Below are 57,671 nucleotides of genomic sequence, written 5' to 3'. Positions count from 1 at the left end.
TTTAATTATGGACTACAAAGGAATGTCCCAGTTTATCTTTCAACAAAAAATACCATTCTAAAAACTTACGATGGTCGTTTTAAAGATATCTTTCAAGAAATATTTGATACGGAATTTAAAACTGAATTTGAAAATCGTAAATTATATTACGAACACCGCCTCATTGATGATATGGTTGCTTCTGCAATTAAATGGTCAGGAGGCTATGTATGGGCATGTAAAAACTATGATGGTGATGTTCAATCTGATATTGTTGCCCAAGGCTTTGGTTCTCTCGGTCTCATGACTTCTGTTCTTATGACACCAGATGGTAAAATTGTTGAAGCAGAGGCAGCACACGGCACCGTAACACGCCATTACCGTCAGCATCAAAGAGGCGAAGAAACATCAACAAATTCTATTGCATCTATTTTCGCATGGACGCGTGGACTGGCACACCGTGCTAAACTAGATAACAACGAAAAATTAAAAAACTTCGCCAAAACATTAGAAGAAGTTTGTATTAAGACCGTTGAAGAAGGTTTTATGACCAAAGATCTCGCGCTTTTGATTGGACCTAAACAAAAATGGCTTTCTACAACAGGTTTTCTTGATAAAATTGATGAAAATCTTAAAAAAGCTGTGAACAATTAAGTTATCACTTCATTTAAATTCCAAAGCTCTGCAAAAGGAGGGCTTTGAATCTTTTCTTGGCAAATTCAGATAACTGCCTTATAAATAAAAAAGGTCAACTCTTTACTGAATAGTAAAAACAGTGGAAAAAAAAAGCTGGTCTGCACTTTTATTAGGTAGAAATGGTATTCGCTTTTTAACGTTTATAGGCGGTGTTATATTGCACGCTACTAACGTTTATGTAGTTATTACTATTTTACCCTCTCTTATGAGTGATATTGGCGATGGACTATATTATTCTTGGGTGGCAACTGTTTTTATTACAGCGTCGCTCCTTGGGACTTCGCTTGCAACAAAAATATTAGAGAAAACAGGTCCTCGCAAAGCTTATGTGATCTCTGGTTTCATTTTTACTTTTGGTACCTTCATATGTGCTACAGCTTCGACTATGCCATTATTTCTAATAGGACGCTTTATTCAAGGATTTGGAAGCGGCTCTTTACTATCCTTATCCTATTCTATGGTGCGTCTTGTTTTTAGTCCATCTGTATGGTCACATGCATTGAGTATCATCTCTGGAATGTGGGGAATATCAACCTTGTTAGGACCAGCTATCGGTGGCATTTCTGTACATTATGGCGTATGGAGAGCATCCTTTTGGGTTATCGGCATATTAGCGATAATCTTCTTGCTCATAGCTCTTAAAGTTTTACCAAACGAAAATGAAAGAGAGATTCCAACATCTCCCTTTCCTCTCCTACAACTCTCCATACTCATCTTATTAATTTTTATTATTTCTGCTGGTGGTGCTATAAATACCACAATTGCGCAAATTTTCGGATTAGTTATTGGATTAACCCTTTTCTTTGTTCTAGCAAAGATCGAATCATCCACACTTCATCCCATGTTACCGCATAAATCCTTTTCCTTCTCTTCTGAGTTTTTTTCTATTTATGCATTGATACTCGTTATGACGACAGTAGTGTATAGCGTAGAGCTTTATTTTCCACTTTTTCTTCAAGAGCTTCATGGACAAGCCCCACTTATTGCTGGTTATATAGCATCACTCATGAGCTTGGGGTGGACATGCGGTTCTCTATTAAGTGCTGGTATATCCGCAAAAAAAGTTCGCAGCATCATTGTATATTCCCCCATATTAAGCCTTTTTGGTATAAGCAGTCTTTTATGGCTCATTCCAATAAAAGATTCTACATCTGAACATATTTTTATCATTTGCTTAGCATTGTTTTCTATCGGGATTAGTGCAGGCATAGCGTGGCCGCATTTGTTAACACGGATCTTACAATGTGCAAACAATGAAGATACTCTACGTGCTAGCGAATCCCTTACTTCTGTACAACTATTTTCAGCCGCATTAAGTGCAACACTTGCAGGAGCAATCACCAATTTTGCTGGCCTCTTTAATCCTGGAGGAACAGTAGGAATGATTTCAGCCGCCAAGACTCTTCTTGTCGTACTCATCGGTCTTTTATTTTGTCTTGGTATTCCATTTGCTCTACGCGTTTCCTATCGCATATTAAAAAACCCAACAGGACAATCAAATAACTAAATAAATAAAAAAATATTTTTTCTCTTAATAGTTAAAAGAAATGTTAAGCATGCTTCTCCATATACCATGAGACGCAAAAAATCATTAATCCACACAAAGTCAGAACACTTCCTAAAATAGCTGTATATTCATAACTATAGCCCAATTTTAAAACTAATGCTCCAGATTCTGCACCAAGAGCGTTGGCAATATTAAAAGCAGACTGCATTAATGCTCCTGCCAAAATCTGTCCCTGTAGTGCAACATCCATAATTTTTGTTTGTATAGAAGGCATAGCAGCAAAAGAAGTCCCAACAAAAAAGCATCCTACTGCCGCTGTTAACGGAGCATAGGATAAAAAGAAAAAAAGAAAAAAAACAAATACGCTCCAAAGCATAGAAAAAAATATCATCGGCGAAATACCAATTTTAACAGCTAATTTAGGCCCCAAGAGATTTCCTACCACCATTCCCAATCCAACTAGCGGCATGATAAATGGTACCCACTCAAGTGAAACACCAGAAATATGCATTAATGTTGACTTGATATAAGTGAAAACAGAAAATAATCCTGACGCTCCCACCGAAACCATAAACAAAAGAAGCCATACCTGCTTTTGCTTTAATGCACCCATTTCGTGCAAAGGATTCGTTTTTGGAAAACTTAAATCACAAGGCAAAAAATTCCAAATAAGCAAACAACATAATAAAGCAATCATACCAACAAGGACAAAAGCAATCTGCCAACCAATAAGTTGACCAATCCAAGTAGCACTGGGTGCTCCCAAAACGGTTGCAATTGTTAAGCCAAGCATAACATATCCAACAGCTTTAGAACGTTCTTTCATTTCTACCATTGAAGAGGCAACCATAGCCGCAAGTCCAAAATAGATTCCATGGGGAAGTCCACTGAGAAAGCGTAATACTACTAATATGCTAAAATCAGAAACAAAGGCACTAGCAATATTTGCTAAAGCATAAAAAAGCATCAATCCTATCAAAACAGTTTTGCGTGATACCTGAGCTGTTGCCACAGCTAAAAGAGGTGCTCCAATCACAACTCCTAATGCATAAGCAGAAATATATTGACCAGCGGTAGGAATATCAACATATGAACTTCGTGCCATCTCTGGCAGTAGCCCCATTGCAACAAACTCTGCAGTACCAATAGCAAAACTCCCCACGGCAAGAGCTAAAATTATTAAACGCCGTATTCTCGAATCAATTTCCAATGCAAGAACCTTTTGTTTATAAGAATCCGTCATATCATCACTTCTGGATAGGAGTTTTAACTGTAGATATCTGTAATACACACAAACAAAAATTCAAAATATTGTTATACGCATGCCCAATAGTCCCCAATAAAGTTTTAGAAATATTTTGATATATAAAGCATTTTATGAAGTTTTAGGTAAGATTCTTTAATGGAAAATCTTTGAAACCCTCAAGGTTATAGACGTATTCACCTATTTTTATCAGATCTGCCAAACAATAAACTTTGTCTCCTATTTTCAGCAGTTCCAATTTTACAGTGAAACCTTTATTTTGCAACGATATACTATACCCTATAAATAATTCTAAAATTTTTCGAATAATGCACTTCAAACAAGTGAACCACATCTCATCATTATCTTGATACAAAGATAAAACTTCTCCCAAAATTATTGTTGCATTATTTTTGTTATCTAAATGCAGATCCTCCAAATTGATAAGCTATAATTTCAACTTTACGCCATTCTTATAAATTATTATAGAATCTTTTAAAAACTCTCATGATAATAGTGCTTGGTTTCTAGATTTATTAAATATCCTCTTTTAGGCATCTTTACCCCTCCCTCCTCTAACAGAGGAATCGCATCAGATATCTAACTCATTATCTTTAAATTAAAATATTCACGTAAATATATTATGCTTATTTTCAGATAAATTCTATAAATAGAGCAGAAAACAAATATAATAAGTTTTATTTTAATATATTTATCGATATTTTATAAATGTGCTAATTATCGTGATTAATATTTAAATTTTTTTATGCCTTAAAATATATAATTATAATATTTAAAATGTTGTAATCTTATTTTAGTTTTCTTTTAATTTTCTAAAAATTTATCTATTCGATTGTATATAACCCATTCTTTACCTTTAGTAATAAAAAACACAAATTAGCTCATAAAAATACAATTTTCATACTTCTTTAATAGTTCGCTAACGCCTCATTAACATTGTTGCTTTAAACAGTCATCAGAAACAGAAATAAACTGTTTTTCTCCGGATCAGGTAGCGCGTACCGGAGTAACAGTTTCTGTTTTATATAGTAATTAGAAAAAGAATATATGCCCTATAAAACCGCACTGCTATATCTTAGGATAGTGGAATTTATAATTTTGGAAGGTGTTTCTAATTTCATATTTTTAGCTAAATTTGTAAGTGAAAGAATAAATTCAATAAAAAAATGAAACGCTATATTACGATTAATATTTTAGCGTCCTTGTGCCCATAGAGCACGCGTTTCAGCGCAAAAATCAGCATAACAGCCTTCTTCAATGGCATCACGAATTCCCTGCATCAGTTGTTGATAATAAAAAAGATTATTCCAAGTCAACAACATACCCCCAAGAGATTCACCAGATTTGATCAAATGATGCAAATAAGCACAACTATAATCATGTGCTGCTGGACAAAGTGACTGCGGATCAAGAGGATGTGGATCTTCTGCATAACGCGCATTACGCAAATTAATTCTACCAAAGCGGGTAAAAGCTAAACCATGACGTCCTGCACGCGTCGGCATAACACAATCAAACATATCAACACCACGAGCAACACTTTGTAAAATATCATCAGGTGTTCCTACTCCCATAAGATAGCGTGGTTTATCCTCTGGTAAAATCGGACAAGTAGTATCCAATACTGCTGTCATAACACTCTGCGGCTCACCAACAGCAAGCCCTCCAATAGCGTAACCTTTTAAATCCATTTCTTTTAATGCTTGAGCAGAACGTTCACGCAGTTTCATATTATCACCACCTTGAACAATCCCAAACAATGCTTTATCTGGCTGATCTCCAAAAGCTGTTTTACAACGCTGCGCCCACCGCAATGAAAGTTCCATAGCTTCTTCCATTTCTTTTTCAGTTGCAGGTAATGCAATACATTGATCTAACTGCATCTGAATATCCGCACCAAGAAGTTCTTGAATTTCGATAGAACGCTCTGGACTCATTTCATAGTAAGATCCATTAATGTAAGAACGAAAAATAACACCTTGTTCAGTAATTTTACGGATTCCCGCCAATGACATAACCTGAAAGCCACCAGAATCGGTTAAAATAGGTCCACTCCAGCGTGAAAATTCATGTAATCCTCCCAAACGCGCAACACGTTCAGCTCCTGGACGTAACATTAAATGATAAGTATTCCCTAAAATGATATCTGCACCAAGATCACGTATCTGATCCATATACATAGCCTTAACAGTTCCCGCCGTTCCAACAGGCATAAATGCGGGTGTACGAACACATCCTCGCCCCGTTATAATTTCGCCTCGACGTGCATACCCATCTTGAGCAATTTTTCTATAATGAAATGTCTTTATCATAACTCTCGTCTTTTTGATTCCATCAATGCATATCTCTATAGAAAGAAAAAAGATATCCCCTTACGAGCATTGTCATAAGCTTTATGAATTAATTTTTGATTCGCTCAATATTGTAACCAGCATAAAAAATTAAACGAGATAAAAGAACATTTCTTGTTAAGAAATCACCATAATAAAGTGATAATCTAGCTCCAGAAAAATAGTAAAATCTTTATAATATCATACCTCAAAATACCTACGCTTAACGCACTAAATCCTTAATAGAACTGCAAAATTATTATCACAATAATCTCATCTTCACATACTTCCATAAGCAGTAACTTTGTACGTATAGAAGAAAAATCTGAACGCATTGTACAGCTTACAATATTCTTTACTTTTACAGATAAAAATTTTTCATCTACTGGGCACGGCGATCCTCACGCTTAATAAAAGCACAAATGAGCATAATCATTTATCCCCTCACAATATTGAGATAGCTCTTGGCACTTGAGATAATTCACAAAAGAAATTAACGTGTAAATAAAAAAACTAAAAATGCTTTTTGTAAAGATTCTCAAATATCAAAAGCTCTATCGTAACATTAGAGGCTGAAAAAGCGTATGATGGTCCCCTCTTGCTCCTTCACAAGCTTTAAAGATGGTGGTGCATAATAGATTTATACTATTTATAGCTTTAAAACTATACACACCACGAACCTCATTATGGAAGTGAATGTTGATATGTACTGAGAAATGCTTCTTAAAAAAACACGTAAATGTGCAACATTAAGTATATTCCGTTTGGAGCGTTCCTCTATTAAAAAACGAGAAAAATAAAAGCGTAAGGCTATGCATAACCTTCATTATTTAAATGATATCGCTTTAGATACTTTTTAAAAAAGCAAAGCTGAATTAAAAAGAATATGGCAAGACTAGCCATTTATTTCACCTCTGCGCCTTTACATTCTTCTAAGATTAAACTGTCTTCTTGTTTTAAAGATGACACCAATGAGATATACACAAACGCTGATTTTCCACCTTGCTAGGCAAAACTGGAGAAGCTCATAAGGCTCTTATCCGTATTAATATGTGTGCTGCTGCATTAGGATTGGATGTTGATTTACAAGCAGCAACAAAAGCACACGCTCTCTCAGGAAAGTAACATCATAAAACCATTAATAGACCGACAATGAATTGAAGAGAAATGCCGAATTTTTTATAAAACACTTTTCCAAACAACAACCATAACACAACAGACTTTGCGTTTTCTTATTCTGACAGGTGTTTGTACAAATCCTTCGCATTATACTCTTCAGGAAGATCCGATTGAAGGAAATATATGGACAATTCTTAGCTCGAAATTATAAAAGGTAAGCGTGATACTACAAAAAAGTTTTGTGTGCTTTTATTGATCAGAAAAGAGTATTTTTTCTTAGAAACTTACAATTGAAGTCAGTATAATTTATACTATTTTGCATCCGCAGCAATAACGGCTTTGGTAATTGAATCTGGATCTGCAACAGGTTCACCACGTTTAATTTTATCAACATTTTCCATACCTTCAACAACCTGTCCCCATATGGAATATTGACGATCAAGCCACGGAGCATCTGCAAAACAAATAAAAAACTGAGAATTAGCAGAATTTGGATTCTGACTACGTGCCATAGAAACTGTACCACGCTTATGAGAAAGATTTGAAAACTCTGCTGTTAAATTTGGTTTTTCTGCCCCCCCCATACCCGCACGGGATAAATTGAATTTTTCACTATCCTTCTTTCCAAATTGCACATCGCCAGTTTGCGCCATAAAACCATCAATAACGCGATGGAAAATAACATTATCATAAGCACCTTCACGTACCAGTTCTTTAATACGTGCAACATGACAAGGCGCTAAATCAGCCAAAAGCTCAATAACAACTCTGCCCTTTGTTGTTTCAAGAATTAAAGTATTCTCTGGATTTTTATTCTCAGCCATATGGAAAGCTCCTTTGATTCATTTCTCAACTTGTAAAGTAGCAGCATTAATAACATCAGGATTTTTTACAGATCCATTATTGCTTGTCGTACCTTTTTTTATTTTATCAACAACATCCATCCCCTTTATAACCTCTCCAACAACCGTATACTGACCATTTAAAAAAGCAGCATCATCAAAACAAATGAAGAATTGAGAATTCGCGGAATCCGGATCTTGTGACCGTGCCATCCCAACAGTACCACGCTTAAACGGCTGCTTTGAAAACTCTGCCGGTATATTGGGATAATTTGAGCCTCCCATACCAACGCGTTTCAGATCAAAATCTCTACTGCCTTTTTTTCCAAACTTTACATCACCAGTTTGTGCCATGAAATTAGGAATAACGCGATGAAACACAACATTATTATAGGCCCCCTCTTCTGTTAATCTTTTGATTTGCGCAACATGTTTTGGCGCCAAATCAGGACGCAGACGAATAATGACATCACCATCTTTGAGAGATAAAACAAGGAGGCTCGCATCACTTGCTGGACTAGAATTACCGGCGACAGCGAATAATGAAAAAAAACAAAACACACATATCACAACAGCAAAAATTCTACGAGACACAATTATTCTTCCCTAAAAGATTGGAATTTCGAACTCAAAGCTTGTGCAATATTGGGCGGCACAAATGGTGTCACATCACCTCCCATAGAGGCAATTTGGCGTACCAATGTAGAAGTTATCGCACGCCCAGAAACGCTTGCCGGCAAAAAAACAGTTTGCAATTCAGGAGCCATAACGCCATTCATCCCTGCCATTTGCATTTCATAATCAAGATCAGTACCATCACGCAATCCACGAATGAGAAATGAAGCACCAACTTCACGCGCCTTCTCAATTAGAAGGTTGCTAAAGGAAAGAACCTGCAATCGATTAGAATCCGCACCAAAAAAGTCTTTCCCTACCTGCGTAATGAAATCAACACGCTCTTCAAAGCTAAAGAGTGTTTTTTTGTCAGCCTGTATCCCTATAGCGACGACCACCTTATCAGCTAACACAAAACACCCTTTCAAAACATCAAGATGACCATTTGTAAGAGGATCAAAAGAACCTGCGTAAAGAGCAATTTTCATGATTTTACTCCATCCTCTTCAAAATTATTTTTCTTCGCTCATATCAACTGTATCAGAATGCTTCTCACCTTCATCATCTAATGAACTCGTATCATCTTCAGGTTCAGAAATACGTTCAACCGATACGACTCTTTCACCTTTGGCTGTATTAAAAATTGTGACTCCCTTAGTTGAGCGCCCAGCAGTACGAATTCCCTCAACAGGAACACGAATAAGCTGTCCCCCATCTGATACCAACATAATTTGATCTTGCGCCTTCACCGGAAAAGCCGCTACTAATTTACCAATTTCAGCTGTTTTAGATGGATCCGTTGCACGAATCCCTTTTCCGCCACGTCCGGAAATCCGAAACTCATAGGACGAAGAGCGTTTACCATAACCAAACTCGCTCACCGTCAAAAGCATTTGTTCACGTGCATGAAGTTCTGCATAACGTTCATCTGTTAACTCTGTTTCAGCACCCCCATCTTCCTCATCAAGAGTTACAATATCTTCAACATCAGCATCTGCACCAAAAGCACGCCGTTCATTCATTACACGTTTAATATAAGCAGAACGCTCAATGGACGTCGCCTCGACATGCTCTAAAATTGTCATCGAAATGACTTTATCGCCTTTAGCTAAATTGATACCACGAACTCCCACAGAATTACGCCCAGCAAAGACACGAACATCAACAACTGGAAAACGGATACATTGTCCATTGGCTGTTGTTAGAACAACATCATCATGTTCTGTACAGGTTTCAACAGAAAGAATTTCATCTTCTTCATCAAGTTTCATTGCAATTTTACCATTACGATTAACTTGAACGAAATCTGATAATTTATTACGACGCACAGTTCCACGTGTGGTCGCAAACATAACATCCAATGCACTCCAGCTCGCTTCATCTTCAGGCAAAGGCATAATCGTTGTAATACGCTCACCTTGTTGTAAGGGAAGCATATTGATCAAAGCCCGCCCACGCGATTGGGGTGTACCCAGCGGCAATCGCCAAACTTTTTCCTTATAAACAATCCCACGTGATGAAAAGAAAAGAACCGGAGTATGCGTATTGGCAACAAACAATCGCGTTACAAAATCCTCATCCTTCGTGGACATACCAGAACGCCCCTTACCACCACGTCGCTGTGCACGATAGGTATTAAGAGGCACACGTTTAATATAGCCACTATGACTCACCGTTACCACCATATCCTCTGGTGCGATCAGATCTTCACTCTCCATCTCAGCGCTACCAAAACCAAATACGGTACGTCGCGGCGTTGCAAATTCCTCACGAAGAGCACTCAACTCATCCTTAACAATACACATAATGCGTACGCGTGATGCCAAGATATCAAGATAGTCAGCGATATCCACGCCAATTTTATTCAATTCATCAGCGATTTCATCACGCCCAAGGGCTGTCAATCGTTGCAAACGCAATTCTAAAATAGCACGCGCCTGTTCTTCAGAGAGATTATAAGTACCATCCTCATGAATAATATGACGAGGATCATCAATAAGTTTAATCAAAGGCGCGACATCCATTGCTGGCCAGCGTCGCTCCATTAACTGTGCACGTGCTGTCTGCGGATCAGGAGCTTTGCGAATAAGTGCTATAATTTCATCAATATTGGCAACAGCAAGGGCAAGACCAACCAAAACATGTGCTCGCTCACGCGCTTTACGCAAAAGATATTTTGTTCGCCGACTGACAACTTCTTCCCGAAAAGAAACAAATGCACGAAGCATATCAAGCAACGTCATCTGTTCGGGTTTTCCCCCATTCAAAGCAACCATATTACAACCAAAGGAAGTTTGTAGCGGCGTATACCGATATAATTGGTTTAAAACAACTTCCGCAACAACATCTTTCTTCAGCTCAATAACAACCCGATATCCATCACGATCAGATTCGTCACGCAAATCAGAGATTCCCTCAATGCGTTTATCGCGCACCAATTCGGCCATTTTCTCAATCATCGTTGCCTTATTAACTTGATAAGGAATCTCACTCACAATAATTGCTTGTCGACCACTGCGAATTTCTTCGATCTCAACTTTAGCACGCATAATGATTGAGCCACGCCCTGTTTCATAAGCTGCACGGACACCAGAAAGGCCGAGGATAATGCCCCCTGTAGGAAAATCTGGACCAGGAATAATTTCAATTATTTTATCGAGTGTGATATCGGGATTATCAATCAAAGCGATACAACCATCAACGACTTCACCAAGATTATGGGGAGGAATATTGGTTGCCATTCCCACAGCAATCCCCCCTGACCCATTAACCAAAAGATTGGGAAAACGCGCTGGTAAGACAACCGGTTCACGCTCACGCCCATCGTAATTATCCTGAAAATCAACAGTATCTTTATCTATATCAGCTAAAAGTTCTTCTGAAACTTTTTCTAAACGACACTCAGTATAGCGCATAGCTGCGGGTGGATCACCATCAACGGAACCAAAATTTCCCTGACCATCAATCAATGGATTTCTTAAAGAAAAGTCCTGCGCCATACGCACTAAAGCATCATAAATTGAAGCATCACCATGGGGATGGAATTTCCCCATAACCTCACCAACAACACCAGCAGACTTACGATACGACTTATTGAAAGAAAGCCCCATCTCATTCATAGCATGAAGGATACGTCGATGAACAGGCTTAAGACCATCACGAACATCAGGGAGTGCACGTGAAACTATCACGCTCATCGCATAATCGAGATAGGAGCGTTGCATTTCATCAATAATACTGATTGGTTCAATACCGGTTAGCACATCACGTTCTGGGTGTGGAGTAAGATCGGTCACAATTTTAAAACTTTCAAAAAAGAATCATTTCACTTTATTTATATCGAAAAATACACCAAAATGCTAATTTCTCCCCCATGACAAAAAAGAAATTTAACAATATTTTTCAAGATGTTATTAATTTATGTTAAAATTACCAATAATAATCAACAATTTTCACTTCGCTAAACTTCAAAAATCTGAAACAACCAAATCATAAAGTAATCGTAATACGACAAATAATGACTCTTAAAAAGGTACGTCATCATCTAATTTGTGTGAAAAACTTTCTCCCAATTGATTATTATTTTGACCAAACGTATTTCTCTGATTTGAGTTACTATCGGCAAAGCCACCACTATAACTCCCCCCTTGACTTGCTCCTTGCTCCCCGCCCGCGGCTCCCCGCCCATCAAGCATTTGTAATTCGCCACGGTACTTTTGCAAAACAACCTCTGTTGTATAACGGTCATTTCCATTTTGATCTTGCCATTTTCGTGTCTGTAACTGCCCCTCAATGTAAATTTTGCTGCCTTTTTTTAAATATTGCTCTGCAACTTTGACAAGGTTTTCATTAAAAATAACAATATTATGCCACTCAGTGCGTTCTTTTCGCTCATTTGTATTCCGATCACGCCAACTTTCTGAAGTAGCAATACGTAAATTTGCCACTTGGTCACCAGAATTCAAACGGCGGATTTCAGGATCCGCACCAAGATTACCAATCAAAATAACTTTATTAAGGCTACCAGCCATCGCATAAACTCCAAAATTTTAATTCGTAAAATACTCTGTTTTATAACAGTTATAACCATCTCGACCTTCAATTTACATGTCTGCAATTGACCTTCAATATGGATATTGCTATCCTTTCCCAATATTGTATCCGTGTAATTATAACAAAAGATGATAAAGACGCATAGTTTATTCCACCACGAGAGAATAAAAAGCTGCTCATTTGTATTTTTCTTTTCACAAAACTTATACCTTCCTTTAGCATTAAAGCAGTTAAACACATTGTAATTCTAAAAAAACAGTTTTATTCCATTTTAGGTGCTCAGTTTTTGTCACATATGCCAAGGATAAAATATGACTTATCAAAAATATATCTCCATTCGCGGTGCACGTGAGCATAACCTTAAAAATATTGATCTCGATCTGCCTCGTGACAAACTTATTGTTATAACAGGACTTTCCGGATCAGGAAAATCATCCTTAGCTTTTGATACAATTTACGCTGAAGGACAACGCCGCTATGTCGAAAGCCTTTCAGCCTATGCACGCCAATTTTTGGAAGTCATGCAAAAACCCGATGTCGACCGCATAGACGGTCTCTCTCCAGCTATCTCCATTGAACAAAAAACAACCAGTCGCAATCCTCGTTCAACGGTAGGTACCGTTACTGAAATCCACGATTACATGCGTCTTCTCTTTGCACGTATTGGTATTCCTCATTCTCCTGTGACAGGACTTCCTATTGAAAGCCAGACAGTAAGCCAAATGGTGGATCAAATTATGTCCTTACCAGAAGGAACACGAATTTTTATTATGGCCCCTTTGGTGCGAGGACGAAAGGGAGAATATAAAAAAGAGCTAACAGAACTTTTAAAAAGAGGATTTCAACGCGCTAAAGTTGATGGAAAATTCTATGAAATCGCTGATATTCCACCTCTTGATAAAAAATATAAACACGACATCGATGTCGTGGTAGACCGCATTGTTGTACAGAAGGATATCACCTCTCGCTTGGCTGATAGTATAGAAACCTGTTTACAGCTAGCAAATGGGCTTGCCATTGCTGAAATGGCAGACCAACCCTTAGCACAAAAAGAAACGACAAAGGAATCTGCTCATAAGTCGAAAAATAATACACACAAACGGCTCATTTTTTCAGAAAAGTTTTCCTGCCCTGTATCGGGTTTTTCTATTCCTGAAATTGAACCACGCCTTTTTTCGTTCAATAATCCTTTTGGCGCCTGTCCTCTCTGCGATGGACTGGGCATCAAAAAAGCAATGGATCCACTGAAAATTGTGCCCAATAAAAATCTTACCCTCAAAAATGGCGCCATTGCTCCTTGGGCTAAATCGGATTCACTTTATTATAGCCAAACCCTAGAAGCATTAGGAAAAGCTTACGGTTTCAAACTCACAGATCAATGGTGTGAACTCTCTAATGAAGCACAACAGGCTATTCTCTACGGTACAAAAAAAGATGAAATTTCTTTTATCTATAAAAATAATTCTGGTTCGCATAAAACGACCCAACCTTTTGAAGGAATCATCCCCAATATGGAGAGACGCTGGAAAGAAACCGATTCTGCTTGGTCTCGAGAAGAAATCGAACGTTATATGTCTTCTTCGCCTTGCCCAGCTTGTCATGGTTATCGTTTAAAACCAGAGGCACTTGCTGTAAAAATCCACGGAATGCATATTGGGCAAATATCAGATCTTTCTATTCTAAAGGCAGATGATTGGTTTGCCAATATTCATCAATATCTCACAGAAAAACAACGTAATATCGCCATACGTATTTTAAAAGAAATTCGCGAACGCTTAGCTTTTTTAAATCATGTAGGATTGGAATATCTTACCTTGTCTCGAAATTCAGGAACGCTTTCAGGTGGAGAAAGCCAACGCATTCGGTTAGCATCCCAAATTGGTTCTGGTCTTACAGGCGTTCTTTATATTTTAGATGAACCATCTATCGGTTTACACCAACGCGATAATGAACGCCTTTTGGAAATGCTGCGTCATTTACGCAATCTTGGCAATACAGTTATTGTTGTTGAACATGATGAAGATGCTATTCTCACAGCAGATTATGTTGTCGATATGGGCCCTGCCGCGGGCGTTCATGGTGGAGAAATCATAGCGCAAGGGACACCACAGGAAATTATAGAAAATTCAGCCTCTCTCACAGGGCGATACCTTTCAGGAAAAATGGCTGTTAAAATACCCGCCGTGCGACGCAAAATATCAAAAATGAAAACACTTAAAATCATCGGCGCCAAGGGAAATAACCTCAAAAATATCAATGCGAACATCCCTCTTGGAACCTTCACATGTGTAACCGGTGTTTCTGGAGGAGGAAAGTCAACATTTCTTATTGAAACGCTTTTCAAAGCAGCTTCACATCATATCATGGGCTCTCATCACAGCCCTGCCAGCTATGACAAAATTGAAGGATTAGAATTTCTTGATAAAGTCATTGATATCAACCAGTCCCCCATTGGACGCACCCCACGCTCTAATCCCGCAACCTATACAGGCGCTTTTACACCGATTCGTGAGTGGTTTGCTGATCTTCCAGAATCAAAAGCCCGTGGTTATAAAGCTGGGCGTTTTTCATTTAATGTTAAAGGAGGACGTTGCGAAGCATGTCAAGGTGATGGAGTCATAAAAATTGAAATGCACTTTTTACCCGATGTCTATGTTACTTGCGATGTCTGTAAAGGAAAACGCTATAATCGAGAAACACTAGAAATAAAATTCAAAGGACAGTCTATAGCCGATATTTTGGATATGACAATTGAAAAGGCAGAGGAATTTTTCCAAGCTATTCCCGCTATTCATAATAAAATGGAAACTCTCATTAAAGTAGGATTAGGTTACATAAAAGTAGGACAGCAAGCAACCACACTTTCTGGTGGAGAAGCACAACGTGTGAAACTTGCGAAAGAACTTTCACGTAAAACAACGGGACGTACACTCTATATTTTGGATGAACCAACAACAGGTTTACATTTTCACGATATTTCCAAACTTCTTGAAGTGCTGCATGAACTAGTCGAGCTAGGCAACACAGTTATAGTCATTGAACATAACCTTGATGTTATAAAGACAGCCGACTGGATTATTGATTTAGGACCAGAAGGTGGAGATCGTGGTGGTGAAATTGTTGCAATTGGACGCCCTGAGGACATCATTAAGGTTCCCGCTTCCTACACGGGAAAATTTCTAAAAGATGTTTTACTGCGCCCCTCTCTCTATAATTCTAATTCTTAAAAACGCTTTCCATTGTAAATACAGCATACGAACAAAGCCTGTACTTTATTGTTACCTGTAAACACCAACACCTAAATTCCAGTGGTGCAACATGTTTAAAGCAAAGGCTGAAACAATTTAGCGCTCTATAAGCTGTTTCAGTTTTCGTATTGCCCATAGGAACGCGCGCATAATTGCGTATTTATTCTCTGTTTTTTATATCTGAAACGGCCAAACAGCCCAATTTGGAAAGAATACGAAGTTTTAAGGGGATAAATTAAGTTCCTATCTTTACATCTCCTTTTAATTTATCTTTACGATTTTCAAAGGCATCCGCAACAGTATCTTATGAAGAGTGCCCATTGCTTCACGCTTTTGTTTATCGCGTTCCTTAATGGAATCACATTCCTCACGAAGAGACAAAACGCCCCAAACAAAATATATTTGCGTTGCCGATTCACACATCTGTTTTAAAGAAATATTCCTCAACGCTCTCAAGCCCATTTCACGACGGCACCTAATGCTATAATGATAAATCCATTATTGTATACCACCATCTTTACGTTTATGAAGAAGCATAGTCGGCATCATCACACTCTTTTCCAATATGTGTCTCCCCCCTACTCCCTAATATTGCAAAAACTTTAGTTATCGAAAGCTTTCATAAAAAGCATTTTATTTTTTTCAAATGTTTTTATTCACACACTCGTACTATTCATGATATACAAAGGTATCGTTTTGATTGATTGACGATAAAAAGATCTAAAATGAGAAAACCTCACGCTATTAGAGTTTCTCATTCAGTGTAGAAAACGTCTAATTATCATTATAAGTCAACGTATTATCTAACAAAAAAGAAACAAAACTTTTTTATTATATTATTTTAATTCTTGTACAAGAATTGTAAGATTTTTTCCAAAAAAACAGTATTTGACTTTATTCTACAAAAGAAACTCTCCTAAAAGAGTATAGAGTGTCATTATTTTCGACTTTTTGTGCACAAAGTATCTGTTGGACATCTTACAGTTGTCAATATAATGTGATGCAGTCTAAAAAGACAAAATAACGTTGGAGATAATTTCAGCATGAAAAAAATTGAAGCCATTATAAAACCTTTCAAACTTGATGAAGTGAAAGAAGCGCTTCAAAAAATTGGGTTACATGGTATTACAGTAACAGAAGCGAAAGGTTTTGGTCGTCAAAGGGAACATACAGAACTTTATCGTGGCACGAAATATGTTGTTGACTTTCTACCTAAAGTAAAGATTGAAATTGTTGTGTCCGATGAAAAACTAGAACAAACTGTTGATGCAATACGTAAAGCAGCTCAAACCAAACATATAGGAGATGGAAAGATATTTGTCTTTTCCATTGATGATGCCATTCGTATAGGCACGGACGAAACCGGTATCGATGCCCTTTAATAAATAACGAGAAAATTCACTTTTTTATCTATCTCAACGCCATATTAAGGAAATTGAATATGACAACCGCATCAGATATTATCAAACAGATTACAGACAACGAAATCCGTTTTGTTGATTTACGTTTTACTGATCCACGAGGAAAATTGCATCACATTACAATGGATATTGCAGAGATCAGCGAAGATACTTTTAGTGATGGTGTCATGTTTGATGGTTCTTCAATTGCTGGTTGGAAAACAATTAATGAATCTGACATGGTTTTAATGCCAGATCCAGAAACAGCACATATTGATCCTTTTTTTGCTCAATCTACTTTGGTCATATTTTGTAATGTACTTGATCCTGTCTCTGGTGAATTTTATCGTAGAGATCCTCGTTCTATCGCCAAAAGAGCTGAAGTTTATATGAAATCTTTAGGCATTGGAGATACAATCAATGTAGGTCCAGAAGCAGAGTTTTTTATCTTTGATGATGTGCGCTATAAAACGGATCCTTACAACACAGGGTTTAAACTCGATTCAAGTGAACTTCCCTCCAATGATGATACGGAATATGAAACAGGCAATCTAGGACATCGCCCACGAATAAAGGGAGGCTACCTTCCTGTTCCGCCGATTGATTCCTGCCAAGATATGCGTTCTGAAATGCTCACAGCACTCAAAGATATGGGCGTACAGGTCGAAAAACACCATCACGAAGTAGCAGCAGGCCAACACGAATTGGGTATTCGTTTTGATACACTCGTTCGCGAGGCTGACAAGATGCAAATTTTTAAATATGTTGTACATCAAATAGCAAACAGTTATGGGAAAACAGCAACCTTCATGCCAAAACCAGTTTTTGGTGATAACGGCTCTGGAATGCATGTCCACATCTCCATTTGGAAAGATGGCAAACCCATTTTTGCAGGAAATGAATATGCCGGACTATCAGAAACCTGTTTATTTTTTATCGGTGGTGTTATTAAGCACGCAAAAGCAATCAATGCTTTCACAAACCCATCCACAAACTCCTATAAACGTTTGGTTCCTGGTTATGAAGCTCCTGTTCTTCTTGCCTATTCAGCACGTAATCGTTCTGCATCTTGCCGTATCCCAATGAGCTCCTCACCAAATTCAAAACGCGTAGAAGTTCGTTTTCCAGACCCAACAGCAAATCCCTATTTGGCATTTGCAGCCCTTTTAATGGCTGGTCTTGATGGCATCAAAAACAAAATTCATCCTGGACATGCTATGGATAAAGATCTTTATGATCTTCCCTTAAAAGAACTCAAAGAAATCCCTACTGTTTCAGGAAGTCTGCGTGAAGCACTTGAAGCACTTGACAAAGATCGTGGCTTTCTTAAAGCTGGCGACGTTTTTGATGATGATCAGATTAATTCCTTCATTCAAGTAAAGATGCAAGAAGTCTTGCGCTACGAAACAACACCCCATCCTGTTGAATTTGATATGTACTATTCTGTTTAAACAATCAATACGCATTCTTTTGATTTTTAAAATGGAGGCAAAAGCCTCCATTTTTGTGGATATTCTTCTCATGCAAAAGCGCAAGAGGCTTTTTGCTCATCTGCTTTTCCTTTATAATGTGTTGAATCTCTTCAAATGAATTAACAAGGTTTCTAATGCCGCGAATTTGTTTTCTCGTTCCCGTTCTTTTATGCATTGTCTTTATCACATCAACAACTCAAGCACATACAATAACCAATCAAAAACTCACAGCCCTTGAAAAAGCAACATCCGCTTATAGTAAAGCACTTAAAAATGCCGATTCAAATGCCATCTTAAATGCTATTCCTCCCCAAATCATCAACCGTTTAACCGCCAAAAAAAATCTTAGTCAATCACAATTTCGACAAATCATGAAAAGCCAAATAGAACGGTTGGCAGAAAGTTACAAGATTGAAACGATCAACATTGACCAAAAACAAAAACGTGAAGGTACTCTTGATAATGGCACCCCTTATTTTGTTATACCCGTGGAGCTTGTAACCACAACAAATGCTGGAAAAAAATGCTCTATTCAAACTGAAATTATTGCCCTATTTTACAATAACCAATGGTATTTTATCCGTGGTAATGACGAAGCGCTCTTAAACATAACCAATGAACTATTTCCTGGACTTGAAAAAGTAAAAATCAATCCCCAAAAAGTCACAAAAATACTCTGAGCGAAAAGAATGCACGTAAATAAAAAATTTACCCCTTATAAACAAGTTGTAACAATTGTAGCCGCAGCCTTAAATTCAACTTTTTTATGAGCACGACGCACCATCGTTTCTTTATCTATTCCCCATTGTTCCATCATCCAATCTTCATCTAAATGGGCAATAGACCAAGCATGATCAGCATCAATGCTTCCCGCAGCAACAGCAAGAGCAATAAGAGCAGATCCCGTTAAGGTTGTCATCATATGAAGAGCAGCAAGCATATAAGGAGACTCAACGCTACGTAAATAATGACTCACAGCTTGAAGTGCTTCTGGTGATTGTTCCACATGCATCAGCCCTTCTGTCAAATAAAACCTTGAACCCAGTTTTTTTTCTGCCCAATCTAATAAAGGATCCCATTGTTCAGATTGTTTTTGCACCAGCTCTTTAGATGTCTGTGCACGATAAAAGATCATATCACACGCAACGAAACGCAATAAATCTTCAAAAACAACCTGCATATCATCAGCAATACCATCAATAACAGTATTAACCAAACGCGTCATCGGCATTTTTGCAGGATCAACAACGTGCTTTTGGCTCTCAAATTCCTGAGCAACGTATTCAGCAAACACTTCTGTTGGCACATGAAAATGACGCCTTGCGGGCGTTTTAACGGGACGTTCATCTAATAAGATAGTAAAACGCCCTTCCTCACAAGCAATCTTCACTTGTTTATAAAATCGTTTTGCTAGCGGCTGACATGAAAGATTTTGAATCTTTTGAACAGAACTCTTTTTATTCTTATTCAATGGCATATCAAAATGATCCAAAATCTCACGCATATTTGTTTACCTCTGATCTTTTCAAGAAAGCGACTGTTTTATCCAAGTTTTATACACTTTAATAAGATTTAATCCGACCTTCTTAACGATTCCAAAGAAGGAAAAAGATCTTGCCAATCCCAATCTGATTTAAGAGTTATATTTCATGTTTCTTTTACAAACAAGGCAATGATAATATCTTTCATATATTCAATACAATCATGGCTATAGAATAATTTTTAAAATATTATCTTAATTAAAAAGCTAAGTATATTGAATTTGATAGTAAAGGTTATCATGCTTTACCATTTTGCTTATTATTCACCTACAATAATGTTATCGATACGGACAGCTTCAAAAACAATTTTTACAAAATATTAAAACAAAAAAGCTCATCATCAAAAAAATGATAGAGCGGTGTGCTTTATGTATCATTCACCTTCGCTTAACCATTCTAATCATTCGTCTAACATATCCAATAAATATCCCCTGCGTAGAATTTTTCCTGCTCAATTACTCTCCTAAACAACGATGTTTTATGGCATAATAGGATAATGATAAGACCAAATTATATCACAATTTTCTTTCACATATACATATATTTTGTAAAACACTAAATTATTTAACTTATTTTGCTTGATATACTTCAAATATTCCACTATTTTAAATATATTATTATACTTAAAAAGTATAGAATTCATACAATCTGAAAATAATACTTTTATCTATACACTTATCCCTGCAGATACTAACTGCACAGCTGCAGCACAATAGTGGCTTGACAATCACAATCAAAATATTTCTTCTGCTGATTTAGAATCACGTATTATCTTATACACAACTCCTGAAAAAGCCTTTGAGAAACCCACCCAGAAAAAAGATGGATATCTTCTAAGGTGTACGGCTTACCCAGATTTGTATACACTCTCATATTTATGCGTTTAGGCGATATGCAATTGTTTAACAGCTTTATTATGCCTACTCACTCTATGGTTTTAACTAAACGCAATAAGTCTGATGAAATTAAAACGTAGCGACTCACTCTGCCCCTCAATCTTTGCTAGCTAATTAATACGACAAAATATTTGCCAACAGAAATGCTGACACAACCGTTCTTTGTAATGCTGAAAAAGCAGTTGCTTGTATCACAACGTCTGTTGCGACAAACCGCTATAAGCTAAATATTATCGAAAATTTTGGACAAGTGCCAATGGTCTTTTTGCTCCACTCACTAAAGTCAGCTTATCATGAAACAGTCTGAAGCACTTCTTTCTATTGTTAATCTGATAAACCAATTTCGTGTGCACCAAGAACTCGATGGGAGTATTGAGGAACCAACTTCAGCGGATAATAATATGATCAATAAATTGATCACTCTGTTGAACTATCATGCAGATATTATTAACGGATTATCTCCAGAACTTTTAAATACCACTTCTGATGATCTTTATCGGTGGATGCTCAACAGTTTAATACTCCCCCAAAGTTTGATAACACTTTGGCTGCATTCAAAGCACCATTACCAGACGCTCCGCTATTTCCCTTAGCTCCAATGCATGCAACGAATGGGACTGATCCGGAAAAATTCCGGATAAAATTAGTTACAGGCTACCGTCATGAAATAGCCTATCTTGCCAACGTAAAATATACAAAGAATTATGTATTACATTTTCAATGTATAAAAACGCGAATAGCATCAAAGGGTTGTTTAGAAGGCAATTGCATTGTTCTATTCCCAGAATCTGGGGCGACTGCTAAGAAAATTAATAAGCAGGCATTTGCTTTGTTTTTTTCAGCAAATTCTTCGATATTTACAATGAGCAAACAATTGTGGAAGCTGAATGTTTGCTTGATAGAGATAGTAAATTCTCATTCGATCAATTGCATAGTTGTAACTTATCTAAAGAGGATATTTATGATGTTCGCTGTTTATGAGGCTATTATCATGACTATGCACATCATACTGGACCGCGGCCATTGGATAAAAATCTGTATATAAAATTAAATTAGTTTACAGGTCTTCTAGAAGAAACTAAAGTGAACTTAATTACAGTGCTTATTATGCTACAAAATCATCCCAAATTTTGGAAAGAAATAACAGAGTTTGTCCTATTAGAACGCATATTTCGTTATCCAAAAGGTTCTGATCAGCATATGACATTCGGTTCTGGTACAGGTGTCTTGCTTTTTGAAATATTGGTGCGTAACAAAGTATTGTTTGAAACGGATCAGTGTTATCTTCAATTTTATTTGGAGCGTATTAAGCAAGTAATAGTATTAATGATAGCAGATATAGAAGCACTTGAAGCATTAGATTATGACTATTTGAAAAAGGGGGGAAGGATTACATCCAAAATAATCTTGGAAGACCGCAAACCTCAAAGCCACGATTTAATTTTTCAACCTCATATTATGCGCGGCGAGTCATTGGAGAATTAAATCAGTGAGTTTTTTAAAAGGACGGTTATTATTATTTACTTTTGCCATTCTGGCGTTGTTTTCTATAAGTTGGTTATTATCTAAGAATTTGGTTAGCAGTATACCCGTCATGCATGCGGTTGGACTTAGGTTGTTTGCCACCGCTGCCACCTTATGGCTGATTGCAGTATTTCGTGAGAAAGCTGTTTTCAGATCCCTACCATTACTTTCCATGATACCTTCTTTTTTAATTCTCTCAGTGTTAGGATTTTCGCTGTATTTTGTATGCAGTTTTGGCGCATTAAAATCACTCAAAGCCAGTGATTTAACTATGGTTCTCGCTACTATTCCAGGTATTACCTACATATTGGGTGCACTGACGAATAACCTTACGTTCTCATGGTTAAAGCTTATCGGTATGATAATTGTCAGTGTAGCGGCTATAGCATTTAATATAAACAGTGCAGAGGGTGGATATTACAGCCTAATAGGAACAGCTCTTGCTTTAACAGCAGCACTTTCTTATTCTGCTTATGGCTTATTGTCCAAACTTTATCTTAAAAATTTACCTTTGCTCACCTCATTGGCTTGGATCACGACAATTTCTGCAGCATCATTTATACCATTATTTATTTTTGATCCTGCCCCACTCTTCTATCTTAAGTTAGAAGATATATTTAAAATATTGATTTTAGGAACTGTTTGTTCGGCACCAGTTTACGTATTATACCAAAAAGTTTTAGCCGAAGGAGGCGTATTATACGCCAATACTATCGGCGTATTATCCCCTTTTGCAGTGGTTGCATGTGAATGGATAATCGGCTCGAGCCCTTCTCTCAATATGATCAAAATAATTGCTATGATTGTAGTTGTTATAGGGATGATACTCTTATTTATAGATGCATCAAAGGTATCTACATGGCAACAGAAACGTCATTCTCAAAATTCCAAATTTAATGAGGAAACAAAATGAAAAAACTCGCGTTAGTTTGCCAGCGCAATGCAAAATTACCATTTATATTTGAAGCAGCACAAGCAGCTAATATCGAATTAGTCATGATCTATGATACCACTGAAAGTGCTCCCACTCAACACCCCGCAGCAGTCACTTCAACTTGGCAACTTCCTGTTTTTGATAACCCAGAGTTAGCTCTAGACACTTTTGCAACGGGAGTAAAAGAACGCAATATTGGTGGAGTTATGACCCTTCGCGAAGAAGCCATCCTATGGACAGCTTTGGCTGCAAAAAAAATCAATACTCCAAGTATTGAACCAGAAGTAGCAGCATTAACCAGAAATAAATATCTCATGCGTCAAGCTTTTGCTAAAGCAGGCTTAAGAACACCAGGATTCTTTTATATAGATAATCCAGAGGACCTATCACAAATACAAGCCTTGGATTATCCACTCGTTATTAAACCCGTCTCTGGATGGGCAAGTGCAGGCGTAATGTTAGCTAAAAATTCCGCCGAACTTCCTGATCTCATTAAAGCCGTATGGAATGTTCAGCATAAAGACATGGCACGTTTTAATGATAAAAATAAACCTGTAGGTTTAGTTATAGAACAGTATTTGCCAGGAAAAGAGTTTGTCGTAGAATGCTTTGTTGATACAGCAGGTGTACACGTTCTGACCGTTGGAGACAAGGGACAGCCTGAGGGACCATGGTTTGAAGAAACAATTTATCGTCAACGCCGTGATATAGATGATCCTTTAATTATTGCTTTATGTGAGGCTGCATGCTCTGGAGTTAAAGCTCTTGGCATAAATATGGGTGCTGCCCATGTAGAGCTACGTCTAGATGCTAATAATTTACCTTATATAATTGAGATCGGCGCTCGTATAGGTGGATCGGGTGTCTCCCATTTTATTGTTGAGCAAGGTACAGGGATTTCATTTGCAAAACTATGTATGAATGCCGCTTTAGCTGAACCAAACCCAAACCTTCCCGATATACTCCCAGCTGAAAAAGTGGCTGCAAATTACATTATTCCTCTTCGTGGTCATGGACGGTTTTCTGGATTTTTAGGTCTAGATAAGGTTGCACAGCATCCTCAAACCGCCAGAACTATCATTTTCTTTGAAACCAATCATACTTCACCACCTCCACCAGCATTTGGTGGATATCCTGGTTTTATTTTCTCTGTTCATAACTCAAACGAAGAAGCACGCAATTACCATAAATGGCTTGATGACACCTTAAGCATCATATGGAAACACCATGTTTATCAATAGTCCGATAAAGATATTTCTACTGACCCTCAACTTTGATATAAATCTTATCGATACAAATGAAGTCACAATGCGAATGCGACTGCCTAAAACTTCGCAAATATCTTTCCATTAAAGATGCATATTTCAAAAAACAGAAATTGAGGGAAATATGATCTACTTTTACACCCCATTTTAATAAAAGCTCTTCAATGTTTCTGTATTTGAAACAATAATAAAAACTTCTAAACGACTTTTTCGATACGACCAACCTCTTCTCCCCACGTCTCAAAGAAGAAAAAAGATCTCACAGCCCCCACTCTGATTTAAAAGTTATATTTCATATCTATTTCACAAATAAGACATGATCTTGTTCATATATTTAATACAGTCATTAGAATATTTTTTTAAGGATTTATCCTTATAAGAACTAAAGATGTTGCATTTGATTTTAAAAGTATTCACGCTTTACCATTTTTCTCATTATCCACCTACAATAATGCGATTGATACAAACAGCTTCAAAAACGCTTTTTACAAAATTTTAAAGCATAAAAACACGAAACGATAGAGCTCTATATTTTACAAATCCCCTCTTTTCCTTAACAGCAAAAGCTCTTAATAAGCAGGCCAATATCTCCCTGCCTTTCATGATTGATATCAGCGACCTCAAATGACAGCACTTCACAGCATGATAGGATAATAATGCTACTATTTTAAAAAGCTGATGACGAATACATCCCCAATATTTATAGCCCAAATAACACAAATAGATTTACAGTCTCATTGTCAATCTTTTTGAAGCATTTAAGCACCTTTATCAATCAGATAAAAAACACATCAACGTGATCCTTTGATACTTATTAAAACACATGATACCATTATTAAAAGAAGGGACTAAAATTCTGCACCATCAATGGTTTTAATCTCGACAATAAAACAAAACTTTAAAAATCACATTTATTATTTTTAAAACGATTTATTAAAAATGATAGCGCAAACCACCAGAAAAATGAACTCCAGAAAAACCAGCCTTGGTTAACCTATGCTGATAGCTAAGATCACTGTGAAGTGTAACTTTAGAAGAAAACTGCGCATTAATACCCAAACCTGTTTCTAAAGAAGAACCAAAAGAACCCAACTGGAAAACATCTTTAAAATGAACAAATTGTTTTTTACCAAAACGATTAGAAAGATGAATATTACCATAAAAACAAATAATACGATCCTTTTCAGATGCTGAAAATGTTTTATTTAAACGCCCCCCAATACGCACCAACCATTGACCTATTTTTTTCATCTCAACATCAAATCCATCAATATCACGAAACTTATCAAATTGAAGATGTTGATAAATAAGCTGGAGTTGCGGATCAAAAATAAGATCTTCATATCCTGTCATAAACACTTTACCAGCAGAAAACGAAACGTTCAAAGGATTTGCTTTTAATGTCGCCGTCCTACCCCAAGTATGGGTAAGCACATCCCCTTTAAACAAACCATAAGATAAAAGACCATCTACATAAAAACCAGTGTTGTGTTTCACACTACCGTATGTCGTAAATGACCATTTATTAAACGTACTCTTTTGGCTTTGTTCCACATTACGAGGTTGTAAGGAAAGCTTTCCATAGGTTCCCATAATCCCAAAAGATGTTGTACTATATGCGCTCTCTATTGTTTTGAGCAAAATGTTTGTTTTTATAGCGTTATAATCAACATTACCATCGTACCCATATTTAAGTGTAGAAAGATCCGAGACATAACGATAACTCCCACCATAACCGTGGACAGATAAAGCAAAATTCCCTTCAACTTTTAATAATTTGCGAGGAATAGACTGCGTAACTTGCAATTCCTTTTGTTGATTACTGATATCCATGAGTCCAATATGAAACAAAGCATTCGGTAACAAAAGATAGGTTGGAACTTGTGGAACAACCTCTCTGACCTTTAACTCAGAATGAGGGATAACAGACACTCCCAAAGAAGGCTGAATATACTTACTTTCAAGGCGAAAATCCCAAAAATCTCCATTTCCATCAACCAATCTTTGAGAAATTTGTGCATTTCCAAGAGTAGAATCTGGACCATAAGCATGAAGATAATATCGGTAAGGCAACCCTTCTAATGCAATATAAGCACGATCTAACTGAAAAGAATCTTCTGCCGCTTTTCCAGAAACCTGAATAAGTGAAATACTATGAACATTTTCACCGGTTGCTATCTCACCTTGGTTTCCTGTGACAAATTGCACATAAACTGTCGTTTTTCCAGAAACATCACCCTGTATCAAAAGCCGATCAGTCTTTTTATTATCGAGCAAACCATCACTACTGAAATGTGTATTGAGATAAATATCAGCACTTTCTTGCGCACTATAAACTTCTTTCTCTCCCTCCCCAATATAAAGTGTCTGATACTCCTGAAACATTGGAGTTTCAAAAGCAATAAAGCTATTAGAAATTTTTACAAATGAAATAAATGAATTTGTGCGGTTTGCAACTTGCGAATCTATCTCTCTTCTTTTTGTCAAAAACCATTTTGATCCCCCTGTCAAATAAAGCTCAGCAATAGAATTATCGGCAACACGAGTCCCTCCTATCAATGAAGAAGAATCAGCCAAAATCGCTACAGTCCCTCCCTTTTCAGCTGTTAATAATAAGTCACCAAAAATTTTTGTACCTTCTGTTACTGCAATATAACTACGACTATTATTACTGTGAATAGCTGTTCCATCTGGAACCTCAAAAATCGTCCTTTTCAAAAAGACAAGTCCCTGTTCATACGCATCATTCCCCCCATCCATCTCAAAATACATACCATGTTTATTACCTATTGCTTTAATTGTTGAATCTTCAATATTAACCCGCGAAATTAAAATATTTCCTTCCCTTCCATTATTGGACAGTGTGTTAGAATCTTGTCCAACTGTTAAAACATGAACATCCGTAGAAATAATATTCGTATTTTTTAAATAAACAGAACCCTGATGTTTTACATTGAAAACTGTATGTGCAATCTTTTCATTTGTATTTTCATCGTCTTCTGTTTTTTGATATTTTGAAGTAATGGTAACACCATCTAAAGTCGCACTCCCCCCTCTCCCCACATAAAGCGCAGCAGCATCATTCACATCAATAAAACCACTTTTCATCTGAATACCCGCATCAGCCCTAACGAAAAGAGCACTCTCTTGACCGATACCCAAACCTTCCACTCTAATTTTTGTATTCGTTAACGTAACAGATGCTCCTCGCTTCTCTGCATAAGCTGCAAACTGAGAAGCCTCAATTGTTCCACGATTAACCTCAATCATTCCACTATCAGCTTTAAGACCTATTGACACATTTTTAAAAGCTGAATCACTCAAAACAATTCTTCCCCCTTGTGATACAGAAACACCATAAATATCTTCTATACCCGCAGTAGCTTCAACCTCTACACGCATTGCCTGAATAACTGTATTTGGCTCCTGCACTACTATAGCAGCAGGCAATATGAGAGAACTACCCTCCCCATTCTTTTCTTTAACAGGTACCGTGAACTTATATACTTTATCACTAATTGTATGCTTTACACCATCACTGCATTTATAAGGCAATTTGTTTTCGTCACATGACAGTGATACAAATGCATGAGAATGCGCCTCAATATTTATATTTAATAAAAAAGAAAAAATAGCTGCTGTAAAAACACACGAATACAAGTGATTTTTAGATACCTTGGTTATCATTGTTTTTCAAAACTTTCTTTTTTTCAACAAAACAAAAAATGCTGGCAAAAAAACAAACCACAAATTAAACACAATAAGAATGAAACAAATTAATGTTTTTTATTTTTTATGATAAATTATAGCATACTAATAATATGTTTTGTATTTTATGTAAAGAAAGAACAAAAAGTTAAAAAACACCATTTATGATGACAATCTCTTTAAAGAGTGCATCTCAAAAACCGCTAAAAACTGCAATACAAAATGCCAAAAAACTAATCTCAAAAAACGCGAAAAATGCGAATTTTGAAGAGATATAATATATGAAAGCTATAACAGCATCATTTCTTTAACTACAACAAAAAAACAAAAAATCGCACACTAATTTATAACCTAATGTACACAATTTCTGTATTAAAAATGCTAGTATCTAACAAAAAAATTATCATAAAATGAAAAGATCTTTATATCAAAATTAATTGCATAATACTTTAGATCTTTTGATAAAATCTAAAATACAGTAAAACACTCACCATCTTAAAATTAAAAAACACCAAAATAAAATTTCATCAAAATCAGTTTTATGAAAGCTATCTGCTTATTATCGTTAAAGCAGATATTTTAGCAAAGCTATTATTTGCCATTATTTATATTGAATAAATTTTTCTAAACAAAAACTCTCTATCCTCCGTTATCATCATCTGACAACAACACTATTGCTAATCTCGTAGCTGATGAATATAATTATATTGGAGACAAAAGAGCCGTATTTCTCTCTTCTTCCGTTTAATATTTTCATTCAATTATTTCTTTAAAATGAATATTCTACTGTTGATAATCACTTGTGCAAAGCTTTTTTTATTTACTAGCGTTTTTTATCATTCATCAAGACGTAACATCTTTTTCGTCTAATTGGTTACACCAAAAATATCATTATCTATAGCCTGCTGATACCTTACTACCATTAAATTGGCTAAAAATGAATCACTTCGTGATACTGATAAAAAATAGATTCTCTTTGAATGTTACGGTTTGTATCTATAACCTTCTTTAGTCATGCATTCATAAATTGCTACAAACTGACTTGCACACGAATCCATATTTTCAGGAAAAGCGTAGATCGGCTGCCTGCCACATTTGAACAGTACTTGTGAGATCGTAGATTTATTGACATTGGACTTTTCTCATAATGCCAAGATCGATTGGGGGAGATTTGCTAACACATCCAACAGCACTTAATAAAATTATAACACTCAATAATTTCAATATTTTTCATTTCCCCTCCTTCAATATTTACGATAGAAAGGCTGAAAAGCTTGCTAGTATTTTTTCGCATGCAAGATGGCTAATACATTAAAAAAGCAACCTCCCCCCCCATGCGAGAAAAAGAGCACGAGGATTATTGATTACAGAAACATCAACACCTAAGGTTGACATTCAGGTTGTTCTTTATGCTCTTTACAATGAGGACTATTCAAACGCCTCTCTACACTTCGCTGAGGAATAACTGCATCAGGCTGACAAATTGGAAGATGTTCATATTTCTCACACCACTTCACCCTTCCCAATTTATCTCGGAAACCTGCTTGGATCATACATGCATTCTCTGCCTCCTCAGCATTGAATTTCTCATCCATACTTGTTTCTGTATCAAGACGACCATCAAAATGCTGCACTCCGCATTCCAACAGAGCTTTTTTGATCTCAAGCTGATCTGCGCCGGGCTTTTCCCATGCATCTACGGCTGTTCGAGAAGGCTGCTCTTCGTAACATCCAGCCATAACAAATAAAGTTATCCCGCTTAATAATTTTAAAATATGCTTCATTTTCCTATCCTTGAGTAATTTTGATATTACGAAACAATCTATAAATTATTTTACATGCTGTTTTTTTATTTCCAAAACAATGATGGATATTATCAACCTTTATTATTTTTACCTTTCCGAAGATTATACCATTATTGTTATATCAAAAATACGGTAAAATTATTACTAAAATCATATTCTATCAACAGCATACCTATAATTATTATCAATATTTTGATTACAACAAAAATAGATATTTTTATATTATTGCGCCTACAGTTGTAGTACCCATAAATAAATAGCATTGAAATGGTGAATTAAGTCCCCCCCGCACAGGCATGAGAAACATGAAGGTAGGGATTGTTGATCATCACCAGCAAAAATTAAGGCTGACATTCAGGTGCGGTTTTATATTTTTTACAAAACGAGCTGTTCAAACGCTTCTTGACACTTCGTTGCGGGATAACAGCACTAGGACGACAAATGGGGAGGTTTTCATCTTTATTAAGTATAACACCAATATAGTCCTCCCCATTTGTAGTGGAATTTTGCTTGGATCATGCAAGCATCAATGGAAGCCTCTGCATTGAGGCTTAACTTTTTATTTTCTGGAAAGACATCATACGAGGTTGGCATGCCACATTCTAACAGTGCTTTTCCTACCTCAGTAAAGTCTGCTCCAGGCTTTTCCCACATCCCTAGATATGGTGTAGGAGTTTTATTAAACTGGCACCCAGCTATACTCAACAGAGTTATCGCACTTAATAATTTTAAGGTTTGTTTCATTTTTTTCTCCATAAATAACCTAAACCTAAATTATCTAAAATCGAATAAATTGGCATAATATGAAGCGTTCCATAGTACCTTGCACACGTATAAGGCGCATGACTATAACAATTCTAGGATCATAGCCCGCCTAGCGCTCTCCCCTCCTTTCGCATGGGAATTGCTGGTGGAAATAATACATAAGGGAACTCCGATGGTACCTTATAAAAAGTAGGTGGATTGTGACCAAATCCTATACCAATGGGGTTAAGTAAATGATTTTGTAGGTAGACATGATCTTTTTCGCCATCATTTACGACATATAATGGATTCGCTATCGATAGAGCCTTATCAGCTGTTCCAAAAAGATAGATATCTGTTTTCTTTGCTATATTGTGAATGCCACGCTTTTTAAAGTCACGCAATCCTTTACCTACTGTTATGGCACCTGGAGCTATGTGCACGAACAATCGCTGCTCTATTGCCATTTAGTCCGCCAATCAAACCATTGCCGATTTTGTGTTTCACATCCCCATGAGCAAAACGTTTTGCTACATCTCTTGTATCTTTTATGGTACCAAGAATGCCCACATTAACAAATCCTGTCACACCAGCAAAGGACTTTTCAGGCATCTCTTGTGTCTTAGAGATATCATAGTTTTCCGAAAGCGTGATATTATTGCCAGCATCGGCGTTGACATCACACTCTGCCAAAACATTTGTCGGCTTGCATGTTTACATCATGATCAGCAGTAATCTGCACATCTCTGCGCACTTTGAAATAGGATTGAACGGAGGTATCTTCCTATTGATCGCCGGTGTCTTTCGCACTCGCAACCCCAACACCAACAGAAGCACCGCTGCTCTTTTCAAACTAAAAGCCAAAGCCTGTGCGCTCTTCCTGTGTACTCGAACTATGATTATTGTGACCCACAAACACATTGACATCATGCGCTGCTGAAAGGTTAATACCCTCCCCCTGCAAGATCAGAGTCTACTACGCTCACATCTTTTTTCTTGAGCGTAATGTTGATATTACAGTTAACATTGAGAGAAGAGCCTTGATGTTCAAAACTCTCTTTATTTTTTGTCTTTGTTTCGCTCCCGTATATCGAAACAAAATTTTTGCCTGAACCCACACCAAAACCTGTTGCATGCGTCTGTAAATGGCTGCTATGATGGTCTATCATGCCAACAATCGTCACACTTTCTCCCATTACATTGATATCTTGACCGGAAATCAGATGAGAAACAATAATCATAGCATCTCCGTGTACATCCGTATCAATTTTGCCCATTGCCTCAAGGATAAAGGAAATCGTTGTGGTATGCGTTTCAGAGCTATTAGAAGATTTCTCGTGTAAAAAGCCACTTTCCGATGATTTTTTTGCTGGTCGTAGTGTTCTTGAGCACCTTTTATAATAATATTGAATAATTTTGCACCACAATACAGTTGCGGAGTGCATTTTGTCCTTCTCCACTTGTGATAAAAATTACTTCCGTATCAATATTATAAAAAATAAGTTTGATCCTTGCTCTTTTGCTCGCAATAACAATAAGAATCGTAAAACTGTCACACGTTCATTGTTCTCTTTAATTTACTCTTCTATGAAATTTTATTGTGATACCTTGCTGCTCTTTATTGAAGTTTTTGCAAACACAATGATACAATGACTTTATTATCCACTATTTTCTACCAACGCCAATCCTCTTTGAGAAAAAAATAATAGAAATAAAAAACTTCTCCCCTTTACCCCATAACAACCAAAATATCCTTTTAAAGGACACAGAAAACTCCAACCCTTTTTTTCAAGAGAATACATCAAGAACTTTATCTTCGCTTCTAAAAGCAATAGTAGTTCCTTAAACAACAAAATTTAAACAACCAATTTTTTAAAGAGCTTATAAAACAATAAAAATAATTCTTACAATAACTTATCTTGTAAAACAGAAATCCATTAATGCGTTTGAAAAAAGATATCTGCCTATAATCTTGTCTCTAGTAAAATCCATTTGCGTTGTTAGGCATTTTAACATGAAAGACTTATATTGATTGCAGAGCTCACCATCAAAAAACGCCTAATATTTATATGATTTGGTCATTACCATAGGCTCACAAAAACTCCCAAAGTAAAATAATAACGAGCAGATTTTCTTCAATCTAGATTATACTAATCTTTAGAGAATAACAATCAAACAACTCTTCTCCTGATAACATCAGCTATTTTTTTTGAGTTTAATCTCTATTCACATTTTATTGCAGTTTCTTTTGCTTAAAATTATAAAGTTTAAGTGCATAAAAACAAATAACAAGCCAAGCAATCCAACTAAAACCTATAATTAAAACTGGTCGTGTCTCATCAAAATACCATAAGAGAATAAAAATAAAAACCATAAATAAAATAGAAAAAATCGATCCTATTGGCCAAAATGGAATTGGAAATTTTAAACTATTCTGTGCTTCTTTAGGCATCTTAATTCGCATAAAAACTTGTGAAAGTAGAATCATCATCCACACAAAAACTGTCGCGAATGTTGCCATTGCAGCAATAAGAAAAAAAAGCTTTTCATGGTAAAAATAATTAAGGACAGCACCAAGAAGAAAAATACCGAAGATCATCAAAATAACAAAAATTGGTATACCATTTTTTGATAAATATTGAAACTTCTTTAAAGCATAACCTTCCTGCGATAAACCATGTATCATGCGACAAGCACCATACATTCCACTATTCATTGCAGAAATAGCCGCTGTAACAACAACAATATTTAAGATATTTGCCGCATATGAAATCCCAAGATTTTCAAAAATGGATACAAAAGGGCTGTCCATAAGACCAATCTCATTCCAAGGATAAAGTGACATTAAAATAGCTAACGTCATGATATAAAAAAGCAAAATACGAACTGGAGTAGAATTAATTGCCTTTGAAATTGTTTGATGAGGGTTTTGAACTTCCATGACTGCCATCCCAATGATTTCTATACCACCAAAAGCGAAGACAACAACACTAAAGCAAGCTAAAAAACCAAACCAACCATTAGGAAAAATACCACCATTTTTCCATAAATTATGAACAGTAACCGTAGAAAAAACTGCACTTTCACCCCAACCACAAAAAATAATTACTATTCCTAAAATAATCATTGCAATGATAGCAATAACTTTAATAGAAGACAGCCAAAACTCTAGTTCACCATATACTTCTACGGCAGCTAAATTAATACCCGTGATAATTAACGTAATACTAAATGCCCATACCCAAGGAGCAACATCAGGATACCAAAAACCCATATAAGTCGCAAAAGCTGTAATATCAGCCAAACCGACAAGAATCATTTCAAATACATATGTCCATCCCGTTAAAAAACCTGCTAATGGCGATATGTAATTTGCCGCATAACGTGCAAAAGAACCAGGCAATGGATTATGAATAATCATCTCTCCTAAAGCCCGCATAACCATAAAAATAGCTAAACCAGCAATACAATAGGCAATCAAAACACTTGGACCCGCAAGCTTAATTGCCTGTGCAGACCCATAAAAAAGGCCCGTTCCAATAGCAGAGCCAAGAGCTAAAAAGATAACTTGGCGCTTGCTCATACCTCGTTTAAGCTCATTTGTTTCCATTTTTTTCCTTCTTCACTGAATTGTTGACGAAAAGCCATACGACAATGCTGACTTTATCCATCATAAAGCCTCATTTTTTTCCCGAAGGTATGTTTAAAGAGCATTGAACAATGCCTATCAGACGCTCTATCGTAAACAATGAAAAAGCACTCTTATTAGAAGTTATTCAGCTTTTTCACCGCTCACATTTTTTATCATGTTATTGTGATCAAGTGGTAATGCAATTTTTTATAATTGTCCTTTAATTTATTTTCGTATTCTCTATGTTTGTTTTGCAGAGTTTGTTTTGCAGAAAAAATGCTGAATTTGATGAGACTACTAATTGCAACCCTCTCTTTTCACTTCACAGAAATAGAAGCCTAAAATTCGTAAAGCTACATTTTGGGCAAGTCAATAAATTTTCTATCGGTACCTTAAGCAAATTCTCTGTTACTTTTCTAGCTTACAACAAACACAAATTGTGTACAACATCCCATGAAACAACTTTTAACACCAACTGAATGGATTCAAATCAGTAATTAAAGTGCACCTCAATCCACTCCTTAGGAAATCTAATTACTTTAAAACACGCGTTTTCCCTAAAAGAGCTATTTTGCCTCATGGTGATCTGATTTATCAGTATAAACTTATAAAAGCCAATATTGAAAAAATTGCTTTTAGGAGTGATTTAATCTTTCATTTTTTGCTTATCTTCTATAACATAATTAAAGTATAGATTTTGAAAATACAAATATTTTATTGTTATTTTACCATTCATAAAGAATAGATTATATGTATTGTATACAGTAAAACTAAAAATTTTATCATGCATTTCTCTTTTTTAAGATGTTTTATAATTTTTTAGAATTATTTTAAATAACAAAAGGTGGAAAAATGTTTAAAAGAAGTATATTATGTATTTTTATAACAGTTATTTTTTGTTTTTTGCAAATTGTGGAGGTTAATGCAAATCTTGGGAGAAGCAGATCTCAAGAAAGTCTTTTCATTGCCACAACGTCACATGAAAAAGATATCCTTGTTGAGACGAAAAATATGGTTATCATTCGCATTTCAAATCAAAACACTATAGAAAAAGGTGGATCTACAATCAGAGAAAAAGTTAAAAAAGGAGTTATGATCGCTACCATAACTTTTTTGCTTGGAAAACTTGCACTTAAGGGGGTAATTTGGTTTGAAAAATGGGCCATAGAGACACTTTCCAAAGCTTTTCAAGATTAGCGAGATTCACTATATTACTGATTTTAGGCCGTTTCTGTTGATATTAAAAAGCTAGTCCATACGCTGTTATGCACACCTAAAGAGATAATTGGATATAGATACCCCACTGCATACTAGCTGATAAATGAGTACATATTCATTTATTACTCAAATATATCAGTTCACCCAATTTTTATATAAGAAAATTCATAAATTAAGTGTCTCCCTTCCCTACTAGAATCCAAATAAATATTATTTGGATTCTAGTGATGGAAAAATTGTTTTTGGTAAAATGGACAATAAGTGCCCTTCACGCACAAGTATATGTGCTTGATGAAGATCTGGAGCCAGATAGCGATCTTCCTTAAGAGAAGCAACTTTTCTGCGTAAACATTCCATAACAGATTGCAAAAAAGCACTTGTTTTTAAAGGTGCACGATATTCAATTCCCTGTGCTGCAACAAGCGTTTCAATGCCAATAAGTGTAAAAAGATTTTCGCTCATTACCAATAACCGACGAGCTCCATGGCAAGCCATTGAAACATGATCTTCTTGATTAGCTGAAGTTGGTGTTGAATCAACGGAAGCAGGATGCGCCATTTGCTTATTTTCAGACATTAAAGCTGCTGCTGTTACTTCAGCAATCATAAAACCTGAATTAAGACCTGCATTATACGCTAAAAAAGCTGGAAGTCCATAAGAAACTGCTGGATCAACCATCAAAGCAATACGCCGTTGAGAAATAGACCCTATTTCACATAAAGCAAGAGCAATCTGATCAGCAGCAAACGCTACAGGCTCAGCATGAAAATTCCCACCTGATACAACTTCACCATTCCTTAAAATCAATGGATTATCTGTAACAGCATTTGCTTCAATAATCAGTGTTTTTGCTGCTGCTAGCAAAATATCAAAACATGCCCCCATGACCTGTGGCTGGCAACGTATACAATAAGGATCTTGTACACGCTCATCACCACGTAAATGTGCTGCACGAATTTCTGAATCCTCTACAAGCTTTTCTAATGTTTTCGATACAGCAATCTGCCCATAATGTCCTCGTAAAATATGGATATCAGAATGAAATGGCGCCGTTGATCCCATAATGGCATCTGTCGTCAAAGCTCCTGCCAGCAATCCACCACACAATGCCCGATAAGCTCGAAAAAGACCGGCAAGGGCAAGAGCTGTTGATGTTTGAGTCCCATTAATAAGAGCTAGACCTTCCTTTGCCTCTAAAATAATAGGGGACAATCCCGCTTTCTCTAATGCAACCGCTCCACTCATACGAATATTTTGAAAAAATGCTTCTCCTTCTCCCATCATAACAGCCGCCATGTGAGCAAGTGGAGCTAGATCACCTGAAGCACCAACAGACCCTTTTTCAGGGATGACAGGAATGACGCCCTTTGCAAGCATATTTTCCAGCAAATTTACCAATTCTAGACGAACTCCTGAAGCTCCTCTTCCTAAAGAGATAAGCTTTAAGCTCATTATCAAACGCACAATATTTTCAGCTAAAGGCTCTCCTACCCCACAACAATGGGACAAAATAAGATTTCTCTGTAAAACAGCAACATCGTCCGCATCAATTTTAATGGAAGCCAACTTCCCAAAACCAGTATTAATACCGTACACAGGCTCACTTCCAGCAGCAATTTCAGCAATGCGCTGAGCCCCTTTCTCGATAGCTAAATGCGTGTCATTATGAAGTTCACTCACTTCACCATTAAAATAAATAGCTTCAAGTTCACTAAGCGTCACCTCGCTCGGTTTTAGTATAATAGTCATAATTTACTTTCTTTTTTAATCAAAGTGTAATGTTTAGCATTATTGATCCTTCTATAAAACAAAAAAACTATAACGACTCTTTAAAACAAGAATGCTTTCTTAAAGGCATTCCTTACAATGGAGCCATTATCCAAAAGTAGAATAGTTGACGATAAATGAAAATGAAATATTGACAAGCACAACCAAGGTCATGGATTTCAAAAATAGATAACGCATTAATTTATAATCATAATCTAGCATTATTCATATTGAATGAGAAAGCCGAACATCTTAAGATTCTCCCATTCTAAATCTGTGTATGTTGAATCAATCAAAACCATTCGCTTGCACGTCATAAGCGAGATTGGCGTATGGATAAAACTGTACAAAAAAGATCTAAAAACCCCTCTTATGGACCGTCTCAAGGGCTGTCGCAACATTGGGAAATGACAAAGTGTGTGATGATGCAGGCTTGTTCTTGTGTATGAAGCGTAAAGGGAGGGCTCAATGAATTTATCATATGGATATATCATTAAGCTATTCCTACTAAACTTATAAAAATCTTAGATAGATAGCTGCCACAATCTATCATGATTGCAAAAATTAAACTCTATAGAAAATTAAAAAACTTATTTGCACATCACAACATAGAAGAAATTAAGGTTATTTACCACTTCTTTGCCACTTCTAAAATTGTATTTAAAGCGCCAGATTGAAACCTGAAAAGCACATCTTCAATAAAACCACACAAGGCTCGAGCTAACCCGTTATTTAAAATAAAAATAAGATGTAAGATGTAATAAGGTATCAATTTGAATGCTGAAGAAGAAAAAACTCTCCCTCCTTAAAATCTGCCTTAATAATGCGTTAATCTCCTGAATACCGCCTACTCTGATGTGCTAAAAGAGCAAAAGCAATCATCGATATCAGATTATCCTGCATACATATAGAGCTCACTTCGATACAAAAGCTCCAAATTACCTTGCACTTCATATTTCTTTATCAATGCAACCAATTGCCGCAAATATTCTTCCCCATAGCAAGCAATAGCACGTTGCGCTTGCGTTGAAGAGCGGCTCATTCCAATAAAAGCTTCAGATGGGATCATCATCGTCCAATTGTGCGTATGGAAAAAAATCTTTTCTGGATCTACCCCAAAGCCATCACTCATTTCCTGTAAAAAATCAAAATTACGATAATACCGAGAATAGTTCGGACTCATTTTCTCTAACAATGTCTCATAGGCCTCTAGAAATTCACTATGCTTGAAATCACGATTATTTTGAATAACAGCCATGACACCATTGACTCGAAGTTGATCTGAAACAGAACAAAGCAACTTAGGACGATCCATCCACTGAAACGCTTGCGCTGCAATGACAAGATCGACCTCACCAATTTGAGGCAATAGGTCTTCTGCACGGCCCTGATACCACTGCACCGTAGGAAATTTTCTTCGCCCCTTCTTAATCATATCTGCCGATACATCGATAGCATGATATTGGTGCTCATTTCCTAAAAATTTAACAATTCCCTCTAATGCGATACCTGTCCCAGCCCCCACATCCACAATGGACAAATGCTTTTTGTTCTTAAAAGAATGGAGCATAGTTTTAAATACAGTGAGAGGATAACGAGGACGATAACGATCATAATCATTAGCCAATCCATCAAACTTTTCACTTTGCCGTTGAACACTTTCTATCACAGGATTTTCCCCTCTTTCACAATTACTACCATACATAATTAAAAAAAACTTTTTTATCCGATGTACCAAGAATAACTTCTACAGGAGGGAAAATAAGAACTGCCCTTACCTTCTATTTTTCCATAAGATTGATGCTTAAATTTTTCCCGTTTCCAATTATTATCTGCACGTTGTGAACCACAAAAAATACTATAATTTTCTGTAATAATAATTGATATGAATATTATTGATCTTTTATAAGGTGACATCTATATTACCATTATCATTTTAATATCAACAAATCACTTAAGCGTGCCTAAAACGCAGAGAGATGTCGATTTATTGATAAATGTACCTGTTTATAAAATTCAAAATACTTTCCACCAAGAAGATAAACCCTATATAATACATAAAATATCTGTGGAGACATCTTTATGTTAAATGTACAAACTTCTTCAATGTTTAAAATATTAAAACAATTTTCAATCGTGATTTTTTTGGCATGGTTAGTCCCATTTTTAAGTGGGTGCGGATTTAATACGATACCAACAAATGAAGAAAAAGCACATGCAGCATGGAGTGAAGTGCTCAATCAATATCAACGTCGTACAGATCTCATCCCCAATCTTGTAGAAACAGTTAAAGCTTACGCAGCTCATGAACAAAGCGTTTTCACAAATGTAATTGAGGCACGTGCCAAAACAACGCAAGTCAACATTAATGCGGATATGTTGAATAATCCAGAAGTTATGCAGCAATATCTCAAAAATCAAGCAAATTTATCAAGTGCCCTTTCGCGGCTTATGGCTGTTGTCGAAAACTATCCGGATCTTAAAGCAAACCAGAACTTTCTTGCTCTTCAATCACAATTAGAAGGAACAGAAAACCGAATTTCCGTTGCGCGCCGCGATTATATTGAAACAGTACGTGCTTACAATACTGCTCTCAAAACAATGCCGACGATGATTTGGGCAAAGCTATGGTTTCGTGATGCTAAACCTATGCCTACTTTTACCATCGATACTGATAGCCAACAAACACCAAAGGTTAATTTTAATTAATGAAAATATTTCAACACTCTATACAACGTCGTATTTTTCTACGTTTATGGGTTCCTTTGAGTATTCTATATTTGATCATTGCATTGGGGAATGTCACTTACGCACACACTAAGTTTCCTCCCTTAAGCGGCTATATCAACGATATGGCTCATTTACTTGATCATGCAACACAAAGAAATTTAACGGAAAAGCTAGCTACACTCGAAGAGAAAACAGGAGATCAAATCGTTCTTGTGACGCTCCCTACTCTTTCGGGCAATGATATAGAGACATACAGCAATTCTCTTTTTCGTACATGGAGATTAGGTCAAAAACAAATCAATAACGGCATATTAATCGTCATTGCACCAAATGAACGCAAAGCACGTATTGAGGTAGGCTACGGTCTGGAAGGAGAACTAACAGATGCCATTTCCTCTGTCATTATTAATAGCTTCATGATTCCTAATTTTCGTGAAGGAAATTATCAAAAAGGAATTATCGAATCCGTTCACGCAATTATCAAAGTGATCACACAAAGTGATGCTGATTTTTCTTTTCGAATCAATCAAAAAGCTAAAGCTGTTGAAGAACAACGCAAACAAGCTGAAAAAGAAGAAATGATTATAAATACAATCACGTTTCTCATTCTCTTTATAGTCGTTGGTTTGCCCATTCTTGCTATGATTTTTGGTAAAAAAATAGGTCCACGAAAGTATCTTTGGCTGGGTATTGTCTTCACACCTTGGTTTTTAAACTTAAATGCGAGCGGTAGAGGTTCTGGTGGAATCTTTGGCGGACCTTCAGGGGGAGGAGGATTCAGAGGTGGTGGTGGGTCATCAGGTGGTGGCGGTGCAACAGGAAGATGGTAAAACGAGCATAATGATTTTTTTAATAAAATTCATTGCACTTCTTATAAACTATCTCTTAATCCTGTTCTTTTTTTATTTTTCTGATTATAATACAAACTCAAACATCAAGATAAATATTACCAATGACATTTGAATTAAAACATACGGATCGTAATCACTTATCACATCATTTTAATGCAATTCTAGGAAATCCACCCGTTGAATGGAAGATAAGTAATCATCTAGTTGAGTATCCTGAAGCTCTGCGTTATATGCAAGAACGTGTAGAAAAAATTCTTGCAAAAACCGCGCATGAACAAGTTTGGCTTCTTGAACACCCTTCCCTTTATACAGCAGGGACGAGTGCAAATAAAAAAGATCTTTTGGCGCCTAATTTATTCCCTGTTTATGAAGCAGGACGTGGAGGTGAATTTACATATCACGGTCCAGGACAGCGTATTGCTTATATCATGCTTGATCTTAAACGCCGAAAACAAGACATTCGTGCTTTCATTAGTGCATTAGAAGAATGGATCATACAGATGCTTGCAAACTTTAATATTAAAGGCGAACGCAGAGAAGATCGCGTTGGTGTCTGGGTTAAACAGTCTCATTGCCCATCAAAACAAAATGATCTTTCTTCCGAAGATAAAATTGCAGCTATTGGCATTCGAGTGCGCAAATGGATAAGTTTTCATGGAGTTTCTATCAATGTTAATCCTAATTTAGCCCATTATTCAGGAATTGTTCCTTGTGGAATTAAAAACCACGGTGTAACAAGCTTTCTGGATCTAGGTTACCCTGTAACAATGCATGATATTGATATTGCTCTCAAACACGCCTTTGAACAAATTTTTGGTCCAACAATTGATGTTTCCTAAGTGCATTGATTTTTAAATAAAAAACAGGCATAAAATTACTTTAATAAATATTTTATTTTGTGAGGTAGATAGTTAAACGCTATGAGCGATAACAAAAAGGATCTTTTTAGTGTTTTAAATAAAGCCCAATCTCGGGTAAATACAAAAGAAAACACTCTGCAGTCTCCAATGAAATCAAAAGCGATGATTTCAAAAAAAAGTGCAAAAGATACGCAAGAAGATGACTATAATGCCCTCTCTATTCGAGTACTTGAGGGTTTAGAGCCCGTACGTTTACGCCCTGGAATGTATATTGGTGGAACAGACAGTAAAGCGCTTCATCATTTATTTGCCGAAATTATCGATAACGCGATGGATGAAGCTGTTGCGGGTTATGCAGATTTTATTGAGGTCTCATTAGATAGGAACGGTTATATAACCGTTACAGATAATGGACGTGGTATTCCTGTCGAAAATCATCCTCAAATGCCTGAGAAATCTACTCTTGAAGTTATTATGACACAACTCCACTCAGGGGGAAAATTTGATGGAAAAGCTTATCAAACTGCGGGTGGACTTCATGGAGTAGGAATTTCTGTTGTCAATGCTCTTTCTGATGATATGGAAGTTGAAGTTGCACGAGAACGAAAACTTTACCGCCAACGTTTCTCACGTGGTATTCCTCAATCTGGATTGGAAGATCTGGGAGATGTTTATAATCGTCGTGGTACGCGCGTTCGTTTTCATCCTGATCGTGAAATTTTTGGTGAAAAAGCAGCTTTTGAGCCAGAAAAAATCTATAAGATGGCATGCTCCAAAGCTTATCTTTTTGGTGGCGTAAAAATTCGCTGGACTTGTGATCCCGTCATACTTGAAGGCGCAAAAAATATTCCTGAAAAAGCTGTTTTTCATTTCCCCAATGGCCTTAAAGACTATTTACTCTCGTCACTAAAAGATGAATATCGAGTAACATCAGAAATTTTTTCTGGCAAAACACAACAAAATAATGGCCATGGCTCCGTTGAATGGGCTATCGCGTGGCATGGTGGTGATTCTTGTGTGCAATCTTACTGCAATACGATTCCTACAGGAGAAGGCGGAACACACGAAATAGGATTACGTCAAGCTCTTTTGCGTGGATTGAAATCCTACGCTGAGTTAATAGGAAACAAGCGCGCAACAATTATTACGTCTGACGATATTATGATTTCAACAGCCGCAATACTTTCAGTCTTTATCAGTAACCCTGAATTTGTTGGACAAACAAAAGATCGATTAGCAACCATTGAAGCACAGCGTATCGTTGAGAATGCAATCCGCGATCCTTTTGATCATTGGTTAGCAAATTCCCCGCAAGAAGCAACAAAACTTCTCGATTGGGTTATTGAACGTGCTGAAGAACGTGTTAAACGACGCCAAGATAGAGAAATAAGCCGAAAAACTGCTGTCCGTAAATTACGTCTGCCCGGTAAACTTGCAGATTGTAGCCAGAACCATGCTGTAGGTGCTGAACTATTCATTGTTGAAGGGGATTCTGCAGGAGGATCTGCTAAACAAGCAAGAAATAGAGCAAACCAAGCAATTTTACCTCTTCGTGGTAAAATCTTAAATGTCGCCAGTGCTGCACATGAAAAAATGAACTCAAGCCAAACAATTAGCGATCTTATCCTTGCTCTTGGATGTGGAACACGCTCCAAGTATCGTGAAAAAGATCTCAGATATGAACGTATTATCATCATGACAGATGCTGATGTTGATGGTGCTCATATTGCGTCACTGCTCATTACCTTCTTCTTTCAAGAAATGCCTGACCTTATTCATCAGGGACATTTATATCTCGCCGTCCCTCCCCTTTATAGAATATCGCAAGGAGGAAAAGTTGCTTATGCTCGTGACGACATTCACAAGGATGAATTACTCAAAACTGAATTTACTGGAAAAGCTAAAGTCGAAATCGGGCGTTTTAAAGGGCTGGGTGAAATGCGCGCGGAACAACTTAAAGAAACGACTATGCATCCTCAAAAACGTACATTGCTTCGTGTTTCTATTGATGCCGTGGAAATGCAAGAAACGAAAAAAACTGTAGAAAGTCTCATGGGAACAAAACCAGAAGCACGATTTCGTTTCATACAAGAAAATTCTACTTTTGCTTCTAATCTAGACATCTAATGTAAAAAACATCCCTTTCAAACCACTGCGGCTGCGTCAATCACGCGCAGTTGCGGATTGGTCGTTCCATTCCAATAATTCAAACTAAGATGACCAGCTAAATGAATCATTTCACCAATATTTTCAAAAAGAAAATCACCAAGCGATGTCCCTACAGCACGAAAAGCTATTCCTTGCAGTTTTTTTCCTTCAACATTAGATACAATGAGGCGAAGATGTCCTTTACCAACTTCAGATAGATTCACCAATCGATGAGAGGGAAGAACAAAAACAGGTGTTGCATTCCCTGTCCCAAATGGCCCTGCTTTTTCAAGCAACTCAAACAGCGCTTCATTAACACCAGAAGCAGAAAGAGAACCATCTATACTAAGAGATTTTTTTGCATGCAACTCAGAAACCCTTAAAGAAACTTTTTCTTCTAGCCATTTTCGAAAGATTTCAATTTTTGTTGATTGAATTGTAATTCCTGCTGCCATACTATGTCCCCCTCCCTTTTCTAATAAATTTAATGTAACAGCTTCACGAACGAGTGCTCCTAAATCTATACCATTAATTGAACGTCCCGACCCTACGCCATTTCCATCTTCTTTTAAAGCAATAGCAAAAACAGGACAAAAAAAACGCTCTTTGAGACGGGAAGCAAGAATACCAATAATTCCCGGATGCCATTCTTTATGAGAAATTACAAGTGACAAGGGTATTTCTTGATCTTGATAAAGAGAAGCAATATAAGATTCCGCTTGTGCTAATTGAATGTTCTCCATTTCTTGGCGTTCTTGATTAAGCCGATCTAATTGTTCTGCTATTCTGTCCGCTTCATCTTTATTCTCACAGCTAAGCAAACGTGCTCCCAAAGCTTGATCACCAATGCGCCCTCCTGCATTAATTCTAGGACCTAACAAAAAACCAAAATGAAAACTATTAAGCGGCTCCCCTATTCGTGCAACCTTTGTTAAAGCTGTTATTCCTGGATTATGCATAGAACGAGCAACTTGAAGCCCTTTTATCACAAAAGCACGGTTAACCCCCTGTAATGGAACGACATCACATATGGTTGCCAATGCAACAAGATCAAGCATACTTAAAAGATCAGGCAGCTGCCCTTGGAATTGTTTTTTCCGCAGCAAATGATGAACCCAAGCTAACGTAACAAAAACAACGCCCGCTGCACATAAATGCCCCTGTTTAGAAAAATCATCAGGACGATTAGGATTGACAAGAGCAATGGCTTCTTGATGAATCTCTGACATTTGATGATGATCTAAAATTACAACATCAGCACCAGCAAGCCTCGCTGCTTTTACCGCATCTGGACTGTTTGCGCCACAATCAACAGTGATAATTAACCGTGCACCTTCTTGCACAAGCATCCTCATTGCTTGTTCATTCGGACCATAGCCTTCAATAATACGATCAGGAATATAAATTTTGACTTCAATACCAAAATAACGAAAAAAACGCGCTATGAGTGCCGAAGAACACGCACCATCAACATCATAATCACCAAAAACAGCAACCTGTTCTTGATTGAGAAGAGCCTTAACAATGCGCTCTGCAGCGCATTGCATATCCCTAAAACTTTCTGGATCAGGCATAAGCGTACGTAATGTTGGATTAATAAAAGCAACAGCCTCAGCTTCATCCACATCTCTTGCTGAAAGCACTCGAGCTAACTGATCTGGAAAACCAAATTTTTGAGAAATAGCGCGCGCATTATTTATCCCTTGAACATCAAGGGCATCTAACCAAGCTTGACCACAAGCAGAAGATTCAACATTGAGAAAATAACGAGACCACTGCATTATTGCTCATTCTATAATGAAGAAAAATAAAATACAATCATGCGTTAAAGATAAAATAGTTTTTTGCAACATTCATTTTAAGTTTAAATGGTACACAAACTTCTTTTAATGAGGTATTATAATACCATTATCATAACATATTGTTTTATAAAGTTTTTATTTTCTCTTGACGTCAATCAAAAGACATTATATCAGAGCAAGGTGTATGCGTTAAATATTTCGCTATGGTAACAATTTTCAACGCAAAACAGTAAAAATTCCCTTATATTAAAAGGGTTCTAATAAAGGATACTTCTATGGCAACTTTTTCACAAAAGCCAACTGAAGTGGTGAAAAAATGGGTTATTATTGACGCAGAAAACCTTGTTTTAGGTCGTCTTGCCACATTTGTTGCTAACCGCTTACGTGGCAAACATAAAGCTACATTTACTCCACATGTTGATGATGGTGACAACGTTATTGTCATTAATGCAGATAAAATAGCTCTCACTGGCAAAAAATATACGGATAAAAAATATTATTGGCATACCGGCTATATTGGTGGAATCAAACAACGTACAGCACGTCAACTTCTTGAGGGGCGTTTTCCCGAACGCGTTATTGAAAAAGCGGTAGAGCGCATGATTCCTCGTGGTCCCCTTGGTCGGCGTCAATTGAAGAATCTACGTGTTTACGCTGGAAGCCAACATCCACATGAAGCACAACAGCCTGAATCTCTTGACGTTGGTGCTTTAAACCGCAAAAACAAAAGGATTGCTTGATTATGGCTGAAATTAATTCTCTTTCTGAGCTTAGCATAGTAACAAGTATTACAGAAACACATGAAAATGTTGTTCCTGTCCACGTGCAAAAGCTTGATTCACAAGGACGTGCTTATGCAACAGGAAAGCGTAAAGACGCTGTTGCACGCGTATGGATTAAACCAGGTTCTGGAAAAATCACGATCAACAATAAGGAATTTGACAAATATTTTGCTCGTCCTGTTCTTAGAATGATTCTTCGTCAACCAATTGTTGCAACAAACAGGGATACCCAGTTTGATATTATTGCAACCGTTGCTGGTGGGGGGCTTTCCGGACAAGCCGGTGCAGTGCGCCATGGCATTTCCAAAGCTTTAACCTATTACGAACCAGAACTTCGCTCAATCTTGAAAAAAGGTGGTTTTCTTACCCGTGATAGCCGTGTCGTTGAACGTAAGAAATACGGTAAAGCAAAAGCACGTCGTTCTTTCCAATTCTCAAAGCGTTAATTTCATTTTTTGTACAATGCATAAAGCCTCGAACAAAAACGGGGCTTTTTTAACTGCTAAAACAGACGTTTCGTAGAGACAAATTTATATCTGTTAGAAGAAAACAAGAATGCAAAACAACCGATTCTCCTTAGACAAGAGCTAAAAAATAGATCAAAAAATTCAAAACCTCAGTTTTAATTTTTAAAAACTTGTATTTCTCTAATAGACGTATCCACGTGCTAGAATACAAAAACATTTGTAACATAACTTTAGTTATCTCATAAGCTTTTCAATGTCTTTTTCTATCATTACTTAACAAGATTCAGTCCAAGAAATGCTTTACCATTGTGATAAAATGCGGGACAGAAATAGGTTTTGACATATATTCTTCACATCCACTTGCACGAATTCGTTCTTCATCCCCTTTCATAGCAAAGGCTGTTACGGCAACAACGGGAATCGATCTTAGTTCTTCATCTTCTTTTAATTGTTTAATAACATCTATTCCAGAGACCTCTGGCAACTGGATATCCACAAGGATAAGAGATGGCATTGATGAACGCGCCAAATCTAATGCCATAAGACCATTCCGTGTTTCAATGGTTTCATAGCCACTCGCTTCTACGAGATCACGGAATAGCTTCATATTAAGCTCATTATCTTCCACGATCATGACTTTTTTTGACATTAGTATAACTTCCACCCTTCTTAGACAAAATAGAAATGAATCTACATTCTCTTTGCTTAAAATAAAATGATAAAAAAAATTGTAAACCACAAAGAGACTAGAAGCTTCTAATAAAAGCTTTTTACGCAAACATTTATAATACTCATCACTATGCTTTTTCATTTCATAAAAATGAAATCCACAAATAGTCGTCAGATTGTGATACCGTATATTTTTTGAGTTGATATGCAAAGTTTATGGATATCTCAATTAATGCATTCGCATTTTCATCATAAAAAATATCAGCCAAAAACTTAGCTCAAATACGTATTTTAAAGAGGAAAAAATTTAAGTAGTCTTTAAAATAGCTGATTAGTTAAATTCAATGTGCCATATATTGCTATCCCCCAACCAATATCTTAAGGATAAACTTATCAATATTATTAAGAGTAAAATATAAATAAACCGTGATTAAATATCACGGTTTATTTATATAAAATATTCAACAACAGAATAATTCAAGGTTCATCAAATAAAATATCTTTTAATTAAAAGCCCATGCACTATGAGCAAGAGCATCGAATGTTCTTCCACCTGTCGTTCTTCCGGGACTCGGTGGCTTTCTAGTAAAGAAATATACAAGATATGCGATTAAACCAAAAATCGCTGCCTCCATCCCCACTAAACCCGCGACTTTTTGGACATTTTTCTCAGCCCCTTGTCCTCCAAATTGGCTAATAATCATATCAACAGCTTTAATAACTCTATTTTCCTGTATCATTACAGAAATGAAACCAGCATTTTGAAATCTACCATTTAAAGAATCGGCATTGGCTCCTAAAACCTGTGAAAAGAAAATAGCGACTGCAACCACACATACCATACAATGCTTAAATATTTTCATCATAACCAACTATTACAATGTTTAATAAAATAAATTTTCTTTACCACCCCCTCTAAATAGAAAACATTACATCATCTATCGATAACGTATATTTATATACTTATAATAAAAAATATAATACAAAACTTTAATTAATAATTTTATTTTAATTGCTATTTTTATATTATATTACATTTATAATATACCCGTTACATATTTATCTTAAGTTTGTGGATTATTTTATTTGTGTTTTTATATTATACAATTTAATGATAAAATGTATTAAATTAGAATTATTTTATTGTTTTTATTATAATTTTAGTTTTATTATCATAAATATTATTATGGCATTACAGTATAAAAATATTAATATGTTGTTTTTTTAGTTACACATATTGTTTTTATTTTTTTGTATAGTACAGTAATATAAATATTTTTAAAATTTACAGAAAACAAAAAAATACTTTATTGAAATATTCTGATAAAATTATTTTGCATTATTATAAATTGAGAAGAAATAGCTGTCCCAGTAAAAAAAATAGCGTAAACTCCAGCTTAGCTCTTTGATTGAAAAAGCTAAATCAGATACAATAAGAGATAACTTTTGGTGAACGCGCCAAATCTAATGCCATAAGGACATTACACATTTTGACGATTTCACAGCCTCTCGTTTCTACAAGAACGCGGAATAATTTTAATAAAGTTCTTTAATAAAGTTCATTGTCTTCCACGATTATAACTTTCTGACTTTTATATCATCCCCCTAATCCATTAAATTTACGAATTGTTTTCTTAAAACTTATGAAAGTCATGGCAATAAAAAGAAAAGTACTCAACAGAAGATATCCAATATTCAATTCATTTTTACCAAATAACAGTGAAACGGGCAAAGAAGCAGAAAAAGCCATAGGAAGCATAAACAAAAACCATTTTACGATGCTTAAAGGATAAATGCCTATTGGTACAAATGACAGCTCGTAAATCATTTCATGAAAATATTCGACAGGCATCTTACGGCTAATAATAAATGTTACAAAATTAAACATCATGAAAAACCAAATATTGACGATAAAAACACAAAATATTGCAACAATAAAAGAGATCCATCTGAGCTTAAAATCGGATATATTCGGTAATGATACAAATAAATAGGCACTAACATAAAGAACAAAGAGCTTGATCAGATTAAGTGGTTTACACCAACCAAACAACATCAAAAACCAGATTGAAACAGGCTTTATCAAGTATGGCTCAATTTTACCATCCGCTACTTTTTCAAAAAATGTTTCAATAGAATTAGTAAAAATATTCAAAAATATTCCAAGTAAAACAAAGACAACAAAGATAAAATGAATTTCATCTGTGCTATAGTTACCGATCTTTCCTGAAAAAGAAGATATTCTATCAATAAATATGAATTGAATAAAATAATAGCATAGAGAAAGAATAAACTCCCCAGCCAAATTCTTACCATAAACAATCTGTCGGCGGATATTCAGACTGATAAAATGAAGGATTATTTTCATCTCAACCACCCGCTCCATTATATGCTTTCATTCCTTTATTCCAAGCAATATAAATTAAGAATAAAAGACACAAAATATAAGTAAAACTTCCGAAAATAAACTGCTGAAACAACGCTAAATTTTGCGTCGCGAAAAACTCGGCAGGAGCTGATATCATGAAACAATAAGGATTAAATTGCATAAGCGGAATAAGCCACACCGGCCAAAAAGATGGTGGTAAAAGAACACCCCCAAGAAGCGCTGAACTGAGAATACTGAAAGAGAGTAATATATTGTACTCAATCACCCAAAAGCTTAATAAGGCAATTCCAAAAGAGAGTAAAAAACAAAGCAATTGTGATAGAATAACAATGAGAAAAAAGAATAGAAAAGCGATGACTAATCCCAGAATATTTTCATAGGATGAAACAAGCTTAACAACAAAAAGAGCCAATAACGGGATGCTATATAATACACTCTCCCCTAAAAAAGTAAAAAGCATTTGTGTCATATAACTGAAGGGCTTTGTAAGATATACTTCTAATTGACCTTCTTTAACATGATGAGAGAAAAACTTAATCACATTATAACCATTATTTAAGCGTCCTAGGACTAAAGCAAAAGCATAATAATACATCATATCATGAAAGCTAAAGCCATTTATGGTGTTGCCCATATCAGAGAAAAGTGCATTCCATAATAGAAGTTGAATAACAAATGGCGAAAGTGTTCCAATGATAATGTCGGTAAAAAACATTACTCTATCACTTAGAACAGTGAGTAATCCATTCTTGGCAAAAAGAAACATGCCAAAGCAGTGGTTAGATAAATTCTTTAAATTTAACACGGAGCATCTCTTCAAGCGAGGGAGTGGATACAGAGAACGTACAGTTCAGTTCGGTTGTAATTTCGCGTACAAAACGCGCAAAATCCTCACGGGGCAGCGAAACCTCCAGCGAGCATTCTTCAGCGTTAAAGTGCTTATCCTTTAAAGAAGTAGATGATTTCAACGCAATCTCATCAATTTTTTCTACAACAGTTGAAGGTGTAGCTACGTGTTCACAAAAAAGTGTCATTCTCACCAAAGAAGGAATGACATTTTTAAGCGTCTGAAGATTGCCATGAAACTGTTTCTTTCCCTTATGCAAGAGAATAATATCATCGACGTATCCATCAATATCTCCCATATCATGACTTGTGATGATATACCCTGTGCCGCGCTCCCTTTTCAGTTTTTTAAGAAGCTCCCTGATTTCATGCTTAGATGTAATATCAAGACCAATACTTGGCTCATCGAGAAACAACAGTTTAGGTCTAAAGGAGAGATTAAATGCCAATTCACTTTTCACTCTCTCACCCAGACTAAGCATCCGCACTGGCTTATCCATAATATGCTCAAGACCCAGCAACTCAGTGATCTCTTTAAGATCACGGGTAAAAGAAGCGCGTTCAAGACCATATAATGGTTGAACCATATCCAGACTGTAGCGTAAGGGTAAATCCCACCATAAACAATTCTTATGACCAAAGACCACACCCAAAGACTTGAATAGATCTTTCTTCGCTTTATAAGGATCAACACCAAGGACTTTAACATATCCCTCATCAGCATATTGTATACCAGAAAGTATTTTAATCAGTGTCGATTTACCCGCTCCGTTAGGGCCAAGAATTGCTAACGATTGCCCTGAAAAGAGGGTGAAACTCATATCTTTTAACACATGATGATTTGTATAAACCGGCTTGAAGAGAGAAAACACCTTGTTTTTAAAACCAATTCCTCTGTCAATGTTGCGATATATTTTTGAGACGTTATTAACGTCAATCAATAATGATCCCATCCGTCACTCCTAATTTCAATTTATTCCCCCTTTGAATGTTCCCATAATAAATATCTGTTTTTGTTCACTAGAAAAAACAAAAGTGTTCAAGCCCTCCTTAGAGCAATAAAACGCACCTGACGTTTTATCTCCAATTTTTTGTCTAGATATTTTTTCAATGTGATGAGTTCACTTCAATGAAGCATTAAGATACTGAAAAATTATTTCTTCTGTCATGAAAGACAATCTTTTGGATAAACTAAGTAAGTAGAAAAATAATTGCTCATTGAAAGAAGAACTTTGCTAATAAACCTTCATATAAACAAAGATACAAAGCATAAATCTATACTATAAGCATATCAAACAACATTGATAACAAACCAAACTTCCTTGACAAAAGGAATTCCTTGAGAAGATACTTTTCCTCAGCATTACTATAAAATGCCTCAATCATCTCCCATGAAAAAATTAAATTTGCCTTCACTATTTTAGTAAATATCCTTCAGACTTTATCTAACTCATCTCCCTCAACAGACACACCTCCCCAATATATGACCTCTGTAGATAATTCAAAGGAGCAGCTTCATCAACTCAGATTATTAATAACATACCATATCCAAAAATAACAATACAATCTATATGGATAAAGAGCTGTAGAAAGAAAACTTATGATATTCGAAAATTTACTCAAAAACACAATTTTCTCATAGCAATTTACTTATCAAAAACTTTCTCCAAATGATGCCCTATTCATCTTATAAAATTTATAGACAAAATTTGTATCAATCAAAAAGAACAAATGAAGTTTCTTTACTCTGTTTCAGCATCACTCTCATTAAAAGACAAAAGATTAAAACTTTGGACCATATGAGGTGGTAAAGGTGCTACAATATCCAATATTCCTCCTGAAGGATGAGGAATACGAATACGACGTGCATGAAGATGAAGACGGTTTTGAATTCCTCCTGGTAATGTCCAATTACTATCAGAAAAAAAATATTTTGTATCGCCAATGATCGGATGATCCATATAGGCAGCATGCACACGAAGCTGATGTGTTCTCCCTGTATAGGGTTCCATTTCAAGCCACGAAAGAGCCCGCCCTCGCGTATCTAAAACGCGATAGTAGGAAACCGCATGATGGGCATCTGGCTCCCCATGTTCACAAACACGCATTTTATCACCTTGTGCAGTCATTTCCTTAACCATCCACGTTGAAATTTTGTCCTGCTTTTTTTTAGGCACGCCCCGAACCAACGCCCAATAAGTCTTTTTTGTTTCTCGCGCTCTAAAAGCAGCTGTTAAGGACTGAGCAGCTCCCCTTGATCGCGCAACAATAAGGACACCCGACGTCTCACGATCAAGACGATGAACCAAACGCGGCTTTTCACCTTTTTTATTGCGCCATACCTCAAGCATACTATCCATATGACGTGTTAAACCAGAGCCTCCTTGTACAGCTAACCCAGCTGGCTTGTTAAAAACAAATACCTTTGGATCTTCATAAAGCAGCATTTTTTTCAAAACGGTTTCATCATCCTGCCCACGAAGTGTTTTATCCGTTATTGAAAGATTTGCCTTATCATTAATAGGGAGAGGCGGAATACGAACAGCTTGCCCCATACAAAGACGCGTATCGGCTTTAACACGTCCACCATCAAGCCGTATCTGACCAGAACGCAACAATTTCTGCAAAGCTCCAAAACCAAGTCCTGGATAATGCACCTTAAACCAGCGATCTAAGCGCATTCCATTTTCATCTACCTCAACTTTTTTTATTTCTACGCCTACCATGAAAATTCCCTTACCTGATAATTTTCTCTGCCCAAAATTTTTTACCTGAATAATTTTATTGATCTATTTTGCGCCTTTATAAACACAAAAATTCATATTTTAGTTGGCTTTATCACACCATATTACAGTTAGTATCCAAAATTGCCTTTTCTTAACGGTCAAATTCTATTAGCTAAAAACTAAGCGTTATAAAAATCAACAGCCTTTACGCTTAATAGCGAATGGAGATAATTAACCGTGTCCTTATTCAAAACCTATGCACGTGTTCTCACTTACCTAAATAGAGAAAAAAATGCATCCCTTTTAATCTGTACCGCTAATGTTATGTTAGCTATTATCACCATTGCAGAACCTATTTTATTCGGACGTGTTATTGATTCTATTTCAGAAAAATTAGCTATCATTCCTACTCTTACCCTTTGGGTTTGTTTTGGACTTTCACATATTATTGCTTATGTCCTTGTTGCTCGCGGTGCTGACCGCTTAGCCCATAGACGCCGCTTAACGGTTTTAACGGAATCTTTCGAACGTATCATTGCCATGCCTTTAATTTGGCATCAACAACGTGGGACTTCCAACGCACTCCATACACTTTTGCGCGCAATAGATTCCATGTCAACCATATGGCTTGATTTTATGCGCCAACACCTCTCAACACTTGTCGCCTTATTGGTTCTCATCCCCATAGCGTTTAATATGAATTGGCGTCTTTCAATAGTCTTGGTTGTACTTGCCATCATCTACGTATTAATTGCACGTTTAGTGATGCGAAAAACAAAAGACGGACAAGCCGCTGTAGAATGCTACCACCACAACCTTTTTAAACATGTCAGTGATTCAATCTCTAATGTTTCCATTGTACAAAGTTATAACCGAATAGAAGAAGAAACTTCTATACTGCATCAACATACAAATGCTCTGCTTAAAGCACAAAATCCTGTTCTCAATTGGTGGGCGCTGGCCAGTGGCTTAAATCGAATGGCTTCAACAATTTCAATCGTTTGTGTTCTTCTCCTTGGAGCTTTTTTTGTTGCAAAAGGTCAATTACGAGTAGGTGAAGTTGTTGCTTTTGTTGGATTTGCACAACTCATGATTAGCCGTCTAGACCAAATGAGTAATTTTATTAATTGTGCAATATCCTCACAAGCAAAACTGCAAGAATTTTTTGAAATGGAAGACTCAACCTTTCATATCAACGAACCGCAAAATCTTCCTTCCCTTCAAAATGTTAAAGGCGCCATACAATTCCATCACGTGACCTATAAATTCCCAAATTCTTCTCAAGGTGTTTTTGATGTTTCCTTTGAGGTTAAAGCAGGACAAACTGTTGCGATTGTAGGACCAACAGGGGCTGGGAAGACAACATTGATCAATCTGTTGCAGCGCGTATACGACCCTGCCTTTGGGCATATCTCCATTGATGGAATAAATATATGCTCGATCAATCGCGAATCTTTACGCAAATCTCTAGCAACAGTATTTCAAGACTCGGGTCTTTTCAACCGTACTATTCATGACAATATTTCAATAGGAAAAACGAGCGCAACAAATGAAGAACTTTATGAAGCAGCAAAAATAGCAGAAGCTCACGATTTTATTCTAAAAAAAGCTGATTGTTATAACACAATAGTGGGCGAACGAGGATCTCAATTATCAGGTGGAGAAAAACAGCGACTAGCAATTGCACGCGCTGTTTTAAAAAATGCCCCTATTCTCATTCTAGATGAAGCAACAAGCGCTCTTGATGTTGAAACAGAAGCACGTGTCAAAGATGCTCTCGATTCCATACGCCATAACCGCACTACTTTTATTATAGCACATCGCCTCTCAACAGTACGCAATGCTGATGTGATACTCTTTCTGGAACATGGTTACTTAATGGAAAAAGGAAACTTTCAAGAATTGATCGATAAAGGAGGGCGTTTCTCTAAATTTTTAAAGGCAAGTGGTTTAACAATCAAACCACCAGAAAGAGAAGGAGAAAATGTTATCCCCTTACACGAAGCCATAGCATCATAAAAATGATACTCTTCATAAATCTTATGCAAAAAAATCCTCCTCAATACAACAAGAGCACTTGTATAATACAAGTAAAAAGATTTTTAAAAATGCCACAATCCATTTCAGGTATTTAAGACAGATATTAAAACAATTTAGTATTTTCTCTGCTATTACAATTTTACTAGATTGGGACAAAAATATTGCCCTATATCTGTGCGTATTAACGAGTATACACTCTCATTTAGGGAAAATATAAAGGTAAAAACAATTTCCAGTTTTACCGTCTTCTTTTAACTCAGCTTTACGAATTTCAAAACGAACTGAAGCAATAGCTTTTTAATAATAAATATTATGTATTGCTTTTTGTTTATCACGTTCTTTATAGTCCTCTCATAAAGAACAGAATGTCATTGTTTTGCACATTCATATGGCTTTTTTAGAAACATTTCTCAATGCTCCTAAGCCCATTTCACAACGACATCCATGAGTGATTTTGATTAATTTAACATACACAGAATTTGAAACGATAAATTATCATTATAAATCAATAAGTTAATACAATCTCATCATAATAAATTAGACATTAATCTAAATCTTTAGATTTGTGTAACATTCCTTTGATTTATATTGATAATTCATTATTTTATAACTTGAAATAAAGATTTATAAAGATAGGAGAATATTCTTTTCAAGACCTTTTAATGATAAATAAAAAACTGTTTGCTTGTACATAACAAGCAAAATGAAAACAATACAATATCTCTAAGATACAACAACTCTTTTATAAGCCTTTTCAAGGAAAGGGATTTTAGTTATTTGAAAGCTAATAAAATAATGGCAGCTTATAACTTTATAAGGATAATCGTATGCAATAAATCTTGTATTATCCCTTTCATAAAAAGAGATATTTCTTCAAAAAAATCTATAGGAGCAACACAATAACTAGTCTTCTTAGTAAAAGAATACATAGCAAAGCATGAAGTGCTGCATAATCTATCTTATCTTAAAACGGTGAATCCTGAAACGCTTGGAAGCTACAAAGCCAAATGAAAAAGTGATAATAAAGACAAACACTGTTTTTGTCTTTACAATTGGATTTTCCTCCAATTACGCTGTATCTGAGTTCGATAACATATTATGCATAAAAAACTAATAAAGTCAATAGTTTGTGTGAAATTATTTTATATGAATCCACTTAAGAATCCATCCTTTTAGACGTGATTCATTTGACTGTTTTTTAGATAAGATTGCCATGTATGAATAGACCATAAAAAGCTAATCATGATGCAAATATTATAACGCATGTAAACGTTCAAATGAAATGAAAAGCAGCTATCATTCATAACAGTTCATAAATTTTATGATACGTTTTTATCACTCAAATCGCATTGTTTAAAATTTAGTCGTTTGGAATTATCGATAACATACGTTTAAAGATCACATCTTGTTTTAAAGATTGGATTGTTATCACATGATAAAAACATAAAATTAATGAAAATACGCTTATGAGACGCTTTTTAAATGCACGTTTAAACATTTGAAACTGATGCTTTATAAGCTTATTATTCTTTCATTTGCTTAAGAACATTTTCTCTTTTGAGTAAACCTAGGCTATAGCTTTCACAGCAGAAAAAAATCTTGAAAACCTTACATTTTATAAAAGCGGTTGTTTATTTTTCTTATGAGAGATTGTTTTGAAAACCAATGCTCGTAAATGTAAAAATGGACTTTGTTACAAACTTTCACTTAATACACATTTGCTTTATTTACGTTCCTTTTGATAAGTTTTCATATCTCTCATAGAGCGCTTGCAATATGATACGTTTTGTATATATGCATTCA

At 36.1% G+C, this 57,671-nt stretch carries 40 protein-coding genes and 2 pseudogenes (1 of these 42 running past the window's edge); 19 read left to right on the top strand and 23 right to left on the bottom strand.

The features are described from left to right. Together U736_RS0109065 and U736_RS0109060 are read left to right on the top strand one after the other, a co-directional pair. A protein-coding gene (locus tag U736_RS0109065) for an NADP-dependent isocitrate dehydrogenase (RefSeq protein ID WP_015856518.1) crosses the window boundary here: on the top strand, positions 1-633 show its 3' portion. The gene continues 582 nt to the left of window position 1, outside the view; the window shows 633 of its 1,215 coding nt (coding positions 583-1,215); its start codon lies off the left edge, out of view; the stop codon is at positions 631-633. A 121-nt stretch (positions 634-754) separates the two neighbouring features. Continuing rightward, positions 755-2,182 carry an MFS transporter gene (locus tag U736_RS0109060; protein ID WP_015856519.1) on the top strand — a complete coding sequence of 476 codons (1,428 nt, stop codon included), beginning with the start codon at positions 755-757 and terminating at the stop codon, positions 2,180-2,182. 43 nt (positions 2,183-2,225) lie between these two features. Here U736_RS0109060 and U736_RS0109055 read toward each other — a convergent pair whose 3' ends face one another. Together U736_RS0109055 and tgt are read right to left on the bottom strand one after the other, a co-directional pair. Next, a complete protein-coding gene (locus U736_RS0109055; RefSeq protein WP_015856520.1) occupies positions 2,226-3,425 on the bottom strand; it encodes an MFS transporter in 1,200 nt (399 codons plus the stop codon). 1,214 nt (positions 3,426-4,639) lie between these two features. Beyond that, positions 4,640-5,758 (bottom strand): tRNA guanosine(34) transglycosylase Tgt, encoded by a 1,119-nt coding sequence (gene tgt, locus U736_RS0109045; RefSeq protein ID WP_015856521.1) that lies wholly within the window; start codon positions 5,756-5,758, stop codon positions 4,640-4,642. Positions 5,759-6,778: 1,020 nt separating this feature from the next. Between tgt and U736_RS13035 the strand changes: the two genes are divergently transcribed. After that, the gene (locus U736_RS13035; RefSeq protein WP_274532009.1) at positions 6,779-6,901 is read left to right on the top strand and encodes a hypothetical protein; all 123 of its coding nucleotides are present in this window, start codon (positions 6,779-6,781) and stop codon (positions 6,899-6,901) included. 305 nt (positions 6,902-7,206) lie between these two features. Here U736_RS13035 and U736_RS0109035 read toward each other — a convergent pair whose 3' ends face one another. The 5 genes from U736_RS0109035 to ssb form a co-directional block, all read right to left on the bottom strand. Next, a complete protein-coding gene (locus U736_RS0109035; RefSeq protein ID WP_015856522.1) occupies positions 7,207-7,719 on the bottom strand; it encodes a peptidylprolyl isomerase in 513 nt (170 codons plus the stop codon). 18 nt (positions 7,720-7,737) lie between these two features. Beyond that, the gene (locus U736_RS0109030) at positions 7,738-8,331 is read right to left on the bottom strand and encodes a peptidylprolyl isomerase (protein WP_015856523.1); all 594 of its coding nucleotides are present in this window, start codon (positions 8,329-8,331) and stop codon (positions 7,738-7,740) included. Between the two features lie 2 nt (positions 8,332-8,333). Continuing rightward, on the bottom strand, positions 8,334-8,840 hold the full coding sequence (gene coaD / locus U736_RS0109025; RefSeq protein WP_015856524.1) for a pantetheine-phosphate adenylyltransferase: 507 nt from the start codon (positions 8,838-8,840) through the stop codon (positions 8,334-8,336). A gap of 24 nt (positions 8,841-8,864) precedes the next feature. Beyond that, a complete protein-coding gene (gyrA, locus tag U736_RS0109020; protein WP_015856525.1) occupies positions 8,865-11,648 on the bottom strand; it encodes a DNA gyrase subunit A in 2,784 nt (927 codons plus the stop codon). 228 nt (positions 11,649-11,876) lie between these two features. Next, complete coding sequence (gene ssb, locus U736_RS0109015) at positions 11,877-12,383, bottom strand: single-stranded DNA-binding protein (protein ID WP_015856526.1); 507 nt, start codon at positions 12,381-12,383, stop codon at positions 11,877-11,879. Between the two features lie 333 nt (positions 12,384-12,716). Here ssb and uvrA point away from each other — a divergent pair, with 333 nt between their 5' ends. The 4 genes from uvrA (at position 12,717) to U736_RS0108980 (ending at position 19,205) form a co-directional block, all read left to right on the top strand. Next, positions 12,717-15,632: an excinuclease ABC subunit UvrA gene (gene uvrA, locus U736_RS0109005; RefSeq protein ID WP_026500714.1), complete on the top strand. Its 2,916-nt coding sequence runs from the start codon at positions 12,717-12,719 to the stop codon at positions 15,630-15,632. 1,064 nt (positions 15,633-16,696) lie between these two features. Further along, the gene (locus tag U736_RS0108995) at positions 16,697-17,035 is read left to right on the top strand and encodes a P-II family nitrogen regulator (protein ID WP_015856528.1); all 339 of its coding nucleotides are present in this window, start codon (positions 16,697-16,699) and stop codon (positions 17,033-17,035) included. Positions 17,036-17,094: 59 nt separating this feature from the next. Continuing rightward, entirely contained in the window at positions 17,095-18,504 is a 1,410-nt protein-coding gene (gene glnA / locus U736_RS0108990; RefSeq protein ID WP_015856529.1) for a type I glutamate--ammonia ligase, read from the top strand. Between the two features lie 155 nt (positions 18,505-18,659). Then, positions 18,660-19,205 carry a hypothetical protein gene (locus U736_RS0108980; RefSeq protein WP_015856530.1) on the top strand — a complete coding sequence of 182 codons (546 nt, stop codon included), beginning with the start codon at positions 18,660-18,662 and terminating at the stop codon, positions 19,203-19,205. 35 nt (positions 19,206-19,240) lie between these two features. On the opposite strand, the gene U736_RS0108975 is transcribed toward U736_RS0108980, so the two are convergent. Beyond that, positions 19,241-20,029, bottom strand: coding sequence for an ATP12 family chaperone protein (locus U736_RS0108975; protein WP_015856531.1), 789 nt, complete (start codon positions 20,027-20,029; stop codon positions 19,241-19,243). A gap of 1,226 nt (positions 20,030-21,255) precedes the next feature. Here U736_RS0108975 and U736_RS12935 point away from each other — a divergent pair. The 4 genes from U736_RS12935 to U736_RS0108950 all read left to right on the top strand — a co-directional run bounded on the left by U736_RS12935 (position 21,256) and on the right by U736_RS0108950 (position 24,661). Further along, positions 21,256-21,555, top strand: a complete 300-nt coding sequence (locus tag U736_RS12935; RefSeq protein WP_244395796.1) for a hypothetical protein — start codon at positions 21,256-21,258, stop codon at positions 21,553-21,555. A 490-nt stretch (positions 21,556-22,045) separates the two neighbouring features. Next, on the top strand, positions 22,046-22,447 hold the full coding sequence (locus U736_RS12930) for a hypothetical protein (RefSeq protein ID WP_026500711.1): 402 nt from the start codon (positions 22,046-22,048) through the stop codon (positions 22,445-22,447). 4 nt (positions 22,448-22,451) lie between these two features. Further along, positions 22,452-23,399 (top strand): DMT family transporter, encoded by a 948-nt coding sequence (locus tag U736_RS0108955; protein ID WP_015856532.1) that lies wholly within the window; start codon positions 22,452-22,454, stop codon positions 23,397-23,399. Further along, the gene (locus tag U736_RS0108950; protein WP_026500709.1) at positions 23,396-24,661 is read left to right on the top strand and encodes an ATP-grasp domain-containing protein; all 1,266 of its coding nucleotides are present in this window, start codon (positions 23,396-23,398) and stop codon (positions 24,659-24,661) included. The genes U736_RS0108955 and U736_RS0108950 overlap by 4 nt, the downstream gene beginning before the upstream one ends. A gap of 957 nt (positions 24,662-25,618) precedes the next feature. Here the strand turns inward: U736_RS0108950 and U736_RS0108945 are convergent. The 6 genes and pseudogenes from U736_RS0108945 to U736_RS0108905 all read right to left on the bottom strand — a co-directional run bounded on the left by U736_RS0108945 (position 25,619) and on the right by U736_RS0108905 (position 34,552). Next, positions 25,619-28,372, bottom strand: a complete 2,754-nt coding sequence (locus U736_RS0108945) for an autotransporter family protein (RefSeq protein WP_015856533.1) — start codon at positions 28,370-28,372, stop codon at positions 25,619-25,621. A 1,403-nt stretch (positions 28,373-29,775) separates the two neighbouring features. Beyond that, positions 29,776-30,177: a hypothetical protein gene (locus U736_RS0108930; protein WP_015856534.1), complete on the bottom strand. Its 402-nt coding sequence runs from the start codon at positions 30,175-30,177 to the stop codon at positions 29,776-29,778. Between the two features lie 362 nt (positions 30,178-30,539). After that, positions 30,540-30,942 (bottom strand): annotated as a pseudogene (locus tag U736_RS11365) (hypothetical protein). A 119-nt stretch (positions 30,943-31,061) separates the two neighbouring features. After that, positions 31,062-31,385 (bottom strand): hypothetical protein, encoded by a 324-nt coding sequence (locus tag U736_RS0108920; RefSeq protein WP_034452245.1) that lies wholly within the window; start codon positions 31,383-31,385, stop codon positions 31,062-31,064. Between the two features lie 16 nt (positions 31,386-31,401). Continuing rightward, positions 31,402-32,350, bottom strand: a pseudogene (locus U736_RS13205) (hemagglutinin repeat-containing protein); the annotation flags it as partial. Between the two features lie 825 nt (positions 32,351-33,175). Continuing rightward, entirely contained in the window at positions 33,176-34,552 is a 1,377-nt protein-coding gene (locus U736_RS0108905) for an amino acid permease (RefSeq protein WP_026500705.1), read from the bottom strand. Positions 34,553-35,584: 1,032 nt separating this feature from the next. On the opposite strand from U736_RS0108905, the gene U736_RS12920 reads away from it, so the two are divergent. Beyond that, on the top strand, positions 35,585-35,770 hold the full coding sequence (locus U736_RS12920) for a hypothetical protein (protein ID WP_244395799.1): 186 nt from the start codon (positions 35,585-35,587) through the stop codon (positions 35,768-35,770). A 231-nt stretch (positions 35,771-36,001) separates the two neighbouring features. On the opposite strand, the gene hutH is transcribed toward U736_RS12920, so the two are convergent. Further along, positions 36,002-37,540 (bottom strand): histidine ammonia-lyase, encoded by a 1,539-nt coding sequence (gene hutH, locus U736_RS0108885; RefSeq protein ID WP_015856537.1) that lies wholly within the window; start codon positions 37,538-37,540, stop codon positions 36,002-36,004. A gap of 910 nt (positions 37,541-38,450) precedes the next feature. Further along, positions 38,451-39,263, bottom strand: a complete 813-nt coding sequence (locus U736_RS0108880) for a class I SAM-dependent methyltransferase (RefSeq protein ID WP_015856538.1) — start codon at positions 39,261-39,263, stop codon at positions 38,451-38,453. Between the two features lie 377 nt (positions 39,264-39,640). On the opposite strand from U736_RS0108880, the gene U736_RS0108875 reads away from it, so the two are divergent. The 4 genes from U736_RS0108875 to parE all read left to right on the top strand — a co-directional run bounded on the left by U736_RS0108875 (position 39,641) and on the right by parE (position 44,126). Continuing rightward, positions 39,641-40,267: a LemA family protein gene (locus U736_RS0108875; protein WP_026500703.1), complete on the top strand. Its 627-nt coding sequence runs from the start codon at positions 39,641-39,643 to the stop codon at positions 40,265-40,267. Then, positions 40,267-41,118, top strand: coding sequence for a TPM domain-containing protein (locus tag U736_RS0108870; protein WP_015856540.1), 852 nt, complete (start codon positions 40,267-40,269; stop codon positions 41,116-41,118). Before U736_RS0108875 ends, U736_RS0108870 begins: the two co-directional genes overlap by 1 nt. 122 nt (positions 41,119-41,240) lie before the next feature. Then, the gene (lipB, locus tag U736_RS0108865) at positions 41,241-41,978 is read left to right on the top strand and encodes a lipoyl(octanoyl) transferase LipB (protein ID WP_015856541.1); all 738 of its coding nucleotides are present in this window, start codon (positions 41,241-41,243) and stop codon (positions 41,976-41,978) included. An 81-nt stretch (positions 41,979-42,059) separates the two neighbouring features. Continuing rightward, positions 42,060-44,126, top strand: a complete 2,067-nt coding sequence (parE, locus tag U736_RS0108860; RefSeq protein ID WP_015856542.1) for a DNA topoisomerase IV subunit B — start codon at positions 42,060-42,062, stop codon at positions 44,124-44,126. 17 nt (positions 44,127-44,143) lie between these two features. On the opposite strand, the gene recJ is transcribed toward parE, so the two are convergent. After that, positions 44,144-45,928 carry a single-stranded-DNA-specific exonuclease RecJ gene (recJ, locus tag U736_RS0108855; protein WP_015856543.1) on the bottom strand — a complete coding sequence of 595 codons (1,785 nt, stop codon included), beginning with the start codon at positions 45,926-45,928 and terminating at the stop codon, positions 44,144-44,146. 296 nt (positions 45,929-46,224) lie between these two features. Here recJ and rplM point away from each other — a divergent pair, with 296 nt between their 5' ends. After that, complete coding sequence (gene rplM / locus U736_RS0108850; protein ID WP_015856544.1) at positions 46,225-46,689, top strand: 50S ribosomal protein L13; 465 nt, start codon at positions 46,225-46,227, stop codon at positions 46,687-46,689. Positions 46,690-46,691: 2 nt separating this feature from the next. Continuing rightward, positions 46,692-47,177 carry a 30S ribosomal protein S9 gene (gene rpsI, locus U736_RS0108845; protein WP_015856545.1) on the top strand — a complete coding sequence of 162 codons (486 nt, stop codon included), beginning with the start codon at positions 46,692-46,694 and terminating at the stop codon, positions 47,175-47,177. 304 nt (positions 47,178-47,481) lie between these two features. On the opposite strand, the gene U736_RS0108840 is transcribed toward rpsI, so the two are convergent. The 6 genes from U736_RS0108840 to U736_RS0108810 form a co-directional block, all read right to left on the bottom strand. Then, on the bottom strand, positions 47,482-47,847 hold the full coding sequence (locus tag U736_RS0108840; protein ID WP_015856546.1) for a response regulator: 366 nt from the start codon (positions 47,845-47,847) through the stop codon (positions 47,482-47,484). A gap of 523 nt (positions 47,848-48,370) precedes the next feature. Further along, entirely contained in the window at positions 48,371-48,730 is a 360-nt protein-coding gene (locus U736_RS0108835) for a hypothetical protein (RefSeq protein ID WP_026500702.1), read from the bottom strand. Positions 48,731-49,464: 734 nt separating this feature from the next. Continuing rightward, positions 49,465-50,253 carry an ABC-2 family transporter protein gene (locus U736_RS0108830; protein WP_015856548.1) on the bottom strand — a complete coding sequence of 263 codons (789 nt, stop codon included), beginning with the start codon at positions 50,251-50,253 and terminating at the stop codon, positions 49,465-49,467. Then, a complete protein-coding gene (locus U736_RS0108825; protein ID WP_015856549.1) occupies positions 50,237-50,971 on the bottom strand; it encodes an ABC-2 family transporter protein in 735 nt (244 codons plus the stop codon). Before U736_RS0108825 ends, U736_RS0108830 begins: the two co-directional genes overlap by 17 nt. A gap of 64 nt (positions 50,972-51,035) precedes the next feature. Continuing rightward, positions 51,036-52,055, bottom strand: coding sequence for an ATP-binding cassette domain-containing protein (locus tag U736_RS0108820; RefSeq protein WP_026500700.1), 1,020 nt, complete (start codon positions 52,053-52,055; stop codon positions 51,036-51,038). A 789-nt stretch (positions 52,056-52,844) separates the two neighbouring features. Beyond that, the gene (locus U736_RS0108810) at positions 52,845-53,828 is read right to left on the bottom strand and encodes an RluA family pseudouridine synthase (protein ID WP_015856551.1); all 984 of its coding nucleotides are present in this window, start codon (positions 53,826-53,828) and stop codon (positions 52,845-52,847) included. A 237-nt stretch (positions 53,829-54,065) separates the two neighbouring features. Here U736_RS0108810 and U736_RS0108805 point away from each other — a divergent pair, with 237 nt between their 5' ends. Next, positions 54,066-55,847: a glucan ABC transporter ATP-binding protein/ permease gene (locus U736_RS0108805; protein WP_015856552.1), complete on the top strand. Its 1,782-nt coding sequence runs from the start codon at positions 54,066-54,068 to the stop codon at positions 55,845-55,847. The last annotated feature ends 1,824 nt before the right edge of the window (positions 55,848-57,671 follow it).

The sequence above is a fragment of the Bartonella grahamii ATCC 700132 genome, assembly GCF_000518085.1.
GTDB lineage: Bacteria > Pseudomonadota > Alphaproteobacteria > Rhizobiales > Rhizobiaceae > Bartonella > Bartonella grahamii.
Note: the sequence above shows the minus strand (reverse complement) of the source record. Positions and strands in the feature narration are given on the sequence as shown.

Bases quoted from the DNA above. Each gene is read 5' to 3' on its own strand.
- U736_RS0108875 (WP_026500703.1), top strand. From the start codon at position 39,641: ATGTTAAATGTACAAACTTCTTCAATGTTTAAAATATTAAAACAATTT.
- U736_RS0108835 (WP_026500702.1), bottom strand. From the start codon at position 48,730: ATGAAAATATTTAAGCATTGTATGGTATGTGTGGTTGCAGTCGCTATT.
- U736_RS0108995 (WP_015856528.1), top strand. From the start codon at position 16,697: ATGAAAAAAATTGAAGCCATTATAAAACCTTTCAAACTTGATGAAGTG.
- U736_RS0108840 (WP_015856546.1), bottom strand. From the start codon at position 47,847: ATGTCAAAAAAAGTCATGATCGTGGAAGATAATGAGCTTAATATGAAG.
- parE (WP_015856542.1), top strand. From the start codon at position 42,060: ATGAGCGATAACAAAAAGGATCTTTTTAGTGTTTTAAATAAAGCCCAA.
- U736_RS0108945 (WP_015856533.1), bottom strand. From the start codon at position 28,372: ATGATAACCAAGGTATCTAAAAATCACTTGTATTCGTGTGTTTTTACA.
- ssb (WP_015856526.1), bottom strand. From the start codon at position 12,383: ATGGCTGGTAGCCTTAATAAAGTTATTTTGATTGGTAATCTTGGTGCG.
- tgt (WP_015856521.1), bottom strand. From the start codon at position 5,758: ATGATAAAGACATTTCATTATAGAAAAATTGCTCAAGATGGGTATGCA.
- U736_RS0108810 (WP_015856551.1), bottom strand. From the start codon at position 53,828: ATGGTAGGCGTAGAAATAAAAAAAGTTGAGGTAGATGAAAATGGAATG.
- U736_RS0108825 (WP_015856549.1), bottom strand. From the start codon at position 50,971: ATGTTTTTTACCGACATTATCATTGGAACACTTTCGCCATTTGTTATT.
- lipB (WP_015856541.1), top strand. From the start codon at position 41,241: ATGACATTTGAATTAAAACATACGGATCGTAATCACTTATCACATCAT.
- U736_RS0108980 (WP_015856530.1), top strand. From the start codon at position 18,660: ATGCCGCGAATTTGTTTTCTCGTTCCCGTTCTTTTATGCATTGTCTTT.
- U736_RS0108905 (WP_026500705.1), bottom strand. From the start codon at position 34,552: ATGGAAACAAATGAGCTTAAACGAGGTATGAGCAAGCGCCAAGTTATC.
- U736_RS0108880 (WP_015856538.1), bottom strand. From the start codon at position 39,263: ATGTATGGTAGTAATTGTGAAAGAGGGGAAAATCCTGTGATAGAAAGT.
- U736_RS0108930 (WP_015856534.1), bottom strand. From the start codon at position 30,177: ATGAAGCATATTTTAAAATTATTAAGCGGGATAACTTTATTTGTTATG.
- rplM (WP_015856544.1), top strand. From the start codon at position 46,225: ATGGCAACTTTTTCACAAAAGCCAACTGAAGTGGTGAAAAAATGGGTT.
- hutH (WP_015856537.1), bottom strand. From the start codon at position 37,540: ATGACTATTATACTAAAACCGAGCGAGGTGACGCTTAGTGAACTTGAA.
- coaD (WP_015856524.1), bottom strand. From the start codon at position 8,840: ATGAAAATTGCTCTTTACGCAGGTTCTTTTGATCCTCTTACAAATGGT.
- U736_RS0108870 (WP_015856540.1), top strand. From the start codon at position 40,267: ATGAAAATATTTCAACACTCTATACAACGTCGTATTTTTCTACGTTTA.
- U736_RS0108830 (WP_015856548.1), bottom strand. From the start codon at position 50,253: ATGGAGCGGGTGGTTGAGATGAAAATAATCCTTCATTTTATCAGTCTG.
- U736_RS12935 (WP_244395796.1), top strand. From the start codon at position 21,256: ATGAAACAGTCTGAAGCACTTCTTTCTATTGTTAATCTGATAAACCAA.
- U736_RS12920 (WP_244395799.1), top strand. From the start codon at position 35,585: ATGGTTATCATTCGCATTTCAAATCAAAACACTATAGAAAAAGGTGGA.
- uvrA (WP_026500714.1), top strand. From the start codon at position 12,717: ATGACTTATCAAAAATATATCTCCATTCGCGGTGCACGTGAGCATAAC.
- U736_RS0109055 (WP_015856520.1), bottom strand. From the start codon at position 3,425: ATGACGGATTCTTATAAACAAAAGGTTCTTGCATTGGAAATTGATTCG.
- U736_RS0108820 (WP_026500700.1), bottom strand. From the start codon at position 52,055: ATGGGATCATTATTGATTGACGTTAATAACGTCTCAAAAATATATCGC.
- U736_RS0108950 (WP_026500709.1), top strand. From the start codon at position 23,396: ATGAAAAAACTCGCGTTAGTTTGCCAGCGCAATGCAAAATTACCATTT.
- U736_RS0109035 (WP_015856522.1), bottom strand. From the start codon at position 7,719: ATGGCTGAGAATAAAAATCCAGAGAATACTTTAATTCTTGAAACAACA.
- rpsI (WP_015856545.1), top strand. From the start codon at position 46,692: ATGGCTGAAATTAATTCTCTTTCTGAGCTTAGCATAGTAACAAGTATT.
- glnA (WP_015856529.1), top strand. From the start codon at position 17,095: ATGACAACCGCATCAGATATTATCAAACAGATTACAGACAACGAAATC.
- recJ (WP_015856543.1), bottom strand. From the start codon at position 45,928: ATGCAGTGGTCTCGTTATTTTCTCAATGTTGAATCTTCTGCTTGTGGT.
- U736_RS0108975 (WP_015856531.1), bottom strand. From the start codon at position 20,029: ATGCGTGAGATTTTGGATCATTTTGATATGCCATTGAATAAGAATAAA.